Here is a 56,559-nt window from a genome sequence, read left to right as displayed (position 1 = left end):
CGCGGCGCCCTGGGCGTGACGGACGCGGAATCGGTGCTCGACCTGCGCGGCGCCAACCGGGCGACCGCGGAAGCGTCGCTGAAGGACATGCTGGAGCGCAGCCGCTTCGCCAAGGGCAAGACCGTGGCGATCCGCCTGGACCCGCCCCCGGAGGGCGGCGGCGAGACCCTGTTCCAGCCGGCGGGCCGCCTGCTCCTGGACGCCAAGCGCCGCGGGCTGATCGAGCGCCTGCACACCCTGCCGGCCCAGGACGGCCTCGGCTTCTACGTCGCCTTGGCCGGTCGGGCGGACCGGGTCCCGATGTGATCCGGCGGCCGGTGTAGAGCTGGCAACGGATCGGGTCCGGGCCTCCGGACGTTGATCGGGCCCGCGCCACCGGATCCCGCCCGTGCCGAACCCAAGACCCCGCCTGTGCCGGTGCCGCGCATGACGCCCTTCCCCGGCGGGCGCAACACGATCGAGCGCATCGCCCGCCTCGGCTACGGCGCCCGCGGGATCGTCTATGGCGTGGTCGGCGCCCTGGCGCTGCTCGCCGCCCTCGGCCAGGGCGGCCGGGCCGGCGACAGCAAGGATGCCCTGCGCGCCGTCCTGGGCGGGCCGTTCGGCGCGGTTCTGGTCGGGCTGATCGCCCTGGGGCTGGTCGGCTTCGCGCTCTGGCGCCTGGTCGAGGGCGTGACCGATGCCGACCGCCGGGGTACCTCCGCCAAGGGGCTGGCGGTGCGCGGCGCTCACCTGATCAGCGCCGCGATCTATCTCGGCCTGGCCGTCAGCGCGGCCTCGCTCAGCCTCGGCCTCGGCACGAGCGGCGGCGACGGCATGCATGACGGCACCGCCTGGCTCCTGGCAAAACCCTTCGGCCGCTGGCCCGTGGCGCTCGGCGGGCTCGGGGTGATCGGCGGCGGCTTCGGGTTCCTGGGCAAGGGAGTCCTGGGCAAGGGAGTCCTGGGCAAGGCCTGGCGGGGCGATGTCACCGACCGGCTCGCCCTCGACGCCCAGGCCCGCGACCGCTGGGCCGGCCCGATCGGCCGCTTCGGCTACGCGGCCCGGGGCATCGCCTTCCTGATCATCGGCGGATTCCTGGTGGCGGCGGCCTGGCACCAGCGCTCGTCGGACGCGAAGGGCCTGGCCGAGGCCTTCGCGTTGCTGCGTGCCCAGCCCTACGGCTGGATCCTGCTCGCCCTGGTCGGGGCCGGGCATGCCGCCTTCGGGGCGTTCGGACTGATCCAGGCCCGCTACCGGCACATCGATGCCCCCGATATCGACCGGGTCGACGACGCGGCTGGAGCGGCTGTCCGGGCGCTCACCTGAAAGATAAACCTTTGTATTTTTTGGTTGATGCCCCATGTAGAGTTCACCCTCCGCGCAATACCGTGCCCTGGGCGACGACGCGGAGACGATGATGGCCAGGACGCTGATTACGGGTAAGGCGCAGACCGTAACGACCGAAGACTTCAACGAGCGCGTCAAGACCCTGCTCGTCGACAAGGTCTACCCGCTCAAGGGCCGGACCTACCAGAAGAACTTCAAGACCGGCTTCTCCGGCGCGATCGTCAAGTAGCACGACCGACCGGCCTGGCGCCCTCGCGGCGTCCGGCCCCGCGTTGACAGGGCGGATGCCGCGGCGGATACCGCGCGGCACCCCATCCGGCCCCCGATGCAGCAGCGCTTCTACAAGATCGCGGTGATGGTGGCCCACGACCTCGCGGCGACCGCCGCCGCCGTGGTGCTCACCTTCCTGTTCCGCTTCCAGGGCGGCATACTGGACGAGCGCCTGCACGCCCTGCCGCTGCTGCTGCCGCCGTTCCTGCTCTTTGCCGGCCTCGTCTACGGCCGGTTCCGGCTGTACCGGACCAAGTGGCGCTTCGCCTCGCTGCAGGATCTCGCCGGGATCGTCCGGGCGTCGAGCGTCCTGGCGCTGGCCCTGCTGGTGACCGACTGGGTCCTGGTCTCGTCCGACCTCTACGGCTTCTACTTCTTCGGCAAGATCGCGATCCTTCTGTACTGGGTCCTGCAGATCTTTCTGCTCGGGGGCGCGCGCCTCGCGTTCCGGTACCTGAAGGACACCCGCTCCCGGCAATCCAGCGCCCGGGCCGCCACCGTGCCGACGCTGCTGCTCGGGCGCGGGGCCGATCTCGACGTGCTGATCCGCGCCATCGAGACCGGCTCGGTCCGCAAGCTGGCGCCCCGCGGGATCCTGTCGCCCCGGGCGGACGAGACCGGGCAGTTCATGCGCGGCGTGCCCGTGCTCGGCGGCTTCCGGGATCTCGAACGGGTGGTGGCGGAGCTGACGGCCGGCGGCGAGCCGGTGCGGCGGCTGGTGGCCGCCCCGAGCGCCCTGGTGCCGGAGGCCGCCCCCGACGATCTCATCGCCCGCGCCCGGCGGCTCGGCCTGCCGCTCGCCCGCGTGGTCGGGCTCGGCGAGGGCGCGCAGGGCCCCGAGCTGGCGCCCCTCGAGATCGAGGATCTGCTCCTGCGCCCCACCGTGGCGATCGACCGGCCGCGCCTCGAGGCGTTTTTGGCCGGTCGCCGGGTGGTGGTGACGGGGGGCGGCGGCTCGATCGGCTCGGAAATCTGCCTGCGGGCCGTGGCCTTCGGGGCCGCCGCGGTGCTGGTGCTCGAATCCTCGGAGCCGGCGCTGCACGGCATCCTCAGCCACCCGGCGATCCTGTCCGCCCAGGCCGCGGTGACCGGCGTGCTCGCCGACATCCGCGACCGGGAGCGGGTCCATCAGGTCATCGCGGCGTTCCGGCCCGATTGCGTGGTCCACGCCGCCGCGCTCAAGCAGGTGCCCTACCTGGAGCGCGACTGGCAGGAGGGCATCAAGACCAACGTGTTCGGCTCGATCAACGTCGCCGAGGCCGCGGTGGCCGCGGGCGCCCGGGCGCTGGTGATGGTCTCCACCGACAAGGCGATCGAGCCGGTCTCGCAGCTCGGCGTCACCAAGCGCTTCGCCGAGATGGTCGCCCAGGCGCTGGACGCCGAGCAATCCGCGAAGCCGGACCATCCGACCCGGCTGATCGCGGTGCGCTTCGGCAACGTGCTCGGCTCGGTTGGCTCGGTGGTGCCGGTGTTCAAGGCGCAGATCGCCCGGGGCGGCCCGGTCACGGTCACCGATCCCGACATGGTCCGTTACTTCATGACCGTGCGCGAGGCCTGCGACCTCGTGCTGACCGCGGCCTCCCACGCGGACGGCGAGGGCCGGGCCGCCCCGGAGGCGGAGCGCGCTGCGGTCTACGTGCTCAAGATGGGCCAGCCGGTGCGGATCGCCGAGCTCGCCGAGCGGATGATCCGGCTGGCCGGGTTCGAGCCGGGGGCGGAGATCGAGATCGCGTATACCGGCGCCCGGCCCGGCGAGCGGCTCAACGAGATCCTGTTCGCCCGGGAGGAGCCCCGGGTCACCCTGCCGGGCATCGACGGCGTGATGGCGGCCCGCCCGGTCTTCGCCGACCGCGCCCGGCTCGACGCCTGGGTGGCGCAGCTCCGGGAAGCCGTGGCGGCGGGCGACCGGGCGGCCGCGGAAGCCGTGTTCGAGGCGGCGGTGCCGCATTTCCGTGAGCGCCACGCGCAACGGCCGGCCGGGCGTGGGGCTGCCTCCTCTGCCGCGACCACGGTCGAAGCCGAGCCGCCATCCGGTGCGGCGAGCGCGGCGATCGGTTGATCGAACCGGTGGCTTTGAGACGACGGAAAGTCCCGGCAGGCCGCCGCGCGATCAGCGCCCCACCGCCGTAAGGAGCTGGGGCAGGTCGGCGATCATCGCCGTACGTGCCCGGATCCCGGCCGGCCCGGCCTCGCGTCGATCGTCCTGGATGAGGCGCGCGAAGGCCACGGTCTCGGGACCGCGGCGTGCCCAGCCGACGAACCATCCGTAGCCACGCGCCTCGTCGAGGGAGCCGTCCGGGTTGCGCGGGAAGCCGGTGCCGGTCTTGCCGTGGATCTCCCAGCCATCCGAGGGGGCCTCGATCCGCATGAGGGTTTCGGTCATCGCCAGAGCCGCGTCTGAGACGGGCAGGTCATGCCGGGCGAGCCGGCTCAGAAAGGCTACCTGCTCCAGTGGGCTGATCGCCAGGGATGAACTCAGCCACGCCCGCGTCAGGCCGTCGGCCTGGCCGGCATCTCCGGACACGTCCGCATTGCCGTAGCCGAACCGTGTCACGTAGGCCCGGAACCGGCCCGCGCCGAGGGCGCGCGTGACACGCTGGGAGTACCAGACCACGGAATCGCGGATCCAGCTTTCGGGATCGACGGTCTTCCGCCAGGACGGATTCCATGCCGCGTCGCCGCCGCGGAACGGGAGGGCCGGGCTGTGCACGTCCGTGAGGAATCCAGCATCGAAGCCCATCAAGCTGATGGCGATCTTGAAGGTCGAAGCCGGCGTGACTTGCCGGTCGCAATCGCCGCGCTGGAGCAGGATGCGGCCGTCCGTGGCGTCGGCAATCGCGGTGCACACAACTTCGCTCGCGTGCGCTGGGCCGACGAACGCGATGAAGCCGAGGAAGAGGATTGCCGATATCCGCATGACGATCGCGACCACCATAGGACGTTGGGCGTGGGCTTGAGCAGGCTGCCGCAGTCGCTCAGCCCCCCTCCCGCGCCAATCGCGCCAGCCCGTCCCGGGTCGGCGCGGCCGGGCGCCATCCGAGCGCCGCGAGGCCGTCGGCGCGGGCCTCCAGGCCCTCGGCCACCCGGGCGAACAGCGCCTCCCGGCCGGTCAGCCGGCAGGCGAGCCCGAGGAGGCCGGCCGGAACCGGGACCAGGGCGGGCTTGCGGCCGAGGCCGGCGCGCAGCGCCGTGAGCATCTGGGCCAGGCTGAGCGGGTCCGGATCGGCGGCGATCAGGGCGGATCGGATCGGGGCCGGCGCCCGCAGGACCGCGTCCACGGCGCCCGACAGGCTCTCCAGGGAGATCAACGAGCGCCGCGCCGCCAGCCCGCCCAGCGGCAGGGGATAGGGGCTGCGGGCGAGCCGCAGCAGCGCGGCCATGTTGCCCTTCACGCCCGCGCCGTAGACCAGGACCGGGCGGAGCGCGACCCAGTCGAGACCGGTCTCGGCCAACGCCCGCTCGGCCTCCAGCTTGGAGCGGCCGTAGGCGTCGGTGGGCCGTGGATCATCGCCCTCCCCGACCATACCGGGCGCGCTGGCGCCGACCTGCGCGCGGATCGAGGACAGGAACACGAACCGGCGCACCTTCGCCCGGGAAGCGGCCTCCGCGAGCCGGCGCGTCGCCTCGGTGTTGAGGGTGCGGTAATCATCCTCGGGCGCCCCCGACATGGCGTGGGCCAAGCCCGCCGAGTGCACCACGGCGTCGACGCCGCTGAGCGCCGCCGCCATGTTGATCGGGCGGGTCAGGTCGCCGACCACCGCGCTCGCGGCGCCGTCCGGCAGGGACGCCGGCCGGCGCAGCAGCACCCGGACCCGGTAGCCGCGGGCGGTGAGGTCGGCGAGCAGGTGGCGGCCGATGAACCCGGTCGCCCCGGTGAGCGCGATCAATCCGGTCACGAGTGGGCAACACCTTCGGCGGGGGCGCGGGCGAAGCGGCGGAGCAGGGCGGCGACCAGGGCGAGCCCAGCCGCGAGCGCCCCGAGCGTGACCGGCCAGGACGGCCAAAGCAAGGTCGCGGCGGCGAACCCGGCCAGGACGAGGTTGACCGCGAACACCCGCGCCACGACGCTCAAGACGGTCAGGCCGTTATCGGTGGCGCGCTGGTAGTAATGGCCGCGATGCGCCTCCCAGACCCGCTCGCCCCGGGCGGCCCGGGCGGCGAGCGTCAGGCTGGCATCGGCGAGGTAGACCAGCGGCAGCAGCAGGGCGGCGGCGAGCCCCCCCGCCAGGGCGAGCTGGCAGAGCAGCCACGCGGTGACGAGCCCGACCGGCAGCGCGCCGACATCCCCGAGGAAGAGTTTTGCGACGGGCCGGTTGAACGGCGCGAAGCCGAGCATGGCCCCGAGCAGGCAGGCCGCCACCAGGACCGGCAGCGCCGGCAGGTATCCGGCGAGCCCGAGCCCCAGGAGCGCACCGGAGACCGGGACGATCTCGGCCACCGTCATCCAGTCGAGCCCGTCCATGAAGTTGGTCAGGTTCACGAACCAGAGGCCTGCCAGCAGCGCGAGGCCTCTTTCCAGCCACAGCGGCGCTCCGGACAGCAGCCGCCCGTCGAGCTGCCAGACCAGCACGCCGACGACGCCCGCCTGCACGATGAGCCGCAGGCCGGCCGGCAGCGGCCGCAGGTCGTCCACAGCGCCAAGGATGGCCAGCACCAGGATGCCGCTCGCGAGCCCGATCCAGTCCGGCCGGCCGCCGATCTCGGGCGCCGCGATCAGCAGCCCGGAGATCGTCACCAGCGCCGTCACCACGGCGATCCCGCCGCCCTGTGGCGTCGGCACGGTGTGGCTCGACCGGGCGTTCGGTCGCGCCAGGGCGTAGCGCTGCAGCACCGGCCGCAACCGCAGGATCAGCCCGGCCGACAGGGCGGCGGCGAGCAGGACGGCGAGGAGGAGGATCGGCGTCACGGTGTTCGATGGTCCGCTGCTTGTGCTTGGTCGCGGGAATGGCCGCCGGTTCTATCGCGTCTCGGCTGGCGATGGCCGTCATGCATGTCGCAGCCTGCGATCGGACCCGGTCGCGTCACTGGCCGGCGGCGACCCGGTCGATCTCGTTCGCGAGCGTCGCGTAGGCGAAGTCGATGGTCGGCGGTGCGGCCGGACAGGGCCATCGCGCCCCGTGTGCGAGGAAGTCCCGATACGCGATGACGTCCCACAGATCCTTCCGGGGATCGGCTCGGCTCTGGGCGGTCACGGCCAGCAGGCGCCGGTATCCGCCGAGGTTCGAGAAATCCGCACTCGTGCGGGCGAGGTCCTCACGGCAGGCGGCGAACGGGAAGGCCGCGTCGTAGTGCAGGTCCAAGACATGACGCACCTTGCTCGACGCCACCCCGATCAGACGGAACAGATCCGCCTCGAACGCGGCGACGAGGTCGGTGAAGCCCTGCCGCCGGATCTGCCGCCCGACGCGCTCGAAATGCTCCTGGATCGCCTTCCGGCGGTCCTTCACGACATCGCCCACCGCGACGCCGAGCTGACTCAGAAGATCCGCCGAGGCCGTCCGCCGCAAGGCCGCCTGCCGGGCATAGGCATGCGCTCCGAGCTGGGATTGGAGCGCGCTGTACGAGGCGTCGAACCGGTGCCCGTTCACAGGCGCGGGTCCGTACCCAGGTCGTATGCCGTGAGCAGCGCGTCCAATGCCGTCTCGAAGGACTCTTTCGTGAGCGGGGTCGAACGGCTCCGCGCGGAGGGTTGGACGATGCTCCAGCCCGGCTGCTCGGCGGGTCCCGCAAGCACCTGGAACAGCGGGTCCCCGCTGCCCAGGCGCGACATGTCGATCCGGCCGCGGGCACCGATCACGACGGTGCCCATCGGGTCGAGCCGCACGGTCTCGGTCCCGACCTCGATGTCCAGTCGCTCGATCTCGTAGGCGCCCGTCGCCGCCTCGTGCATCGGCTTGAGCCGGCGCTCCAAGATGATCCCGCCATCGTCGACGAACGGCTTCAGCCACGCGGCGATCGCGTCGTAGAGCCCGGACACCGCGCCCTGCCAGCGTGTCACGAGAGCGGCCGGCTCCTCGCGGTCGCCGCCCGCGTCCCGAAGGCGCTGAATCGTCTCCTTCAGGGCCATGCGGCGTGTCTCCGATCCGGCACCGGGCGAATCCGGCGGGCGGCATGATCCTACAGAACCGCTTCGCGGCCGACGAGGGCGACCGCCCTTCGGAAGGCCGCCCTACGCCGCCCGGACCGTCGCGAGGAAGCGCCCGACCTCGGCGGTCAGGTGCTCGGATTGGCGCGACATCTCGGAGGCGGCCTCGAGCACCTGGGTGGCGGCGGCGCCGGTCTCTCCGGCGGCCTGGGCGAGGCTCGCGATGGTGCCGGTGACCGCGCCGGTGCCGGAAGCCGCCTCGGCGACGTTGCGGACGATCTCCTGGGTGGCCGCGCCCTGCTCCTCCACCGCCGCCGCGATCGAGGTCGCGACCCCGTCGATCTCGCGGATCCGCCGCCCGATCCCGTCGATCGCCGCCACGGCCTGGCCGGTCGAGGCCTGGATCCGGCCGATCTGGCCGGTGATGTCTTCCGTCGCGCGGGCGGTCTGGGCGGCGAGTTCCTTCACCTCGGTCGCCACCACGGCGAAGCCGCGCCCGGCCTCGCCGGCCCGGGCCGCCTCGATCGTGGCGTTGAGCGCCAGCAGGTTGGTCTGGGCCGCGATCCCGGAGATCAGCGCGACGACATCGCCGACCTTCGCGGCGGCGGCGCTGAGGTCCTGCACCAGGGTGACGGTGCCGATGGCCTCGTCCACGGCGATCCGCGCCAGGTCGGCCGAGCCGGTCACCTGCCGTCCGATCTCCTGGACCGCCGCGCCGAGCTGCTCCGCGGCGGCCGCGACGGTGGTGACATTGGCCGCCGCCGCGCGGGCCGCGACCGCGACGGTGCCGGACTGGTCGGTCGAGGCCGCGGCGCTGCCGGTCAGGGCGCGGGCGGTGACCTCCAACTCGGTCGCGGCCGTGGAGACGCCGCCGACGATGCCGCCGACCGCCTGCTCGAACGCGTCGGCCATGGCGTGGGTCGCCGCCCGGCGCTGGGTCTCGGCGTCGGCCCGGGCCTGCGCGGTCTCCGCCTCCAGGGCGCGCGTCCGGATCAGGGTCTCGCGGAACACCACGAGCGCGCCGGCCAGGGTGCCGACCTCGTCCCGGCGGTCCCGCCCCGGGATGGCGACCTCGGCATCGCCCGCGGCGAGGCGCTGCGTCGCCCCGGCGATCACCCGGAGCGGCCTGCTGACGCCGCGCGTGACCAGCACGAAGGCGCCCAGGGCGACCAGGAGGGCGAGGCCGCCGAGCGCCAGCATCTTCCGGTTGGCACCCGCATAGGTCTCCGCGATCAGCGCGCCGCTCGCCTGCGATCCGGCGGCGTTCAGGCCGACGAGCTTTTCCCAATCGGCCATGATCGCGGCGATGCTGTCCGACATCGCCGTGTTGTAGATCAGCTGGCCGCCCGCGATGTCGCCCGCGCCGGCCTTGGCCACGGCCTCCCGCTGCTGGTCGGCGTAGGTCGCCCGGTGCCGCTGGAAGGTGCCGTAGGCCTCGCGCTCGCCTTGGGAGAGCGGCAGGGCCTCGTACCGGGCGATCTGCGTGGCGAGCAGTGCGTCGCGCTTGGCGATCTGTCCCTCGACCAGCGTGCGCTGCTCGGGCGTGTCGGCGGTGATCAGGCGCCCGGCATTGACCCGCTGGCGCATGATGTTGATGCCGATCCAGCCCAGGGCATCGGTGGCGGGCACGCGCACGTCGCGCAGCTGCGCGGCGGTCGCATCGATGCCGCGCAGTTCGGCCAGGGAGAGGCCGCAGGTGGCGACGATCAGCAGGACCAGGCCGGCGAGGCACGCGCCGAGCTTGGCCGCGATGGAGATCCCCGTGCGCATGTCGCTTCGCCCTGGTCCGATACCGGATCAGGGGACATTCCTATCAAAAGACTGTCAAGCTTGCCCCGGCAGACCTGCACGCGGGATTCCGCGCCGCCTCAGTAGACCTGCGCACCCTCCCGCGGCTGCTCCTGCGCGCTGCCCTGCCGGTCCAGGCTCTTCTCCACCACCTTGGCCAGGCCGATCATGATCGCGTCGATGGCGTAGTCCTTGGGCGTATAGACCGCGCGCACGCCCATGTTCTTCAGGACCAGCTCGTCCTCGGGGGAGATGATGCCGCCGACCACCACCGGGATGTGGTCGAGCCCCGCCTCGCGCATCTGGGCGCGGACCTCGCGGACCAGCGGCACGTGGCTGCCCGACAGGATCGACAGCCCGACCACGTGGGCGCCGGTCTCACGCGCCTTGGCGACGATCTCGGCCGGCGTCTGGCGGATGCCGTCGTAGGTGACGTCGAAGCCGACGTCCCGGGCGCGCAAAGCGATCTGCTCGGCGCCGTTCGAGTGGCCGTCGAGGCCGGGCTTGCCGACCACGAGCCGCGGCGTCTCGCCCAGCCGCTCGCCGAGATCGGCGATCAGGAGCTTGGCCTCCTCGGCCGCCCCGGAGGAGACGGTCTCGAGACTCACCCCGGTGGGCGCCCGGTACTCGCCGAACACCTGCCGCAGGCGCTCGCCCCACTCGCCTGTGGTGACGCCGGCCTTGGCGGCCGCGATCGAGACCGGCATGATGTTGGCGCCCGAGCGCGCCGCCTGCTCCAGGGCTTCGAGCGCCTGGCCGACGGCCCGCTCGTCGCGCTTGCTGCGCCAGTCGCGGATGCGCCCCTGCGCCTCCATCTCTACCGTCTCGGACACCGAGAAGATCGCGCCCTCCCCGGCGGTGAGCGGCGAGGGCTCGCCCTGCTGCCACTTGTTGACGCCGACGACGATCTGCTCACCGGCCTCGATCGCCGAGATCCGCTTGGCGTTCGACTCGACCAGGGCGCGCTTGAGGGCGCCGGTCTCCACTGCGGCGACCGCGCCGCCGATGCCGCGGATCCGCTCCAGCTCCGCCCGGGTCTCGGCCTTCAGAGCCTCGACCTTGGCCTCGATGACCTTCGAGCCGTCGAAGATATCGTCATATTCCAGAAGATCGGTCTCGAAGGCCAGGATCTGCTGCATGCGCATGGACCATTGCTGGTCCCAGGGCCGCGGCAGGCCGAGCGCCTCGTTCCAGGCCGGCAGCTGCACCGCCCGGGCGCGGGCCCGCTTGGAGAGCGTCACGGCCAGCATCTCGATCAGGATGCGGTGGACGTTGTTTTCCGGTTGCTGTTCGGTCAGTCCCAGCGAATTGACCTGAACCCCGTAGCGAAAGATCCGCTTCTTCGGGTCGTCGATGCCGTAGCGTTCCTGGGCGATCTCGTCCCAGAGCTCGGCGAACGCCCGCATCTTGCAGATCTCGGTGACGAAGCGCAGCCCGGCATTCACGAAGAACGAGATCCGCCCGAACACGTCGGAGAAGCTTTTTTCGTCGAATTCGGGGTCGTCGCGCACCGTGTCGAGCACCGCGATGGCGATGGCCAGCGCGTAGGACAGCTCCTGGACCGGCGTCGCCCCCGCCTCCTGCAGGTGGTAGGAGCAGACATTCATCGGGTTCCACTTCGGCACGTTCTGGGTCGTGAACAGGATCACGTCCTTGGTGAGCCGGAGCGAGGGCGCGGGCGGGAACACGTAGGTCCCACGCGACAGGTATTCCTTGATGATGTCGTTCTGGGTGGTGCCCTGGAGGGCATCGAAGGGCGCGCCCTGCTCCTCGGCCACCGCCAGGTAGAGCGCCAGCAGCCACGGGGCCGTGGCGTTGATGGTCATCGAGGTGTTCATCTGGGCGAGCGGGATGTCCTGGAACAGGGTCCGCATGTCGCCGAGATGCGCGATCGAGACGCCGACCTTGCCGACCTCGCCGCGCGCCAGCTCGTGATCGGGGTCGTAGCCGGTCTGGGTCGGCAGGTCGAAGGCCACCGACAGGCCGGTCTGGCCCTTGGCGAGGTTGCCCCGGTAGAGCGCGTTGGACTCGGCCGCGTTGGAATGGCCCGCATAGGTGCGGATGATCCAGGGTTTATCGCGGGGCGTCTTGTCGCCCGTGGTTTCCGCGACGCGCACGCCCATCCTGGCCTCCGTGTGGTCTTCTTGAGTGTCCGCGCGCGGGGCGCAGCCTTGGCGGCACCGTAGCGAAGGCGGCCGGGCGCGTCATCCGCGACAGAAGTGCAACGTGCACCAGTAGTGTTTTGGCGGCCTTTAAAAAACTTGTCCGCGCAGACAGCCGGATTTGAAGCGCCGGTTCGGACACCGCCTCACAAGTGCGCGGGTGAGCTAGAATTTAATGGCTCCAAACTGGAACCGGCGCGTTGGACCGCCGGCGCTCGCACCCGGCACCGTTTCGCACGGGTGCGGCCGCCGAATTCGGCGCGACCGCCGTCGCGCTCGGTTCCAGATCCATGACTCACCGCGCGCACCATCGCCGGACCGACCGGCCGGCGGCGAGCGCCCCAAGGAGCGACAGCGATGGCCGATCAGAGCCCGCGCCTGACCACCGCGTTCGGCAACCCCATCTCGGACAACCAGAATTCCATCACCGTGGGCCCGCGCGGGCCCGTGTTGATGCAGGACTACCACCTCATCGAGAAGATGGCCCATTTCAACCGGGAGCGGATCCCGGAGCGGGTGGTGCACGCCAAGGGCTACGGCGCCTACGGCACGTTCCGGCTGACCAAGTCGCTCAGCCCGTACACCCGCGCCAAGGTGCTGACCAAGGTCGGCCAGGAGGTGCCAATGGTCGCCCGGTTCTCGACGGTGGGCGGCGAGTCCGGCTCCGCCGACACCGCCCGCGATCCCCGCGGCTTCGCCCTGAAATTCTACACCGAGGAGGGCAATTGGGACCTCGTCGGCAACAACACGCCGATCTTCTTCGTGCGCGACGCGATCAAGTTCTCGGACTTCATCCGCACGCAGAAGCGCGACCCGCGCACGCACCTGAAGCCGCATTGGCGCCGCTGGGATTTCTGGGGCCTCTCGCCCGAGGCGATCCACCAGGTGATGATCCTGTACAGCGACCGCGGCACGCCGAAATCGGCCCGGTTCATGAACGGCTACGGCTCGCACACCTTCTCGCTGTGGAACGAGCGCGGCGAGCGGCATTGGGTGAAGTTCCACTTCCACACGAAGCAGGGCATCCAGAACTTTTCCGCTGAGGAGGCTGACACAATCGCCGGCACGGATCCGGATTATTCGGCGGCCGACCTGTCCTCGGCGATCGAGCGGGGCGACTTCCCGAAATGGAAGGTCTCCGTCCAGATCATGCCGGAGCTCGACGCCGACACCTACCGGATCAATCCGTTCGACCTGACCAAGGTCTGGCCGCACGGCGACTACCCGCTGATCGAGATCGGCGAGATGGAGCTCACCCGCAACCCGGAGAACTACTTCGCGGAGATCGAGCAATCGGCCTTCGAGCCGTCCAACGTCGTGCCGGGCATCGGCTTCTCGCCGGACAAGATGCTGCAGAACCGCATCCTCTCGTACTCGGACGCGCATCGGTACCGGCTCGGCGTCAACTACCACCAGATCCCGGTGAACCAGGCCAAGCACGCCAAGGTGCAGACCTACCACCGTGACGGGGCGATGCGCACCGACGGCAACCACGGCGCGCAGGTCGATTACCAGCCGAATTCCTTCGGCGGTCCCGTGGAGGATCCGGCCTTCGCCGAGCCGCCCCTGCGGATCCAGGGTGACGCCGCCCGGTACGGCTGGCCGAACGACGACGCGGATCTGTACGGACAGCCGCGCGAGCTCTGGTCGAAGGTGCTCGACGACGGTGAGCGCCAGCGGCTCGTGAAGAACATCGTCACCTCGATGGGCGATTCCCCGCGCCACATCCAGGAGCGGATGATCGCCCACTGGTACAAGGTGCACCCGGATTTCGGCCGGGGCGTCGCGGAAGGTCTCGGGATCGACGCCCGGCAGGCGGCCGCCGAATAATACTTGGTCGGTTCGCAAGCCGAATTTGAATACGCGGGCGCCGGCCTTGTGCCGGCGCCTTTTTCACGCGCGAAACGCTCCGATTTCGACTTTCGGCCCACTTGGACGCCTCCGACATCGCCGCTATAGCGCGAGAGAGAACCGCGGCCGTGAGAACAGCGCGGGATAAGAGGAGAGCGAGATGGCTGCGAGCGGTGCGGTCCGTCCGGCGGACGGCGAGTTCAAAGATCTCTACGAGATGGGCGAGATCCCGCCGCTGGGTCATGTGCCGGCCAAGATGTACGCCTGGGCGATCCGGCGCGAGCGTCACGGGCCGCCGGAGGACTCCCACCAGCTCGAAGTGCTGCCGGTCTGGTCGATCGGTGACGACGAGGTGCTGGTCTACGTCATGGCCGCGGGCGTCAACTACAACGGCGTCTGGGCTGGCCTCGGCGAGCCGATCTCGCCCTTCGACGTGCACAAGGCCGAGTACCACATCGCCGGCTCGGATGCGTCCGGCATCGTCTGGGCGGTCGGCGCCAAGGTGAAGCGCTGGAAGGTCGGCGACGAGGTCATCGTCCACTGCAACCAGGACGACGGCGACGACGAGGAGTGCAACGGCGGCGACCCGATGTTCTCGCCCTCGCAGCGGATCTGGGGCTACGAGACGCCGGACGGCTCCTTCGCGCAGTTCTGCCGGGTGCAGTCGCGCCAGCTCATGGACCGGCCGAAGCACCTCACCTGGGAGGAGGCGGCCTGCTACACGCTGACCCTGGCCACCGCCTACCGCATGCTGTTCGGCCACGCGCCGCACACGGTCCGGCCGGGCCAGAACGTGCTGATCTGGGGCGCGTCGGGCGGCCTCGGCGTGTTCGGCGTCCAGCTCTGCGCGGCCTCGGGCGCCAACGCCATCGCGGTGATCTCGGACGAGTCGAAGCGCGACTACGTCATGAGCCTCGGCGCCAAGGGCGTGATCAACCGCAAAGACTTCAACTGCTGGGGCCAGCTTCCGAAGGTGAACTCGCCTGAGTTCAACGCCTGGACGAAAGAAGCGCGAAAATTCGGCAAGGCGATCTGGGACATCACCGGCAAGAAGGATGTCGACATCGTCTTCGAGCACCCCGGCGAGGCGACCTTCCCGGTCTCGGCGCTGGTGGTTAAGCGCGGCGGCATGGTGGTGTTCTGCGCCGGCACCACCGGCTTCAACATCACCTTCGACGCCCGCTACGTCTGGATGCGCCAGAAGCGGATCCAGGGCTCGCACTTCGCCCATCTCAAGCAGGCCTCGTCGGCCAACCAGTTCGTGATCGACCGCCGGGTCGATCCGTGCATGAGCGAGGTGTTTCCCTGGGACAAGATCCCCCAGGCCCACACCAAGATGTGGAAGAACCAGCACCCGCCGGGCAACATGGCCTGCCTGGTCAACTCCCCGCGCGCGGGCCTGCGCACGGTCGAGGACGTGATCGAGGCCGGCCCGCTCAAGCGCTGACGCAGCCCCCGGCCTCCGCCCCTGCGCGGAGGCCGGATCACGTTCCCTGATCCCTGCGCCCTCTTGCCCCCGGCCCGGCCGGGAGCGAGAACGGCCGCGCTCGTTCCAGCACCCGAGCCGGGTCGATGACCGATTCGGCGTGAGCGGTGCTGAGCGAGCGGGGTGTCGGGCAGAGCCCGGCCCCGGCACTGGGGGTTCTGGACTTGGCCGGCGACGAAGAAGCTTACGTGTACGACGAGGCGACGGGCGAGTGGCTCCCGCCCGGTCAGGCGGCCGCCGCGGCGGCACCCGGGCCGGCGGACGTGCGCGATTCGGCCGGCAACGTGCTGGCCGACGGCGACTCGGTCACCCTGATCAAGGACCTGAAGGTCAAGGGCGCGAACCAGACCCTGAAACAGGGCACGGTCATCCGGTCGATCCGGCTCACGGACGATCCCGAAGAGATCGATTGCCGCCACGACACCATCAAGGGGCTTGTCCTGCGCACCGAGTTCGTGCGCAAGCGCTAGGGCGGCTCGAAATCATCAGGGTTTCAAGAGGTCGGTGACCTTTTGCGGGTCCGGGGCAGAGCCCTGGGTCGCGCGAAGCGCGATGCCATCGGGGCTCCGCCCCGATACCCCGCCAAAGGGCTGAGCCCTTTGGAAACCCGGTCTCTTACCGGCGCTTGGTCTCTTCCTGCGGCAGGTGCCGCCCATAGGTTTCCTGCTTCTCGGCGCGTTCCTGGATCAGGTCGGCATAGGCCTGCCGCATCTCGGGAGAGACGCTGACGCTCTTGCCCTTGGCGGGCTTGCGCTTGGGCGCTTTCTTGAAGGTGTTGTTCGTCTCGCTCATGCCGGGCTCCGCGTCGGACCATGGCGGCGGCGCGCGGCCGGCAGGAAGTCCGAGTCGTGTCCCGATTCGGAATCCGGGCCGGCCCGCGAGGCCGGACCTCCGCCCTCTAGCGCATCGCGGGGCCGCGTGCACCGGACCGCGGCCGCTGTTCCGACAGATTTCCGCACGCGAGACCGGCCGAGAGCCTGCGATCTGGCGCGTGCCCGGGGGCTCTGCCAAGGTCGCCGGGTCGAGCGTCGGGGGCAGCGATGGATTCGCGCGGGGCAGGATACGGATCGGATCCGGAGGCGCTGCCGCGGCGGCGGTTGACGCTGCCTCTCCTGGCGGCCCTCCTGCTTGCGGGCCTGACGGGGCCGGGCTTCGCTCAGGACCGGCCACTGCCGACCCGGCCGGCCCAGCCCGCTCCGAAGGCCGCGCCCCCTGCCCGGCCCGCCACGCCCGATCCCGCCCTTGAGGCGACCAGGGTCGCCTTCGAGGCGCTGCCCGAGGTAGAGCGCAAGGCGGTCCAGGACGCGCTGGTCTGGACCGGCGATTTCAACGCGGTGGTCTCGGGGGCGTTCGGGCGCCGGACCTTCGACGCCCTGACGGCCTATCACGCCCGGGCCGGCGGGGCCGATCCGCTGGAGCTGCGCGGCCGGGCGGCGCTGCTGGCGGCGGGCGAGGCGGCCAAGGCGGCGGCGCGCTTTCGGATCGCCGCCGATCCCGCCAGCGGCGCCGTGATCGGCGTGCCCGAGCGGCTGCTGTCGAAGCGCACGACCCTGCAAGCCGGCACCCGCTGGCAGAGCGCGGACGGGCGCGTGACCCTGGAGTCGCGCGCCATCCCGCCGGGGGGCGAGACCCTGGATGGCCTGTTCGACCAGCTCACCGCGCCGCTGCCCAACCGCAAGGTCACCTACAAGCTGCGAAAGCCGGACTCCCTGGTGGTCACCGCGGAGACCGCGAGCGGCCTGTCCTACGTCCGGTACGATGCCGGGCCGCAGGGCGTGCGCGGCTTCCTGATCGGCTACGACCGGGCCCTGGCGGCGGAGGTCGGCCGCCTGGTGATCGCCGTGGCCAACGCCTTCGAGCCGTTCCCGACAGCCGCCGATGCCGCACCCCCGAAGGTCGCCGCGAGCCCGCCGGCCGGCGCTGCCGCCGTGCCGCCCCCGACGACAACCGCCCCTGCGGGTGCGGGAACCGGTCTGGTGATCGCGCCGGGGCGCGTCCTCACCGCGGCGGCGGTGCTGGAGGGCTGCCCCGCGCCGCGGATCGGCCAGGCCACGGCCCGGGTTCTCGCGACCGATCCGGCCGGGCTCGCGCTGCTCGAGGCGGCCGGCATCCCGGCCCCGGTGCGGGTGGCGGTGCGCGCCGATCCGCCCGCATCCGAAGAAGTCTTGATCGCCCTGGCTCCGGGCTCGGATGGAGTTCTTGCCGCACCGGCCACGGCCGTGACGGGCGGCGTCATCGCGCCGCTTCAGCCGGGCTCCGCCGGGGCGCCGGTGCTCGACCGGTCGGGGCGCCTGATTGGACTCGTGGCGCGCTATCCGGCGGCGGCGCGGCGGGTCGCCGGCATCGTGCCGCCCGCGCGCCTGACTCTGGTGCCGGCGCAGGCGGTCGCGGCCTTCCTGGCCGGCCAGGGCATCGGCGAGGCGAAGCCGCGCCCGGAGGCCGGGCCCGGCACGGCCGCGTCGGCCATCGTCGGAATCGCCTGCCGATAGGGCCGGCGCGTCATCACGGACCGGGGAGCGCGGCCCCGATCCGTGAAGCGGACATGCCGCGTCGGACGATCCCGCCGAACCGCAGGCGGCCCGGCGGGGGACGGCGTCCGGAACGGCCTTACAGGCGGCCGGTGACCAGCAGCACGATCAGCACGATGAGCAGGATGCCGCCGAGGCCGAAGCCGGGGCCGCGATAGGCGCCGCCGCCGAGGAAGCCGCCGCCGCCGAAGGCCAGGATGATCAGGATGATGAGCAGGATGGTGACAAGGGACATGGATCGGACTCTCCGGACAGCCGCGCTGATGCGAGCGTGACCGTTCAAACGCTGCGACAATCCGTTCCGTTCAACGCGATCCCACGCTTTTGTGAGGATAATCGCCGGATGAGGCCGTAGTTCTTACGCGTGCCAATCCGGCAACACATCCTGCGGCGCTTCGAGCCAGCCCGGGACCGGCAGGTTGCGCTCGGTCAGGAAGGCCGGGTTGAACAGTTTCGAGGCGTAGCGCGCCGCCCCGTCGCACAGGATCGTCACCACCGTGTGGCCGGGGCCGAGCTCCCGGGCCAGCCGGATCGCCCCGGCGACGTTGATGCCGGACGAGCCGCCCAGCGACAGGCCCTCCTCCCGCATCAGGCCGAAGACGATGTCCAGGGCCTCGCGGTCGGGGATGCGGAAGGCGTGATCCGGGGTGAAGCCGTCTAGATTCTTGGTGATACGGCCCTGGCCGATCCCCTCGGTGATCGACGAGCCCTCCGCCTTCAGGGTGCCGGTGGTGTAGTGTGCGTACAGGGCCGAGCCCTCCGGGTCCGCCAGCGCGATGCGCACGCCCGGGTTTTTCGCCCGCAACGCCGCCGCGGTGCCGGCCAGCGTGCCGCCGGTTCCGGCCGCGCAGACGAAGCCGTCGACCCGGCCGCCGGTCTGCTCCCAGATCTCCGGCCCGGTCCCGTCCACATGGGCCTGCCGGTTGGCGACGTTGTCGAACTGGTCGGCGAAGAACGCCCCGTCGGCTTCCGTGGCGGCGAGCTTTTCGGCCAGCCGCCGGGCGACGTGGACGTAGTTGTTCGGGTTGGCGAACGGCACCGCCGGAACCTCGACCAAACGCGCGCCGGCGAGCCGCAGGGTCTGCTTCTTCTCCTCGGACTGGGTGACCGGGATGACGATCAGCGTCCGGTAGCCGCGCACGGAGGCCACCAGGGCGAGGCCGATGCCGGTATTGCCGGCCGTGCCCTCCACGATGGTCCCGCCCGGCCGGATCAGGCCCTTCGCCTCGGCATCCTGCACGATGGAGAGCGCTGCCCGGTCCTTCACCGACAGGCCGGGATTGAGGAACTCGGCCTTGCCCAAGATCTCGCAGCCGGTCGCCTCGGAGGCGCGGCGCAGGCGGATCAGCGGCGTGCCGCCGACCGCGGAGAGGACATCGGGATGGGCGGCGCGATTCGGTATCGTCATGAGTGGGAGCCTAGGCGGATGTGCGGCTTCTGACGAGGTTCACCCGAACACATGCCCGCCGTTGATCCGCAGCCCCACCGGGTGGCCGGCCGGGTGACGGATTCCGTCGAAATCCTCCACCGCCAGCACCCGGCCCTCGATATCCACCACCTCGATCCGCTGGCGGCCCTGGGTGCGGTAGGAGCTGCGCACGGTGCCGGAGAGATGCGCCGCCTCGGGCTCGGCGAGCTGCAATTGCCAGGGCCGGACGTAGAGCTTGACCGGGCCGATGGTCCCGGCCGGCGCCGCCACCGGCGTCTCCCGGCCGCGCACCAGCACCCGGCCGCCCTCGGCCAGCGCTTCCACCTCGACGTGATCGCCCAGGAACTTCATCACGGTCGCGGAGGCCGGGTGCTCCTGGACCTCGTCCGGGGTGCCGACCTGCTCCAGGCGGCCGCGATCGAGCACCGCGACGCGGTCCGACAGCTCCAGGGCCTCGTCCTGGTCGTGGGTCACGAAGATCGTGGTCTGGCCGGTGCGGTCGTGGATCTCGCGCAGCCAGCGGCGCAGGTCCTTGCGCACCTGGGCGTCGAGGGCGCCGAAGGGCTCGTCCAGCAGCAGCACCCGCGGCTCGACCGCGAGCGCCCGGGCGAGCGCCACCCGCTGGCGCTGGCCGCCGGAGAGCTGCGACGGGTAGCGGTCGCCGAAGCCCGAGAGCCGGATCAGGTCGAGCAGGTCGCCGACCCGGCGCTTGATCTCAGCCTTGGCCGGGCGGTCGGCCCGGCGCCGGGCGTTCAGGCCGTAGGCGATGTTGTCGGCCACGCTCATGTGCTTGAACAGGGCGTAGTGCTGGAACACGAAGCCCACCGCCCGCTCCTGCACGGCGAGGCCGGTGGCGTCGTCGTCGCCGAACAGGATCCGGCCCCGGTCCGGCGCGTCGAGCCCGGCGATGATCCGCAGCAGCGTCGTCTTGCCCGAGCCCGAGGGACCGAGCAGACCGAGCAGCTCCCCCGCCCGCACGTCGATCGACAGGTCGTGCAGCACCGCGGCCGTGTCGAAGGTCTTGGAGATGCCCTCGACGCGGATCGCCGTGGAGGGGCGGTCCAAGGGGCTGTCAGTGAGATCGGCCGTGCGCGAGCTCGCCCGCGAAGCGCCACTCGAGGAAGGATTTGAGGACGAGGGTGATGAGGGCGAGGACAGCGAGGAGCGTAGCGACGGCGAAGGCGGCGACGAAGTTGTACTCATTGTAGAGGATCTCCACGTGGAGCGGGATGGTGTTGGTCAGGCCGCGGATGTGGCCGGACACCACCGACACCGCCCCGAACTCGCCCATCGCCCGGGCATTGCAGAGGAGCACGCTGTAGAGCAGGCCCCAGCGGATGTTGGGTAGCGTCACCGTGCGGAACGCGTGCAGGCCCGAGGCCCCGAGGGTCAGGGCCGCCTCCTCCTCCGAGGAGCCCTGCTCCTGCATGAGCGGGATCAACTCGCGGGCCACGAACGGGAAGGTCACGAACACGGTCGCCAGCACGATCCCCGGCAGGGCGAACAGAACCTGGATCCCGTGATCCACGAGCCAGGTGCCGAACAGGCCCTGCGAGCCGAACAGCAGCACGTAGATCAGCCCCGAGACCACCGGCGAGACCGAGAACGGCAGGTCGATCAGGGTGATGAGCAGCGACTTGCCGGGGAACTCGAACTTGGCGATCGCCCAGGAGGCCGCCAGGCCGAACACCACGTTGAACGGCACCGCGATCGCCGCCACCGTGAGCGTCAGGCGGATCGCGCTCCAGGCATCCGGCTCCCGGAACGCCGCCAGGAAGGCCTCGACCCCCTTCGAGAAGGCCTGGGTGAACACCGCGATCAGCGGCAGCACCAGGAACAGCGCCAGGAAGGCGATCGCGATCCCGATCAGCACGGTGCGGGTGGCCGCCCCCTCCGAGGCGACCGGCTCCGCCCGCACAGGGGGTGCCACGGTCGGCGAGAAGATCTCAGACATAGCCGAAGCGCCTCCGACTCCAGGTCTGGATCAGGTTGATGGCGAGCAGGGTCAGGAACGAGATGCCCAGCATGATCGTGGCGATCGCCGCCGCCCCGCCGTAGTCGAACTCGGACAGCTTGATCACGATCAAGAGCGGCGCGATCTCCGACACGTAGGGCAGGTTGCCGGCGATGAAGATGATCGAGCCGTACTCGCCGACCCCCCGGGCGAACGCCATGGCGAAGCCGGTCAGCACCGCCGGGATCAGGGGCGGCAGCACCACCTTGGTCAGGGTCGCGAACCGGTTGGCCCCGAGGGTGGCGGACGCCTCCTCGATCTCCTTGTCGATCTCGGCGATCAGCGGCTGCACGGTCCGCACCGCGAAGGGCAGCCCGATGAACACCATGGCGATGAAGATGCCGACCGGCGTGTAGGCCGCCTGGATGCCGAGCCGGGCGAGCGGCGCGCCGAGCAGGCCGTCCGGCGCGTAGAGCGAGGCCAGCGCGATGCCGGCCACCGCGGTCGGCAGCGCGAAGGGCAGGTCGACGGCGGCGTCGACGAGCTTGCGCCCCGGGAAACGGTAGCGGGTCAGCACCCAGGCGACCAGGAAGCCGAAGACCGAGGCCACGAGCGCCGCGACCGCGGAGACGCCGAAGCTCAGCCGCAGGGCGCTGGAGACCCGCGGGTCCGTGGCGACGTCCCAGATCCCCGAGAGGCCGAGGCCGGACGCCTTGGCGACGAGCCCGGCGAGCGGCAGCAGCACGATGAGCCCGAGGCAGGTCAGCGTGTAGCCGAAGCTGAGCCCGAAGCCCGGGATCACGCTCGGGCGGCGGAAGGTGCGTTTGCGGCGCGGCGTCTCGACCATGGTTCCCGCCTCAGCGGCCGGCCCGGCTCAACCGGTCGAACAGGCCGCCGGCGTCGAAGTTCCGCTTCTGGATCTCGTCCCAGGAGCCCTGATAATCCTCGATCTTGAACAGCTTGATCTCGGGGAGCTGGGCGAGGTCGGCCGGGGCCGCCGCCTCGCGGCGGATCGGGCGGTAATGGTGCTTGGCGAAGATCGCCTGCGCGCGGTCGCTGTAGAGGAAGTCGAGATAGGCCTGGGCGGCCTTGGCGGTGCCCTTGCGCTCGGCATTGGCCGCCACGAGGGCCACCGGCGGCTCGGCGTAGATCGAGGTCGGCGGCGACACGATGTCGAATTTTTCCGCGCCGAATTCCTGCAGCACCAGGTAGGCCTCGTTCTCCCAGGTCGGGAGCACGTCGCCGAGCCCGCGCTGCGCGAAGGTCACCGTGGAGCCCCGGGCCCCGGTGTCGAGCACCGGCACGTTCTTGTAGATCTGGCCCACGAAGGCGTCGGCCTTGGCGGCGTCCTTGTCCTGGCCGTAGGCGTAGCCCCAGGCGGCCAGGAAGTTCCAGCGACCGCCGGCCGAGGTCTTGGGATTCGGAGTGATCACCTTCACGTCCGGCTTGGTCAGGTCGGCCCAGTCCTTCACGCCCTTCGGGTTGCCCTTGCGGACCAGGAACACCACCGTCGAGGTGTAGGGCGTGGCCTCGTTGGGGAGCTTGGTCCGCCAGTCGTCGGGGATCTTGTGGGTGAGCTTGGCGATGGCGTCGATGTCCGACGGGATGCCCAGCGTGACCACGTCGGCGTCGACGCCGTCGATCACCGTGCGGGCCTGCGCGCCCGAGCCGCCATGCGAGGCGCGCACCGTGATCGCCTCGCCGGTCTTGGCCTTCCATTCCTCGGCGAACACCGCGTTGATGTCGCGGTAGAGTTCCCGGGTCGGGTCGTAGGAGACGTTCAGCAGCGCGGTCTCGGCCTGGGCCGGCAGGAGGCAGGACACCAGGCCGGCACCGACCAGCATCGTCAGCCCGAGAGCCCGGTTCCTGACCGCACCGTTCTTCATCACGCCCGCTCTCCCAGCCGCCGACGGCTGCGCCGCAGAAGAGCGCACCCGGAAGAGCCTGGATCGTTCGTTTTATCGAACGAAGTCAAGTCTTAGGGGCGTGTTCGCGTCGGCCTTCGCCGGGTGCAGGATCGACGGATCCCGCAGGAACACAAGCGCTCTCAGAGGCGTATGCCGGAAGAAGGCATGGATTTTCTCCCGTGCGCATCGCATGGAGAAGAATATCAGCGCGTGGACGGGTTTCGTAGAAAGAACGAACTTGTGTGCGATGGCGCACATGCCGACTCGTGCGATCCGGTCATCGGTCGCGATCCGGAATTCCGATCGCGATCCGCACTTTCTAGGCGTTTGAGATCGGCTCTGTCGTTTCAGTACCGATCTCGTCGTTCCGGGGTGCCGTCTCGCGGCCCTGGAATGACAGGGAGGTTGATCGCGCTGCGGCTGCAAAGACCCGACATATGCGGCAAGCGAGACAGTTCGGGTCAAACGCCTTGAAAGGGCTCCCTGCTCAAGGCTTCGGCTTGGCGAGCTGCTCGACCAGGGCTTCGAGGCGCGGGTTGATCGGGGCGGCGAGCGTGTCGGCGAAGGCCGAGCGCAGGGTCTGGCCGAGATGCCGGCGCACGCTCGGGCTGAGCGAGACCGCGGGCGCGGCGGCTGCCCCTTCGGACGGACGATCCGGATGCGTCTTCGTCATGATCCCGACTCCCTCGCACGTCCCCGCCCTGAGAGTGGCAAGGCTTGGTTAAGAAGCCGTCACGCCGGTCCGCCTCAGGGCCGGAACTGGCCGACCCGGGGGCACGTTGCCGGGCATGACCCCTCACGCAGATCGGATCCGCCCCGTGTCCCGCTCGATGTCCCTGACCCTGATGGCGCTCCTGGCGCTGACGGCGGCAAGTCCCTGCCTGGCGCAGACCAAGCCCGGCGAGATCAAAGGCATGGACGCGATGGGCGACAAGGACCGCAGCGCCCAGGACGGCTGGAGCCAGGCGCCGGTCCCCCGGGAACAGTCGGCGGCCAAGGACGCGCCGGACCCGGGCGGCAAGTCGATCGGCGAGAATGCCAACCGACCCGTTCCCAAGGCGGATCCGGGCGGCTCCTCGGCAACAGAGCCGCAGGCGCCGCTGGACCACCGCACGGGCGGCCCCTCCGGCAGCAATCCGGCCGCACCATCGAAATAAAAAACACTTGCTTTTGCAGGATGATAGCCGGCATTCGAACGTGCGGGCCGTCTCAAGACAGAGCCGGTCGCTGTGTCACGCAACCGCACTTGCCTCGTGCACGCTTTTTTGGGACACCCTGGAATTATACCAGATCGCTTTAAGGAGCGGAGATGACGGTCCAGGTCTCTAGGCGTGGCCTGCTCAAAGGGGCCGGCGCCGGTCTCGCGGGCGGCTCCCTCGGCGCACTCGGCTTCGGCGGCCTCCAGCCGGCCATGGCCGCCGCGGTGCGGCCGTTCAAGCTCGCGCAGATGCGCGAGACCCGCAACACGTGCCCGTATTGCTCGGTGGCGTGCGGCGTCATCCTGTACAGCCTGGGCGACCGCTCGAAGAACGCGCGCTCCTCGGTGATGCATGTCGAGGGTGATCCCGATCACCCGGTCAACCGCGGCACGCTCTGCCCGAAGGGCTCGGCGCTGCTCGACTTCGTGCATGCCGAGACCCGCACCAAGTACCCGCTGTACCGCGCCCCCGGCACCTCCGAGTTCAAGCGCGTCTCCTGGGACTTCGCGCTGGACCGGATCGCGGCCCTCCTCAAGGAGGATCGGGACAAGAACTTCCTGGCCAAGAACGAAGAGCTCACGGTCAACCGCTGGACCACGACGGGCTTCCTCGGCGCCTCCGCAACCACCAACGAGACGGCCTGGCTGACCTACAAGACAGTCCGAAGCATGGGGGCCCTGGTCTTCGATAACCAGGCCAGGGTTTGACACGGTCCGTCGGTCGCCAGTTTGGCGCCCTCCTTCGGACGCGGTGCGATGACCAACCTCTGGATGGACATCAAGCACGCGGACGTGATTACCGTGATGGGCGGCAATGCCGCCGAAGCGCATCCGTGCGGATTCAAGTGGGTCGTCGAGGCGAAGGCCCATAACAACGCCAAGCTCATCGTCGTCGACCCGCGCTTCACCCGCACGGCGTCGGTGGCCGACCTGTACTGCCCGATCCGGCAGGGGTCGGACATCGCGTTCCTGTCGGGCGTCGCGAAGTACCTGATCGACAACGACAAGCTGCAGCACCGCTACGTCGCGGCCTATTCCAACGCGGGCTACGTGGTCCGCGAGGGCTACGATTTCAGCGAGGGCCTGTTCGCCGGCTACGACGCCGAGAAGCGCGACTACGACAAGACCACCTGGGACTACGAGATCGGTCCCGACGGCTACGCCGTCGTCGACGAGACGATGCAGCATCCGCGCTGCGTCATGCAGCTCCTGAAGAAGCACATCGCCATCTACACGCCGGAGATGGTGGAGCGGATCTGCGGCTCGCCCAAGGAGACCTTCCTGAAGGTCTGCGAGATGATCGCGACCACGTCCTCCCCTGAGCGGACGATGGCCTCGCTCTACGCGCTCGGCTGGACGCACCACTCCAAGGGCTCGCAGAACATCCGGGCGATGTGCATCGTCCAGACGCTCTTGGGCAACATCGGCATGCTCGGCGGCGGCATGCAGGCCCTGCGCGGTCACTCCAACATCCAGGGGCTGACCGATCTCGGGCTGATGTCGAACCTGATCCCGGGCTATCTCAACCTGCCCGTGGAGAAGGAGCCGGACTACGCGAGCTACATCGCCAAGCGGCAGTTCAAGCCGCTGCGTCCGGGCCAGACCAGCTACTGGCAGAACTACAACAAGTTCTTCGTCTCGTTCCAGAAGATGATGTGGGGCGACAAAGCGACGAAGGAGAACGACTGGGCCTACGATTACCTGCCCAAGCTCGACGTGCCGACCTACGACGTGATCCGTGGGTTCGAGCTCGCCAAGCAGGGCAAGATGACGGGCTACATCATCCAGGGCTTCAACCCCCTGCTGTCGTTCCCGAACCGCGCCAAGATGACGGACGCCTTCTCCAAGATGAAGTTCATCGTGGTGATGGATCCGCTCAAGACGGAGACCGCCCGGTTCTGGGAGAACCACGGCGAGTACAACGACGTCGATCCGACCAAGATCCAGACCGAGGTGTTCGAGCTGCCGACCACCCTGTTCGTGGAGGAGGAAGGCTCGCTGTCGAACTCCAGCCGCTGGCTGCAGTGGCACTGGCAGGCGCAGGAGGCTCCGGGCGAGTGCCGCTCGGACATCGAGATCATGTCGGAGATCTTCCTCCGCGTGAAGGCGGCCTACAAGAAGGATGGCGGCGCGTTCCCGGACGCGATCCTCAACCTGAAGTGGGACTACGCCATCGCCGAGTCGCCGACGCCCACCGAGCTCGCCCGCGAGCTGAACGGCTACACGGTGGCGCCGACGCCGGACCTCAACGGGACGATCATCCCGGCGGGCAAGCAGCTCGACGGCTTCGCCCAGCTCAAGGACGACGGCACCACCGCCTGCGGGTGCTGGATCTACTCGGGCTGCTACACCGAGAAGGGCAACACTATGGCCCGCCGGGACAACAATGATCCCGGCGACCGCGGCATCGCCCCGAACTGGGCCTTCGCGTGGCCGGCCAACCGGCGCGTGCTCTACAACCGGGCCTCCTGCGACCCGGAGGGCAAGCCCTGGTCGGAGAAGAAGAAGCTCATCGAGTGGAACGGCAAGCAGTGGATCGGCTTCGACGTGCCGGATTACGGCGTCACCGTCGCCCCCGATAAGGGCGTCGGGCCGTTCATCCTGAACCAGGAGGGCGTCGCCCGCCTGTGGACCCGGGGGCTCATGCGCGACGGGCCGTTCCCGACGCATTACGAGCCGTTCGAGTCGCCGATGGCCAACATCCCGTTCCCGAAGATCAAGGGCGCCCCGGCGGCCCGGATCTTCAAGGACGACCTGGCCGATCTCGGCGACGCGACGGAGTTCCCCTACGCGGCCACCAGCTACCGCCTCACCGAGCACTTCCACGGCTGGACCAAGCACGCCCGGATCAACGCGATCCTCCAGCCGGAGGCCTTCGTGGAGATCTCGGAAGAGCTCGCGAAGGAGAAGGGCATCGCCAAGGGCGGCTGGGTCCGCGTCTGGTCGAAGCGCGGCTCGCTGAAGGCCAAGGCGGTGGTGACCAAGCGGATCAAGCCGCTGATCTGCGACGGCAAGCCCGTCCACGTCGTCGGCATCCCGCAGCACTGGGGCTTCATGGGCCTGACGAAGAAAGGATGGCACCCGAACTCGCTGACGCCCGTGGTGGGTGACGCGAACACCGAGACGCCGGAGTTCAAGGCCTGGCTCGTGAATATCGAGCCGACCACGCCGCCGTCCGACGCGGTCGCCTGAGGAGCTCGAGATCATGGCCGATTACAGCTCCCTCGATATCCGCCAGCGCTCCGCCTCCACGGAGACGCCGCCGGAGATCCGCCGCCAGGTGGAGGTCGCCAAGCTCATCGACGTGTCGAAGTGCATCGGCTGCAAGGCCTGCCAGTCGGCCTGCGAAGAGTGGAACGACCTGCGCGACGACATCGGGATCAATCGCGGTGTCTACGACAACCCCCACGACCTCACCCCGAAGTCGTGGACCCTGATGCGGTTCACCGAGTACGAGAACCCGGAGACCCAGAACCTCGAATGGCTGATCCGCAAGGACGGCTGCATGCACTGCACCGAGCCGGGCTGCCTCAAGGCGTGCCCGTCTCCGGGCGCGATCGTGCAGTACTCCAACGGCATCGTCGACTTCATCGAGGAGAACTGCATCGGCTGCGGCTACTGCGTGAAGGGCTGCCCGTTCAACATCCCGCGCATCAGCCAGACCGATCACAAGGCGTACAAGTGCACCCTGTGCTCGGACCGGGTCGCAGTGGGTCAGGCTCCGGCCTGCGCCAAGGCGTGCCCGACCGGCTCGATCATGTTCGGCACCAAGCAGGCGATGATCGAGCAGGCCGAGACCCGCGTCGAGGACCTGAAGTCGCGCGGCTTCCAGCATGCCGGCCTCTACGACCCGGCCGGCGTCGGCGGCACGCACGTCATGTACGTCCTGCACCACGCCGACCAGCCGAGCCTCTATGCCGGCCTGCCGAACGACCCGAAGATCTCGCCGCTGGTGGCCTTCTGGAAGGGCGGCGCCAAGGTGTTCGGGCTCGCCGCGATGGGCTTTGCTGCGGTCGCGGGCTTCTTCCACTACGTGACGGCCGGCCCGAACGAGGTCGTGCCCGAGGAAGAGGAAGAGGCGGTCGAGTACGACCAAGCCAAGCGCCGCGGCGAGACCGGCGGCGGCGAGGCACGGCCGCACTAGACGCGACGGTCACCCTCCCCCCTCTGCGGGCGAGGGTGGCCCGCGGAGCGGGTCGGGAGAGGGGAGCGACGGTGCAGGATGGGGGGGCTCCCCGTCATGCCCATCGCGCCGTGTCCTGAACCCGGGTTCCCCTCTTGCAGGACTTCGTCCCGGCCCGACCTCTGCTGACGCAGAGGCCACCTTCCCCCGCAGAGGGGGAAGGGACGGCGGCGCGGATCCGGAATCGACAGGGTGGCGCCGTCGAGGCCATGCCGCCCTACATCAAGTTTCAGGGTCGATCCGCGCCGCGGAGCCGGCCCCGTCAGGCGCGAGAAGGCCGATGACGAGCCAGAACGATATCCGGGGCGGTGATTCCCGCCCGCTGCACCACGCCAAGGGCGAAACGCCGGAGGTGATGTACGTCCCGCGCTACACCGGGGTGCAGCGCGTGAACCACTGGATCACCGCGATCCTGTTCACCCTGCTGACCCTCTCGGGGCTGGCGATGTTCACGCCCTACCTGTTCTCGCTGACCGGCCTGTTCGGCGGCGGGCAGGCGACGCGCGCGATCCATCCGTGGTTCGGCGTCGCCCTGGCGGTGAGCTTCTTCTTCCTGTTCGTGCGCTTCTGGAAGCTCAACATCCCCAACAAGGACGATGTCGCGTGGTCCATGAAGATCGGTGACGTGGTCACCAACCGGGAGGACCGCCTGCCCGAGCTCGGCAAGTACAACGCCGGCCAGAAGGGCGTGTTCTGGGGCCAGACCGCGCTGATCGGGGTGATGTTCGTCACCGGCCTGGTGATCTGGAACACCTATTTCGGCGGCCTGACCACGATCGAGACCCAGCGCTGGGCGCTGCTCGCCCACTCGCTCGCCGCCGTCATCGCCATCGCGATCATCGTGGTCCACATCTACGCCGGCATCTGGGTGCGCGGCACCGGCCGGGCGATGGTGCGGGGCACGGTGACGGGCGGTTGGGCCTACCGGCATCACCGCAAGTGGTTCCGGCAGATCGCCGGGGCCAAGGCGCGCCGGGGCTCGGTCGACAAGCGCGGATCCTGAGGCGTGGCCAATTTCTTCAGGCGGAAGCCCGCGGCACCGGCCGAGACGCCGCCCGCCGCAGCAGAGCCAAAACCCCGGCGGCGGGATTTCAGCGAGCTGAAGCCCGATCCCGACAAGATCGGGATCTCGGGCTCGGTCCCGTTCGTGCGGCTGCCGAACCCTGAGACGCTGTTTGCCGACCGGGCCGCGCGCCTGGCGGCGGCCGCCCCCGGGCATCCGCTGGAAGCCTATCTCCGGTTCGTGGCCGAGGTTGCCCGGGCGCAGGCCGCGATCCAGGTGGAATGCCCGCCCGCCGAAGCGCCGGCCGCGTCCGACATGACCCTGCGCGCCGAGCACGGTATGCCGCCCCTGTCGCGGCACAGGCTCGAGGCCGATGCCGGCTTCGACGGCTGCCTCACCACGCTGTTGAGCAAGCTCGACCTGTCGGTGTCCCCGGAAGCGTCCCAGGCGGCGCGGGCAAGCCTGCTGGCGGCCTCGACGGCCGACCGGCTCGATCTGGCCGTGCAAGTCGTCGAGGGTGCGCTGCCGGTGGAGCGGATCGCCGAATGCGTGTTCGTGGCGGCGGCCCTGCAGGTCCGGTTCGCCCAGGATGCCGCGCGCCTCGATGCGTCGGTCCTGAAGCCCGTGGCCGACGGCGTCTGCCCGTGCTGCGGCGGCGCGCCGGTGGCGAGCGTGGTGGTGAGCTGGACCCCGGCCGACAAGGCCCGGTACCTCAGCTGCTCGGTCTGCGGCACCCTGTGGAACCACGTCCGGATCCGCTGCACCGCCTGCGGCTCCGGCGAGGGCATCAGCTATTACGGGCTCGACGAGGTCTCCAAGGACGTCCAGGTCGAGACCTGCACGACCTGCCACAGCTACATCAAGCACCTGCACCAGCACCGGGCGCCGGCGCTCGACCCGGTGGCGGACGACATCGCGTCCTACGGCCTCGACCTGAAGATCGCCGAGGACGGATTTCGGCGCGCGGGCCTGAACCTGCTGTTCATCGTTTAAGTCCCGGATCCACAAGGTCCGGGACCTTGTGCGGGCGCAGGGCGGAGCCCTGCTAGCTCTCAACGATACCCGTAGCGGCCCTTGGCGGAGGTCAGGAGGTGGAGCGCCTCGCCGGACTTGCCGGCGGCGCAGGCCGCGGCCGCCTGGCTGAGATCGGCGTTGAACTGGTCACCCACCGGCTTGTTGAGGTTGCCGGTCGCCACGTCGCTGTCGACGATGGCCTTGGTGCGCGCGATCTCCGGACCGCAGCCGCTGCCCGTGGGCAGGGCCAGGGGCGCCGGAACGATGGGCGAGGGCTCGGAGACCTTGGGCGCGGAGCGCTGCTGGCAGGCGCCCAGCGTCGCGGCGGCGAGAACGACGAGACTGAGGCGCATCGGGAGACGGGACGCGGGCACGGCGATCATCCTGTTGGGGCGCACGGGCTGCGCCGCCGGGGTTTTGAGCCGAGCTTGGCAGTGGGTCAATCGCCCCGGCGGCCCGCCTGCGCGCTGCGATGATCACACATTGCTTTCTCTTAGGAGCAGCGCGCTCTCCTCCCCCTTGCGGGGAGGAGTTGGAGGTGGGGGTGGTGCAGAAGGCACCGTTACGCCTCATCCGGCGCCACCCCCACCCCTAACCCCTCCCCGCAAGGGGGAGGGGAAACCCGCAGTGCTTCGAACGCTTGCCGCCAAGCCCGATCCGTGGATCCGTCGGCCAGGACGCGTGAGCGGTCCTTACTTGGCCTTGTCCGCCAGCGCCTTCAGGCCGGATTCGTAGATGCCCTGGATGGCGTCGACCGCCACGGTGTCGGGGGCGCCCTTGGCGTTGAAGGTGCCGCTCCAGGTCACCTTGGAGCCCGTGCCCTCGGGGGCGACTGCCAGCGTCGACTTGTAATCGGCGACCGGCAGCGGGCCTTCCAGGATCGTGTAGGTGTAGCTCATCACCTTGTCGTCGCGGGAGACCTGCTCCTCCTTGAGGGTGCCGCCGCCCTTCAGGCTGAGCGTGCGGACCTTCAGGCCGTCCTTGTCGGACAGGACGCATTTCTCGATGGCCGGGTGCCAGTCGCCGATGCCGCAGAACTCGCCGATCGTCTGCCAGACCTTGGCGGGCGGCGCAGCGACGTCGGCCGAGCGCGTCACCTCCAGGGCATGGCCCGCCACGGTGGAGGCGGCCAGGGCCAGGGCGGCGAGCGGCAGGGGCCGGCTGAAAGCGAAGGGCATCAAGGGGTCTCCATCCATATCGATCGCGGCGGACGCCGCGCAGGCTCTGGGGCCGCGCAGGAGCTAGGCCGGGATACCCGCCGGGGCAATGGTCTGGACGTGACGGAGCCGGGTCCCCGCGCCCAGACGACGCGGCGGGTGGGAAGTGTGCGTAATTCTCTTGCGTTCGGAGTTCCATGCTCGAAGGGTAACGACAAAATTCACCTCTGCCTGCGACATCTCACCCATTTTGCAGCGGTGCGGGCTTTAATTTGTGCTATTTAGCAGTTCGGCACCCGGAGGGCGGCGGATCGATGGCGAGCCTTTTTGATTCCCTGAGGTCAGCGCGCGCGACAGGGAGCCTCACCGAAGAGGACTGGCTCGCGCTTCGGGCTGACGCGGAACAGCTTTTCACGCCGGGAACAGCAATTAAGGAGCAAGATCTTTTCGATGGTCGGAAGGAGCAAATTGCTAGGCTTTCCCAGCGTATTCGTCTCGCTGGAAGCCATGCTGTTATTTACGGCGAGCGCGGCGTCGGTAAGTCATCGCTGGTAAATGTTTTTAGGTACGTTGCTGATAGATCACCAAACAACGTCAATTATATCAGGGTTGCAGTTACTGATGGAGATAATTTTCGAGAAATAATGTTTAAAATATTCAAACGACTGGTGTACTTGGAAGGAGATAAGAGAATTCGTCTTGCTGATGCATATGAAGGGAAAGATATTAGTCCGGATGACGTGCTTTTAGAGATTGGAAATCTAGTTTCTTCGGCTACTCCAATCATTGTGATTGACGAATTTGATGTACTAAAGGATGAAAAATCAAAGCGCTTGATCTCAAACATGATTAAACTTCTATCAGATGAAGGGGCGAACGCAACTTTCTTCATAGTGGGGGTCTCTGAAACGGTCAGCGACCTTTTGAAGGGGCACGAATCTATCGGCCGGGCTATGGCTGAAGTAGAGATGCCTCGGATGTCAGATCAAGAAATCATCGATATAATATGGAATCGGCTCGTTAGAGCAGGTATGCAAGTCAATACCGATGCCCTTTGGGATTGTGTTTTTATTTCGAAAGGTCTTCCGCACTACGCGCACTTGCTTGGGCTTCATGCGATGCAGGCCGCTTGTGATAGGCAAAGTTTGCGTGTTGAAATGAAAGATATCCAAGTTGCCACTGTTCGCGCTCTAGCAGAAGCAAATCAAACAATCAAAGAAGGCTTTCAAAATGCTACATTTTCAGAGCGTGAAGATAATATATTTAAGCATGTTTTGGCGGCTTGTGCTCTTGCTCAGAAAGACAATCTTGGAAAATTTAATGCTAAGTCAGTTGCGGCTCGGCTAAGTGAAATAATGGGGGAAAAATATGATGTTCCGGCCTTCTCATATCATTTAAATGAATTTTGCGACCCAAGCAGGGGCAGTATCTTGGAGAAATCAGGTGATCGGCGTAAGTTTAGCTTCCGATTCAAAAAAGCTCTGATGGAGCCCTACGTTATTCTGGAATGCATGAACCGCGGAATTATTACTAAAAAGCACGTTTTGGCTTTCAGTCCTAAACGACAGTCGGATCTTTTTTCCAACTAATTTGAGCAGATTCGCTTACCACTTGTATATTTCTTTGTCGCAAGGGCCCGCTGATCATTTGCAGCACCGAACTAGGTGCCCCTACCACCCCTCCCCCACCTCCACCTCGACCGGATACCCATAGCCCGGCACCGGCGCGTAGGCCGGACGCAGGGTGGTGCGGGCGTAAGAGGCCGGGCGCAGGCGCCGGCCCATCTGGTCGAGATCGGCGAGGCTGTCGTCCGGCGCGTCGAGATCGCGGCTCCGGGCGACCCGGCGGGTGCGGGTGCCGCGCTCGGCCACCAGGGCATCCGCGCCCTCGATCTGGACGCGGGTCCGGTTCATCCCCTGGGCCTTCACGAGGTTGAACAGGGTCGCGGCGTTGCGCACCGACAGGCGCACGCAGCCATGGGAGGCCGCGCGCCCGAGGTTGCGGACGTGGTTGGTGCCGTGGATCGCGTGGCCCTGGGTGGTGAAGAACAGCGCGAACGGCATGGGGGCGTCGTCCCACTCCTTCGAGAAGTGCGTGCGCTCCATCCGGAACGGCCGATAGGAGCCCGATGGGGTGTCGTAGGCCTCGACCCCGGTGGAGACCGGCCAGGCATAGCGGGGCTGCCCGTCGACCGAGACTTCCATCCGCTGGGCGGACTTGTCGACGCTGATGAGCACGTCCGCCCGCGCCGCCGGCGACGCGGCGCCCCACAGGAGCAATCCGGACAGAACCGAGACCAGACCGATACGCATGCACGACCTCGATGGATGGGCGAAGACGGATTTCAGATAGGCTAAGCTATTGGCAACGCCAAGGTTCCTGGGCGGAAACCTGCGAACGCGGGGTTCGACTGCGCAGGCGGATCGGCGCGCGCAAGGGTGGCGCGGGCCGGTTTCGGCACGGAAGATGCGCCCCGTTGACAGGCGCCCCAGGCCGGGCGCCTCGTGCCCCATCCCTCACCCGGAGATTCCATGGCTCTCGACCCCGCCCTCGCCGCCGAGATCGAAGCCTCCGTGGCGGAAGGCTTTGCCGACCAGGTCGCGCACACCCAGGCGCTGGTCCGGTTCGCCTCGCTGCGGGGGGCCGAGCATGCCTGCCAGGATTACGTGTTCGGGGCGTTCCGGTCCCGGGGCTACGCCACCGAGCGCTTCGCCATGGACCGCGCCGCCATCGCGGCCCATCCGGGCGGCTCGAAGATCGACGCGCGCCACTCGGACGCCCCGATCGTCGTCTGCCACCACCGCCCGCAGACCGAGACCGGGCGCTCGCTGATCCTGCAGGCCCATGTCGACGTGGTGCCGGTGGGCCCCCTCGACCTGTGGACGCACGCGCCCTTCGACCCGGTGATCGAGGGCGACTGGCTCTACGGGCGCGGCGGCGGCGACATGAAGGCCGGGCACGCGGCCAACCTGTTCGCCCTCGACGCGCTCGCCCGCCTCGGCCTCCAGCCCGCCGCCGCGGTGACGATCCAGTCGGTGGTCGAGGAGGAATCCACCGGCAACGGCGCGCTCGCGGCCCATCTGCGCGGCTACCGGGCCGACGCCGTGCTGATCCCGGAGCCCGAGGACGAGAAGCTCGTGCGCGCCAATACCGGCGTGCTGTGGTTCACCGTCGAGGTGCGGGGCGTGCCGGTGCATGTCCGCGAGATGGGGGCCGGCGCCAACGCCATCGACGCCACCTACCGGGTGATCGGCGCCCTGCGCGAACTCGAGGCGCGCTGGAACGCCGAGAAGGACGCGCACCGCCATTTCGAGGCGGAGGACCACCCGATCAACCTCAATATCGGCCGGATCGAGGGCGGCGACTGGGCCTCCTCGGTCCCGGCCTGGTGCCGGATCGACTGCCGGGTCGCGCTCTATCCGGGCGTCCCGGCGGCCCGCGCCGCCGCCGAGATCGAGGCCGCGGTCTCGGACTTCGCCCGCACCGATTCTTTCCTGGCCAACAACCCGCCGCGGGTCGCCTTCAATGGGTTCTTCGCTGAGGGCTACGTGCTGGAAGAGGGCTCCGAGGCGGAAGCCGTGCTCGGCCGGGCCCACGCGCGGGCGACGGGCGCGACGCTGCAGAGCTTCATGTCGCCGTGCTACCTCGATACCCGGGTCCACGCCCTCTACGACCGGGTGCCGGCCCTGTGCTACGGGCCGAGCGCCCAGAACATTCACGGCTTCGACGAGCGCGTCAGCCTCGCCTCGGTGCAGCGCTGCACCACCGCGATGGCGTTGTTCGTGGCCGAATGGTGCGGGACGGAGCGGCGGGCGGGCTGAGGGTTCCGGCGTCCGTATGAGACGCGCGCTCCCTCTCCCGTGCGGATTTGCGGATTCACAGGACGCGGTCCGGCTCGTTCCCGGTGCAACCGAAGGCGCATCGCGTCAGACACGCACTCTCCCTCCCCCGCAGAGGGGGGAGGGAGACGCGCCTGGTCCGGTCTTTGCTCCCATCCGGCAACGATGTGAGGACATCGTAGCTCGTGCGGGAGAGAGACCCGCGCTTCATCCGGCGATGAGTGCCCCCCTCAAGGGATCAGCCGGTCCGCCCGGAGCCGGGTGAACAGGTCGTAGAACGCGTCGTCGGTGGGCTGATAGGCCGTAAAACCCAGCCGTCGGCTCTTGCTCATGTCGGTGACGACCTCGATCGGCCGGCCGAGATCGGCATCGGTGTGCCAGGGCGAGGCCAGCTTCGCGAGGTCCGGCTCGGCCAGGTTATGGCGCTGGGCGATCTCGGCCCAGGCTTGGCCGTCCTGCGCCATCCTGTCCTCCAGCGGCCGGACCGTGCCGTCGAACGGTACCGCCTCAATCCCGAACCAGTCGGCGATCCGGCCCCACATCCAGCTCCAGCGGAAGACGTCGCCGTCGACCACGTTGAACGCTTGGTTGGCGGCCTTGGGCTCGGTCGAGGCCCAGAGCAACTGGCGCGCGAGCAGCCTTGCGTCGGTCATGTCGGTGAGCCCGTTCCACTGGGCGGCCGAGCCCGGGAAGGTGAAGGGGCGCCCCAGCTCGCGGCACAGGGTGGCGTAGCAGGCCAGCGTCGTGCCCATGTTCATGGCGTTGCCCACCGCCTTGCCGATGATCGTGTGCGGGCGATGCACGCTCCAGGTGAAGCCGTCGCGGGCGCTGGCCGCGAACACCGCGTCCTCCTGGGCATAGTAAAAATTCTCGATGTCGAGCCGGCCCTGGTCTTCGCGGAACGGCGTCTGCGGCAGGGTGCCCTTCCCGTAGGCCTCGAACGGGCCGAGATAGTGCTTCAGCCCGGTCACCAGGGCGACGTGGCGGACGCTCTTCTGCGGCCGCAGGGCGTCGAGCAGGTTCTCGATCATCGCCCGGTTGACCCGGATCATCTCGGCCTCGGTCGGGCGCCGCTGCCAGGTCGCCAAGAAGACGTGGCTCGGGGCGAGGCCGGAGAGCCCCGTCTCCAGGGAGGCCGGGTCCTGCAGGTCGGCCACCACGGGCTCGACCCCCGCCAGATCCACCGGCTTGCGGGCGAGCCCCGCAACCCGCCAGCCCTCCCCGGTGAGCAGCGCCGCAGTTGCGCTCCCGACGATCCCGCTGGCGCCGACGATCAGGGCGGTGTTCGACATGCAAAGCCTTTCAACCTGGCTCAAGCCCAGGTTGAGCGGCAGATGCGGCCGTCACCGACAGGCTTCAAGGCCAACCGGCGCCGCCCTCCCCCGCGCCGAGGTATTGGCGGGGACCGATCGCGTGCGTGAGCGACCCCGGGCGCAGGGCCTTATTCAGTCCTCGAAGGACGCGGGTAGGGCACCACCGGCCGAACATCCGCTTTGTCATTCCGGGGCGCCGAAGGCGAGCCCGGAACCCAGAGCCGCCGACGGTGCAAGGGCTTGATCTGCCGGCGGTTATGGATCCCGGGTTCCGCTTCGCGGCCCCGGGATGACAAAGGGATTGATCTTGCCGCCAGAGCCTCGTCGATCGGTGTCGTGATGCGCGCCGGCGCCCCCGACCCTCACGCCACCCGGTCGATCGCCGCCCCCAGCACCTCGACGATCTCGCCGATCTGGCCGCGCTCCAAGATCAGCGGCGGCGACAGGGCGATGATGTCGCCGGTGACCCGGGTGAGCAGCCCGCGCGCAAAACAATCCACGAACAGGTCGTAGGCGCGCTTGCCGGGGGCGTCGGGCCGGGGCGCCAGCTCGATGCCGGCGATCAGCCCGATGGTGCGGATGTCGATGACGTTCCTGCGCCCGCGCAGGTCGTGCATCGCCGTGGCCCAGTCGTCGGCGAGATCGGCGGCGCGGGTGAGCAGCCCCTCCTCCCGGTAGATGTCCAGCGTGGCGAGGCCCGCCGCGCAGGCGACCGGGTGGCCGGAATAGGTGTAGCCGTGGAACAGCTCGATCCCGTCCGGGCCGTTCATCAGCGCGTCGTGCACGGCGCGGCTCGCGAACACCGCGCCCATCGGCACCGTGCCGTTGGTCAGGCCCTTGGCGCTGGTGACGAGGTCCGGCACCACGCCGAAATAATCGGTGGCGAAGGGCGCGCCGAGGCGGCCGAAGCCGGAAATGACCTCGTCGAAGATCAGCAGGATGCCGTGCTTCGTGCAGATTTCGCGCAGCCGCTCGAGATAGCCCTTCGGCGGGATCAGCACGCCGGTGGAGCCCGCCACCGGCTCGACGATGCAGGCCGCGATGGTCTCGGCTCCATGGAGCGCCACCAGCCGCTCCAGGTCGTCGGCGAGCTCCGCCCCGTGTTCCGGCTGGCCCTTCACGAAGGCGTTGCGGGCCGGGTCGTGGGTGTGGCGCAGGTGATCGGTGCCGTTGAGCTGCGGGAAGACCCGGCGGTTCGAGACGATGCCGCCCACCGACAGGCCGCCGAAGCCGACGCCGTGATAGCCGCGCTCCCGGCCGATCAGCCGGGTCCGGGTCCCCTGCCCGATCGCCCGCTGGTAGGCGAGCGCGATCTTGAGGGCGGTGTCGACCGATTCGGAGCCCGAATTGGTGAAGAACACCCGGTCGAGGCGCTGGTCCGGGCCGCCCGGGGCGATCTCGGCCAAACGCTCGGCGAATTCGAAGGCGATCGGGTGGCCCATCTGGAAGGTCGGGGCGAAATCGAGCGTCGCGAGCTGGCGTTCCACCGCGGCGCTGATCCCCCGGCGCCCGTGGCCGGCATTGACGCACCAGAGCCCGGCGGTGCCGTCCAGCACCGTGCGGCCGTCATCGGCCGTGTAGTGCATGCCCTGCGCGGCCACGAGCATCCGCGGCGCCGCCTTGAACTGGCGGTTGGCGGTAAACGGCATCCAGAAGGCGTCGAGGGACGGCGTGTTGCGTAAGGGATGATCGGTCATGGAGGGCGCTCCGGGGCGGCGATCGGTCCAGGGGACACCCTGGCGGATCGGGCAACAAGTCCTTTTCTGATCGCCGCCAAGCCCTTGCAGAATCGGGGCCGCGGGCGCCACCGTTGCGGGATCCTCAACACCTGAAACGGGGTTCTTGGCGGATGAGCATCGATGTCGGCGAGCGCCTGCGCTTCGTGCGCGCCCGCCACGGCCTGTCGCAGCGAGCGCTGGCCAAGCGCGCCGGGGTGACGAACTCGGCGATCTCGCTGATCGAGGCGAACCGGGTGAACCCCTCGGTGGGCGCCCTGAAGCGCATCCTCGACGGGGTGCCGATCGGCATGGCCGAATTCTTCGCCCTCGAACCGGAGCCCGAGCGCAAGGCGTTCTTCGCCGCCCACGAACTCACCGAGATCGGCCGCAGGGCGACCAAGGGGTCGATCTCCTACGCCCAGGTCGGCGACAGCCTGTTCGGACGCACGCTTCAGCTCCTGAAGGAACGCTACGAGCCCGGCGCCGATACCGGCCGGGTGCCGCTCTCCCACGAGGGCGAGGAGGGCGGCATCGTGCTGTCCGGGCGCCTGGAGGTCACGGTCGGCGAGGAGCGGCGCATCCTCGGCCCCGGCGACGCCTACAGCTTCGACAGCCGCCGCCCGCACCGGTTCCGCTGCGTCGGCCCCAACCCGTGCGAGGTGGTGAGCGCCTGCACGCCGCCGAGTTTTTAGAGCCCCGATGCCGGGCGACAGCGTCATCCTCCTGCACGGCCTCGGCCGGACGGCCGCCTCGCTCGCGCGCATGCGGGCGGCGCTGACGGCGTCGGGCTACCGGGCGGTGGCGCTCGACTATCCCTCGACCCGCCACACCCTGCCGGATCTCGCGGCGGCGCTCGGTCCCCGCATCGCCGCGATCGCGGGCGAGACCCCGGGACAGCTGCACTTCGTCGGGCACTCGATGGGCGGCCTCCTCGCCCGGGCCCTGATCGCACAGGCGCGGCCCGAACGGCTCGGCCGGCTGGTCATGCTCGGGCCGCCCAATCGCGGCAGCGAGATCGCGGACCGGCTGAGCCATTTTCGTCTCTACCGCCATGTCTTCGGGCCGGCGGCCCTCACGCTCGGAACCGGCAGCGTCCCGGTCTGGCCCAAGCCGGATTACGCGATCGGCGTCATCGCCGGCACCCGCACGATCGACCCGGTCGGCTGGCTGATGCTGCCGCGGCCCAATGACGGGCGGGTCAGCGTGGCGGCGACCCGGCTTGCGGGGCTGCGGGGCCATCTGGTCCTGCCGGTGAGCCACGCGCTGATGATGAATCATCCCACCGTCATCGCGCAGACCTTGCAGTTCCTGGCGACCGGCGCCTTTGCGAGCGGCGAGTGACTTCGGCGTATCCCGGCGCCCGCATGGGTTGAGGATCGTCACGAGCGGTCCGGTCGATTTCCGTTCAAAGGCCGCGGATCCGGCTAATGCCGGCTTCAGAGGAGGCCGGCTAGGATTGGCGCATGACCACCCTTGCCGCCACCGCAACCCATATGCAGGCTGCGTCCCAGCATCAGACGATCGGCACCGCGGTCGCGCGCCAGCAGATCGCCTCCGAGAAGGCCGTCGCCGGGCTGGTGGGGGAAGGCGCTCGGAACGGCGCCTCCGCCAGTCCTCCGGCCCCTCCCGGCCAGGGCCAGCGCATCGACCTCAAAGTCTAGAAAACCTGTTCGAAGCCGTAGAGCCGGCGCGGGTTGTCGACGAAGAGCCGGCGGCGCCGCTCCTCGTCCGGCACCCAGTCCGCCATCAGGTCCAAAAGGTCGGCGAGGCCCGGCGGCCCGTCCCAGGCGGCCACGTGCGGCCAGTCCGAGCCCCAGAGGCAGCGCTCGGGGGCGGCGTCGTTGAGGGCGCGGGCGAAGGGAACCGTATCGGCGTAGGGCGGCCCGGCGACCGAATCCCGGAAGGCGCCCGACAGCTTGACCCAATGGCCGTCGCGCATGAGGCCGAGCAGCGCCTGGAAGCCGGGATGGTCCACCCCGGCCGAGGCCGGCATGTGACCCATATGGTCGAACACCAGCGGCACCGGCAGCCGCGACAGGCGCCCGGTAATGGGCGGCAGGTCGCGGGCGTCGAGCAGGAACTGCAGGTGCCAGCCCATCTCGCGGGCCAGCGCCCCGTAGGCCTCGACCGCATCGAGCCCGATCCCGCCGCCGAACAGCACGTTGAGGCGCAGCCCCACCACCCCGGCCTCCTTGAGGGCCTCGAGGTCCGCGTCGGGCAGGCCGAGGGGGATCACCGCGATGCCGCGCAGGCGCTGCCGGTTGGCCCGGAGCGTTTCCACCATCAGGCGGTTGTCGGTGCCGTGGACGCTGACCTGGACCAGCACGCCGTGGGCCATGCCGGTGGCGTCGAGCATCGCGAGATACCGGTCCGCCGGGGCGGCCGGCGGCGTGTAGCTGCGGTCGGCGACCAACGGATAGGCCGGCGGCAGGCCGATGACGTGGGCGTGGGTGTCGACCGCGCCGGCGGGCACCCGGTAGCGGGTCGGCCCGCCCGGATGCGGATCCGGGGCGGGGCAGTCTCGGATCTCCGCCATGGTCAGGTATCCGCGTGCAGCACCCGGCCGCGGGTCTCGGGCAACGCGAAGGCCGCCAGGAAGAAGATCCCGTAGGCGAGCGCCGCGAAGATCGCGATGGCGGAGGCCAGGCCCGCGCGCTCGGCGAGGTAGCCGACCAGCGCCGGGAACAGGGCGCCGACGCCCCGGCCGAAATTGTAGCAGAACCCCTGCCCCGAGCCGCGCAGGCGGGTCGGGTAGAGCTCGGTCAGGAACGCGCCCATCCCGGAGAAGTAGCCCGAGGCGAAGAAGCCCAGCGGGAAGCCCAGCACCCAGAGCACGCCGTTCGAGAGCGGGATCTGCGTGTAGGCGACGATCACGGCGATCGCGCCCAGGGAAAAGATCAGGAACAGCGGCCGCCGGCCGAGCCGGTCCGCCACCCAGGCGCCGACCAGGTAGCCGGTGAACGAGCCGATGATCAGAGCCGCGAGGTAGCCCGTGGAGGACACCACCGACAGGCCGCGCTCGGTGGTGAGGAAGCGCGGCACCCAGGTGGTGATCGCGTAATAGCCGCCCTGGCAGCCTGCCGCCGCCAGCGAGGCGAGCAGGGTGGTCTTGAGGATCGGCCCGGAAAAGATCTCCCAGATCTTCGGCCGGTCGCCGGTGGCGATGGCGCGCGCCCGGGTCTCGGCGGCAACCTGCGGCTCCTGGACGTAGCGGCGCAGGTAGAACACCAGCAGAGCCGGCAGGGCGCCGATCGCGAACATCCAGCGCCAGGCGATCTCGGGGGGCAGCAGCGAGAAGGTCACCGCCTGGGCGAGCACCGCCATGCCCCAGCCGATCGCCCAGCCGGACTGGACCGAGCCGACGGCGCGGCCGCGATACTCGGCCCGGATGGTCTCGCCGATCAGCACGGCGCCGGCCGCCCATTCGCCGCCGAAGCCGAGCCCCAGGATCGCCCGGGCGATGAGCAGCTGCTCGAAGTTCTGCACGAAGGCGCAGAGCAGCGAGAACACCGAGAACCACAGGATGGTGATCTGGAGGGTGAGCACCCGGCCGATCCGGTCGGCGACGAAGCCGGCGAGCCAGCCGCCGAGCGCCGAGGCCAGCAGCGTCACCGTGGCGGCGAGGCCGGCCGTGCCGGCATCGACGTGCCACAGGGCCATGATCGTCCCGATCACCAGCGGGTAGATCATGAAGTCCATGCCGTCGAGGCACCACCCGGAAGCGCACGCCCAGAACGTGTGCCGCTCCGTCGCGGTCATGGATCGGTAGAAGGCCGTGAGGCTGGCGTCGCGGATTTCCACCGCCTCCACGCCCGTCTTCCCCGGCCCGGCTTCCGTACGCATGACACTCTCCCATAACGGGATAGCAGTATCGGCGCCCATGGCCGAGCTTTGCAACCGTCGGGAGGCGCCACGCAAGGAAAAGGCCGCCCGGAGGCGGCCTTTCCCGATCGGCGCGGTTCGGTCGATGCCGCTCAGTAGCAGCGCTCGACCAGGACCCGGCGGTAGCCGTAGGGGGTCCAGCGGGTCCGCGGGACCGTGTAGCAGCCGCCGCCGTAGCCGTAATCGCCGCCATAGCCGTAGCCGACCGGGGCGTAGCCGCCGCCATAGCCGCCGTAGCCGTAGCCCGGATAGCCGTAGCCACCGTAGCCGCCATAGAGGCCGCCGGCCGCCAAGCCGAGCCCGACGCCGAGACCCAGGCCGCCGAGGCCGTAGCCGTAACCGCCGCGATAGCCGTAGCCGCGGCCGTAGCCGCCGCGGAAGCCGGCCCCGCGGAACCCGCCGCCGAATCCGCCACCGCGGAAGCCGCCGAACCCGCCGCCCCGGAATCCGCCGCCGCCGAAGCCGCCGCCGTGGAATCCACCACCGCCGAAGCCGCGCGCATCCGCGCTGGCCGGCATCAGCACCAGGGCACCCGCCGCCAGCAGGGCCGAGCCGAGCACTGCACCCTTCATCGTATCTCTCCGTCGAAAATACCGCCCTCGTGGTCCAGAAACGCCCGAATATGGAAAACAGTTCAGCTGCCGCCCGCGGCGCGCCGCCGCTGCCTCGGCACGCAAGCCCGGCACCATCCTGGGCGCCGATGGTGCGGTTCCGGACACCAAAATCGCCGTTTTCCCAGGCGAGAGGCGCTGCGTCCGCCCGCGTCTCCGCCCGTGGGCCTCACGGAACCCTCGATGACGACGCGCCCGGTTCACGCCCTGTTGATCGCCCTCCTGGCGCTTATCGTCCTCGCCCGCGGGGCCGGGGCGGCGCCGGCCGCGCCCGATCTCTGCCGTGCCGTCCAGGCGCAGGGCGAGAGCTTCACGGTCTGCACCATCGACCTGCGGCGGCAGCGGCTGCGGCTGTTCTGGCTGCAGGAGGACGGCCGGCCCTACGGCGCGTTGGGAACGCTTGCCGAGAAACAGGGGGGCCGGCTCGGCTTCGCGATGAATGCCGGCATGTACGACAAGGACCAGGCGCCGGTGGGCCTCTACGTCGAGGACGGGCGCGAGATGAAGCACGTCTCGACCGCGGACGGCCCGGGCAACTTCCACCTCAAACCCAACGGGATCTTATGGGTGAAGGGCGACCGGGCCGGGGTGCTCGACACCGGCCACTATCTCCGGGCGAAGATCCGGCCGGACTTCGCCACGCAATCCGGCCCGATGCTGGTGATCGACGGGCAGATCCACCCGAAAATCTCGGCGGACGGGCCGAGCCAGAAGATCCGCAACGGCGTCGGGGTGCAGGAGGACGGCCGCGTGGCGGTGTTCGCCATCTCCGAGCGGCCGGTGACCTTCGGGGCCTTCGCCCGCCTGTTCCGGGACGACCTCGGCTGCCGCGACGCCCTGTTCCTCGACGGCACGGTGTCGAGCCTCTACGCGCCGAATCTCGGCCGCTCGGACATCAGCCGCCCGCTGGGGCCGCTGGTCGGGGCGATGGCGCGGTAGGGGGACCGGCCTCAGGGAAGTGACGGCAGGAATAAATCACCCTGTCATTCCGGGGCCGCGAAGCGGAACCCGGAATCCAGAGCCGCCATGCCTTCCGCATTATCAGCGGCGGCGTTTCAACCCGTTCGTAAGGCGCGGCGGTTCTGGATTCCGGGCTCGCCTGCGGCGCCCCGGAATGACACGGTGGATTGTGAGAGGTTGCAGAATTCGCAAATCTCAACGCTGCCCGAACGCCGTGTCCTTGAACAGGTCCTTGTACTCCCGCGGCTGCGAGCGCCAGTACTGCTTGGGCGCCCGCACCCGGGCGCCGAGTTCGGCCGCCGCGTGCCAGGGCCAGCGGGGATCGTACAGCACGGCCCGGGCCAGCGAGATCGCATCGGCCTTGCCCTCGGCCAGGATGGTTTCGGCCTGCTGCGCCTCGGTGATCAGGCCGACCGCGATGGTGGCCAGCCCGGTCTCGGCCTTGATCCGCTCGGCATAGGGCACCTGATAGCCCGGCCCGAGCTTGATCGCCTGCTTGGGCGAGACGCCGCCCGTGGAGACGTGGAGCGCGGGCGAGCCGGCCCGCTTGAGCGCCTGGGCGAGCGCCACGGTCTCGTCGAGGTCCCAGCCGTCCTCGACCCAGTCGGTGGCCGAGACCCGCAGCCAGACTGGCCTGCCCGCCGGCACGACGTCGCGCACGGCGTCGTAGACTTCGAGGGGGAAGCGCATCCGGTTCTCGAGGCTGCCGCCATAGGCGTCGGTGCGCTTGTTGGCGATCGGCGACAGGAACTGGTGCAGCAGGTAGCCGTGGGCGCCGTGCAGCTCGACGGCCTCGATCCCGAGGCGTACGGCCCGCTTGGCGGTCGCGACGAACTGGTCGCGCACGCGCTTCAGGTCGGCCGCGTCGAGGGCGTGGGGCGGCACCTCGGCCTCGCCGTGCGGGACCGCGGAGGGCGCCTCCGTGCGCCAGCCATAGGGATGCTCGGGCGGGATCTGCTGGCCGCCGTCCCAGGGCGCCTGGCTCGACGCCTTGCGGCCGGCATGGGCGATCTGGATGCAGATCGGGATCGGGGCGTATTCGCGCACCGCCTCGAGCACCCGGCCGAGCGCCCGCTCGCACCCGTCCGAGTACAGGCCGAGGTCCCAGGCGGTGATCCGCGCCTCGGGCGAGACCGCGGTGGCTTCCAGGGTCAGCAGGCCGGCCCCCGACATCGCCATCTGGCCGAGATGCATCATGTGCCAGTCGGTGGCCTCGCCGTCCCGGGCCGAATACTGGCACATCGGCGCGATCAGGATGCGGTTCTCGAGGGTGAGGGCATCCAGGGTGAGCGGTTCGAACAGGCGGGCGGTCATGGGCGGCTCCGGTGCGGGCTGGGCCTATGTGATGCAAAGCCGCAACCGCGGCCAGCGCCACCGGGTGCGGAAGCTCACCCCTCATGCAGGTGGCGCGGGATCCGTGGGGAACCGACCGCCCGTTCGGTAACTTTTGGCAGGACGACGGCCTGAAGCCGGCGATGCGAACCGCCTGAGGGGGCGAGATCGCGCGAGGTCCTCCCCATGTCGCTCCCGAACCGTTCCACCTGTCTCGCCGCCCTGGCCGCGGCCCCGCTCGCCCTGGCGGCGTTCCTGGCCGTCCCGGCCGAGGCCCAGCCGGCCGCGTTCGGCGGCCAGAAAATCCTGATCCACGGTAATTACTGCGGCCCGGGCAACAACGCCCCGCTGCCGCCGATCGACGCCCTCGACGCGGCCTGCGCCCGTCACGATGCCTGTACCCCGGCGGGCGGCCTGCCGTCCCAGGCCTGCAACCTGCGCCTCCAGCGCGACGCGGCGCTCGTCGCGCGCGACCCGCGCCAGCCCCAGGACCTGCGGGCCCTGGCCGGCCTGGTCGCGGCGAGCGCGACGCTGATCCCCACCGAGCCCGGCCCGCAGCGCCTGCCCGCCTCGGTTTCCACAGAGACGATGCCGGGCGCCTACGCGCCGAACCTGTCCCGATCGGCCCCCTCGGCCCCCTCGGCCGATGTCCCGGACGAGGAGCCGGGCGACGCGGAATGAAGCTGAGCCGGAGTGCTTCGCCCCGGCCCCGTTCGAACGGATCAGGCCTGGGCCCCCGCCGTCCGTGCATGGCCTGAGAAGAACCGGACCATCTCGCGGCTCGCATCCGGGCCGCTCGGCTCCGTGAACGACCCGTCCGGGCTGCCGCCCGACCAGGCATGCCCGGCGCCGTGCAGGACCCAGTATTCCAGCTGGGTCCGGCCGGCCGCGTCGGTGCGGACGGTCTTGGTATAGGCGACGCCCCCCGGGCTCGTGCCGCGGTCGACCGTCTCGGCGAGGCCCGTGGCCGCCATGGCCTGGGCGACCACCTGGTCGCCGTTGGCCGGGTGGACGGTGCGGTCGACGTCGCCGTGGAACACGATGGTCGGGACCGCCTGCCGGTTGCGTCCCGGAGCGCTCCCCTGCCCCTTCATGGCGGCGAAGGCCGAGGGCACGTCCCGGGCGGAGCCGCAGGCAAGGCCCGAATGGACGCCGACCGCCGCGAACAGGTCCGGATAGGTCGCCGCCAGGATCGCCGCCGCGGCGCCCCCGGCCGAGAGACCGGCGGCGTAGACCCGGTCCGGATCGGCGGAGAACTCTTCGATCACCGCCCGGGCGATGCCGGCGAGCAGGGCCGGCTCGCCGCCGTCGCGGGCCTGGTCGCCGGCGGCGTACCAGTTCCAGCAGCGCTGCATGTTCGCCGATTGCGGCTGCTCCGGGTAGGCGACCAGGAAGGTCTGTTCCTCGGCGAGGCGGTTCATCCGCGTGCCGGCGGCAAAATCGTCCGGGTTCTGGGTGCAGCCGTGCAGCATCAAAAGGACCGGCAGGGCCTGGCCCGTGTAGCCGCTCGGCACGAACACCTTGTAGCGGCGGCTGCCCGCGGCGGCCGTGAAGACCCGGTCCTCGAACCGGGCGCCCTCCGGCACGGTCGCGGCAGCGGCCCGGCCGGGCTGGCCGGGGGCTCCGGCGAAACCCTCCGCGAAGCCGTCGATGGAAATGCCGCCTTTGGCGAGGCCGTCGCGCACGGTGCGCATCACCGCTGAAGCGATGTCGGCACCTCCGGGGGCGGCGTGCTCCGGAGCTGCGGCCGGGTCCGGCGCGGTCCAGGCGCCGTCAGGGCCCTGCGGCGCCTCCATGTCGATGATGCTGCTGCCCCCGTCCGGCGCGGCCGCCCGGTCCCGCGCTTCCGCCCAGCGGGCGAAGGCGTCGGCCTGCCGTCGCTGGAACCGGCCCATGGCGGCTGTCATCCGGGCGGCCCGGGCGGCGCGCTTGCCCTCCGTCTCGGCCGAGCCGGAGGCGCCGAAGCCGCCGAGCTTCATCTTCGAAAGATCGAAATTCAAAAAGTCCATCTTGGGGACGTATTTCATCGGGCCGTTCCTTGCGGGTGGGGTTCGGACACGGCCGGCTGCTGCGCCTGACTGTGCGGTCGGGGTGTTCGGATAGGCTGCTCAGGCGATCCGGTCGGCCAGGGCGGCCTTGACCGCGGGGCTCGCCTGGAACGCGCCCAGAACCTCCACGGAGGCGATCGCGGCGCGCGCCAGTTCGGGGGTGACATCCAGCGCCACGGTGGCGAGGCCGAGGACCTGGATGTGCAGGGGCACGCCGGCATCCCGGGCGGCCTCCAGGGCGGCGCGGGAATAGTGCGACACGCCCAGGCGCAGCTGGCGCCGGGCCACGGATTGGCGCACCGCCTCCTCCTGCCGGTCGAGCTGGTTGCGCACCGCGGTGCGGATGAAGTCGGCCCGGTTGGCGTAGAACCCGTCACGGACCATCAGGTCGACCCGGCCGAGATCGACGAAGCCGAGGTTGATCGTGATCTTCTCGCTGTCCGGCACCTTGGGCCGGAGCTCCTGCACGCTGTCGGTCATCGCCTCGCCCTCCCCAGACCATCCGGTTGGATGGTCTAGAGATGGTTGGCGGATGCTGCAGCGCAAGAGGCGATGGCGGCGTGTCTTGAAATCATCGTGGTTTCAAAAGGTCCGGGCCCCCCTTTCAAGGTGTTTGGATTGGGGCGTGTTCGGGACGTTTCGCCAACGGGTTCACACGTCTCCACTTGACGGCAACGCTTTGAAAGATTGGCGCTTTCCCCGGCCCCTTGCGGGGAAGGGAAAGCGCCTTTCTTTCAGAACCTTGGTGTTCGGAAGAGAAGTGTGAACCCGGTAGGTATGCGGGGAGAGAACGAGCCCACGTCCTTCCATGGAGAACGTGCCACCCGCTGCCCTCACGGCCGGGTGCAGAACCCGACGATCCCCGAGGCTTCCGACGGGCAGGTGACGCCCTCCCCATCATAGACCGGGGTGCCGGCCTTGAGGCAGTGGGCGGTGACCAGGATCTCCTCGGCCGGACAGGTGATCGTGCAGCCGCCCGCGCAGTCGGACTTGCGCACGGCCCGGAGGGCGGACGCGCCCGCCTCGCCCTTGGGGCCCGCTCCGCCGACCGGGCCGGGCTCGCCCTTGGTCCCCGGCTCGCCCTTGATCCCGGCTTCGCCCTTGGGGCCTTGATCCCCCTTGGCACCCGGGAGTCCCGGAACGCCCGGCTCACCCTTCTCCCCCTTCGGACCCGCCTCGCCCTTCGGCCCCGCCTCCCCGGGCGGCCCCGCGGCACCCTGCGGGCCGGGAGGGCCCGGAGGCCCCTCGGCGGCGCAGTTCGCGATCACGGCCTCGCGCTCGTCCGGCTCGGCCTTGAGGGTCGCCACGCAGGTCGGCGGCCGGTAGGGGACCCGGAAGGTGAAGCGCCCGCGCCGGTCGGCCTGGATCGAGATGTCGTCGTCCAGGACCACGATCGCCCCGGGCTTGCGCACCGAGCCCGAGATCCGCAGGTCGCCGGCCTCGATCCGGGCGTCGTAGACCATGATCGGCTGGCTCGGGACCGGGGCCTGCCGGGGCCGCGGCTTGGCCGGGCGCGGGCGCGCCTCGGAGGATGGGGCGGGGCCGGGGTCGGGCGGCTGCTGGGCTGAGGCCGCTCCGGAGAGGGCGAGCAGGATCGTCAAGGCGAGGGCTGGGCGCATGCTCGGACCATGTCCACCGCGTCTGACGCGCGGTCACCGACTTGTGGTCCCGGGCCGCGGAGCCGGTCAACCGCGGCTTTGGTCGCGGGCGGCCCGGCCGATTCCACAGGCGTCCACATCCATCCACAGGCCAAGCCGCTGGCCCGGCTTCCGATTCCGCTGCCATGCGGAAACGGTTTGAACATGTTCCTGTTATGTTCCTATCGTCCGGCATGATCGGAGCACGCGGAGATGGGGCTGGACCCTTTAAACCAGACCGGGCGGGATCCCGCTATGGGAAGCCCCCGGGAGCGGCTGGCGGCCCTGCGGGCGCAGCTCGCGGCTCCGGGCGCCCCGGCGGCGCCGCGCCCGGTCCTGCCGCTCGGCCTGACGGCGATCGACGCGCATCTGCCCGGCGGCGGCCTGGCCCTCGGGCCGCCGCACGAGATCGCCCCGATGGAGCCCGCGGACGCGGTCGCGGCCCTGGGCTTCGCCCTGGCCCTCTGTGCCGGCCGGCTCGCCCGCACGCAAGGCGCGGCGCTGATCGCCGCCGCGCCGAGCCAGCCCCTGCCCCACGGCCACGGCCTGGCCGGACTCGGCCTCGATCCGGCCCGGCTGCTGCTGCTGGAGGCCGGGGGCGACGCGGACGTGTTTCGCGCCCTCGAGGCGGCGCTTCACGCCCGCGCCCTGCCGGTCCTCATCGGCCTCCTGGCGGACGGCTTGCCGCTGAAGCCGGGCCGGCGCCTGCAGCTCGCCGCCGAAGGGGGGGCGGACGGCGACACGCCGCCGCTCCTGCTGATCCTGCGCCCCGCCGAGACCGGCCTGCCCAACGGCGCCGCCACCCGCTGGCGGATCGCCTCGGCCCCGGCCGCCCGGGACCGGTTCGGGACCCTGGACAGCCCGCGCTGGCGGGCGCGGCTCGAGCGCTGCCGCAACGGCCGGGGCGGCGATTGGCTTGTGGAGTGGGACCATGCCGCGCATCGTCTGCGTCTGCCTGAGCCATTGGCCCGTGACGCGGCTGCGGCGGGCCGGTCTCGCGCCTGACCGGGGCCCGCTCGCGGTGGCGGCCGAGGGCCCCGGCGGCCTGCGGCTCCTCGCCCTCGACCCGGAGGCCCGCGCCCTGGGCCTGCGGCCGGGCGAGCCCCTGGGCCGGGTCCGGGCGCGGATCGGCGTGCCGCTCCAGGTCCATCCCGCCGACCCAGAATCCGACCGGGCGGCGCTGCTGCGCCTCTGCCGCTGGGCGGAGGGCTACGCCCCCGGGGTGGCGCTGTTCGGGGCCGCCGAGGCGGCGGACGGGTTATACATCGACGTCGCCGGGGCGAGCCATCTGCGCAGCGGCGAGGGGCCCCTCGTGGACGATCTGGCCGGACGCCTCGCCCGGTCGAAGATCGCCGCCCGGATCGCGCTGGCCGACACCCCCGGCGGCGCCTTCGCGCTGGCCCGCTACGGCGCCTCCGACCGGGTGATCGTGTCGCCCGGCGGGGCCGCGCAGGCCCTGGAGGCGCTGCCCGTGGAGGCCCTGCGCCTCGATCCCGGCACGGCCTCGGGCCTGCGGCGGCTCGGCCTGCGCCGGGTCGGCGAGGTCGACGCCCTCGCCCGGGGGCCGCTCGCCCGCCGCTTCGGCGAGGCCCTGCTGCTGCGCCTCGACCAGGCGATGGGCCGCCGGCCGGAGCCCCTGGCGCCGCTCACCGAGGCGGCCGCGTACCGGGCGGCCCGCGGCTTCCTCGACCCGATCGGCCGGCAATCGGACATCGTCGTCACCGCCCGGCTGCTGATGGCCGAGATCGCCCCCCGGCTGGAGCGGGACGGGCTCGGCGCCTGCGCCCTGCGCCTCGTGCTGCACCGGGTCGACGGGGTGATGCGCGTGCTCGATCTCGGCCTGTCCCGGCCCGAGCGCTGCCCCGAGCGCGTCGCCGCCCTGGTCTCCCTGCGCCTCGACCGCCTCGGCGCCGGTCTCGACGCCGGCTTCGGCTTCGAGACCGTGGCGCTCACCGTGACGGTGACCGGCGCCCTGTCGGCCCGCCAGACCGAGCTCGGGGCGGCGCCCCAGGGCGACGGGATCGACGCCCTCGCGGACGCCCTGGCGCAGCGCCTCGGCCGGCCGCTCCTGCGCCTCGGGGCGCGGGCGAGCCACATCCCCGAGCGGGCCGCCCGGCCCCTCCCCTGGACTGCGGATCCGGCATCCTGGCCGGACCACCTGCCGCCCCGGCCCCTGGTGCTGTTCCCCCGGGGCGAGGCCGCCCTCGACGTGCTGTCCACCGTGCCCGAGGGGCCGCCCCGGCGGTTCCGCTGGCGCGCCCGGATCCACGCGATCGTCCATGCCGAGGGGCCGGAGCGGATCGCATCCGAGTGGTGGCATGCGCCGGGCGCGGCCCGGGACTATTACCGGGTCGAGTGCGAGGCCGGCCGAAGGCTCTGGCTCTACCGCGACGGGCCGCACGCCCCCGGCCGTCCGGCCGCGTGGTTCGTCCACGGGGTGTTCGCGTGAGCTATCCCGTCGCGCCGAAGATTCCGTACGCCGAGCTCGCCCTCACCACGAACTTTTCGTTTTTACGCGGCGCCTCGCATCCGCAGGAATACGTCGTGCAAGGCGCAGCCTACGGGCTCGAGGCCCTCGGGATCGCCGACCGCAACACCGTGGCCGGGGTGGTGCGGGCGCATGCGGCGGCGCAGGCGCTGGAGGCGGAGAGTTCGACGATCCGCGTCCTGCCCGGCGTGCGCCTCGTCACCGAGGACGGGTTCGAGGCCGTGACCTATCCCGCGGACCGGCCGGCCTGGGGCCGCCTGTGCCGGCTGCTCACCCGGGGCAACCGGCGCAGCCGCAAGGGCGAGTGCCGCTTCACCTTCGCCGAGCTGCTGGAGGCCGCCGAGGGGCAGATGTTCATTGCGATGCCGCCTAGCCGGCGCCTGCGCCCCCCGGACGGTTTTCTGGGCCGGCTCGAAGCCCTGGCCGCGGCCGCCCCGGGCCGGACCTGGCTCGGGGCGAGCCACGCTAGGCGCGGCGACGAGCGCCGCCGCCTCGGTCTGCTGGCCGAGCTGGGCGAACGCCACGGAGCGCCCATGGTCGCGGTCTCGGACGCGCTCTACCACCATCCCGACAGGCGCCCGCTCCAGGATGTGGTGACCTGCATCCGCGAGCGCTGCCGGATCGGGGAGGCCGGCTATCGCCTGGAGGCCAATGCCGAGCGCCACCTGAAGCCCCCCGCCGAGATGGCCCGGCTGTTCGCCGACCATCCAGAGGCGCTGGCCCGCACCGTCGAGATCGCGCAGAGCTGCAGCTTCTCCCTCGGGCAGCTGCACTACGAATATCCCGACGAGCCGGTGCCCCCCGGGCGCACGCCGCAGGCATACCTGGAGGAGAAGACCTGGGAGCGGGCGCTCTGGCGCTATGCCGGCGCCATCCCAGCCGCGGTCGAGGCGACGCTCCGGGAGGAGCTGCGGCTCATCGCGCAGATGGAATACGCCCGCTACTTCCTGACCCTGTTCGACGTGGTCGAGTTTGCCCAGAGCAAGGGGATCCTGTGCCAGGGCCGCGGCTCGGCGGCCAATTCGGCTGTGTGCTTCTGCCTGGGCATCACCGCCGTGGACCCGTCCAAGCACCGGCTGCTGTTCGCCCGGTTCATCTCCGAGAACCGGGGCGAGCCCCCGGACATCGACGTGGATTTCGAGCACGCGCGCCGCGAGGAGGTGATCCAGCACCTCTACGACCGCTACGGCCGGGCGCGCGCCGCCCTCTGCGCCACGGTGATCCATTACCGCCCGCGCATGGCGATCCGCGAGGTCGGCAAGGTGCTGGGGCTCACCGAGGACGTGACCGCGGCGCTCGCCGACACGGTCTGGGGCTCCTGGGGCAAGGACCTGCCGGACAAGCACGTGCGCGAGGCCGGCCTCGACCCCGACAACCCGGTGCTCCGGCAGGCCCTCGATCTCGCGCACCAGCTGATCGGCTTCCCCCGCCACCTGTCGCAGCATGTCGGCGGATTCATCCTGACCCGCGGGCGCCTCGACGAGACCGTGCCGGTGGGCAACGGCGCCATGGCGGACCGCACCTTCATCGAGTGGGACAAGGATGACATCGACGCGATCGGCCTGATGAAGGTCGACGTGCTGGCGCTCGGCATGCTGACCTGCCTGAAGCGCGGCCTCGAGTTTTTGGAACGGGACCACGGCGAGACCTACGAGACGCTCGCCGACCTGCCCCGGGAGGATCCCGACACCTACGCGATGCTGGCGAAGGCCGATTCCGTCGGCGTGTTCCAGGTCGAGAGCCGGGCGCAGATGTCGATGCTGCCCCGCCTCAAGCCGAAGGAATTCTACGACCTCGTGGTCCAGGTGGCGATCGTGCGCCCGGGCCCGATCCAGGGCGACATGGTCCATCCCTACCTGCGGCGGCGGTCGGGGGTCGACCCGGTGGAGTACCCGGCCCCGCATCCGGACCACGGGCCGGCGGACGAGCTGCACGCGGTGCTGCACAAGACCTACGGCGTGCCGCTCTTTCAGGAGCACGCGATGCAGATCGCCATCACGGCGGCGGGTTTTACCCCGGCCGAGGCCGACGGGTTGCGCCGGGCGATGGCGACCTTCCGGCATGTCGGCTCGATCGGCGGCTTCGAGGAGAAGTTCGTGGGCGGCATGACCCGCCGCGGCTATCCGGCGGATTTCGCCCAGCGCTGCTTCGCGCAGATCAAGGGCTTCTCCACCTACGGCTTCCCGGAGAGCCACGCGGCGAGCTTCGCGCTCCTGGTCTACGCCTCGGCCTGGATGAAGTGCCGGCACCCGGACGTGTTCCTGGCCGCGATCCTCAACGCCCAGCCGATGGGCTTCTACCAGCCGGCCCAGCTGGTGCGCGACGCCCGCGCCCACGGGGTCGAGGTGCGGGGCGTCTGCGTCAACGCCAGCGCCTGGGACTGCACCCTGGAGCCGGCCGGGGATCCGAAGCGGCACGCGGTGCGCCTCGGCCTGCGGCAGGTGAGCGGCCTGCCCGAGGCCGCGATGCACCGGCTCGTGCGGCTGCGCGCCAACGGCTATGCCAGCATCGAGGGCCTGCAGGCGGCCCTGGCCCTGCCCCGCAACGCCCTGGAGCGCCTGGCCGAGGCCGACGCGTTCCGGTCGCTCGGCCTCGACCGGCGCGCCGCCCTGTGGATGGTGCGCACGCTCGAGGGCACCTCCTCCCGCAAGGCCGCCAAGGCGGACGGGACCGAGCGCCGCGGCCATCTGCTCGACGCGCCGCTGCCGCTGTTCGCCTGGCACGCCGATGACGGCCTGTTCCGGCACGAGCCGCAGGTGGATCTGCCGTCCCTGCCCCTGTCCGAGGCGGTGGCCGAGGATTACGCTGCCACCGGCCTGTCGCTCCAGGGGCACCCGGTCGCGTTCTTCCGGAGGCGGCTCGCCCGGATCGGCGCGATCCCCGCCCGGGCCCATTGCGATCCGGCCCTGCCCCAGGGCGCCCGGGTCACGGTGGCGGGCCTGGTGCTGATCCGCCAGCGGCCGGGCACCGCCAAGGGCGTGGTGTTCCTGACCCTGGAGGACGAGACCGGTATCGCCAACGTGATCATCTGGAAGGCCGTGTTCGAGGCCAACCGCCGGGCCGCCATGCAGGCCCGGTTCCTCGCCGTACGCGGCCGGGTGCAGCGGGCCGAGGGCGTGGTCCATCTGGTCGCCGAGGGGTTTCGCGACCTCACGGAGTCGTTGCGCGCCCTGCGCGCCGCCGGGATGCGGCTGCCGCCCGAGACCACGGATTTCGGCGCGCCTCAGGACCGGCGCGTGTATCCGAGCCGGGATTTTCACTGAGTGCCTGTGTGAGGAGCCCCACTACCCGCTGCCGAACCCGAGCGGTCGCTCGGGTGGACATGTCCGAAGAACGACAGCTTTCCCGACAATCCGGGCCGGCACCTGCCGACGGCAACAGATTGATGTCGACGATCCGGTCGAGCGGCCCCGTGCGCGGGAAATTGATCGTCCTCCAATCCATCCAGGCCATCTCAGAGGTGGCAACAGCCAAATTTAAAATTAAATTCTGGATCCTTGATTCGAGCTTGACATGCGGCATAAAAAATAAAAAACCTTGCTCTTTACAGCCAGCTTATTAAAAATAAAAATTTACAAAACGACATGCTATATAATCGATAATGGCAGGAAATTTGCAACGGGGACTAATCGAGAGCGCTTTGATTTCACTGAAGATCGGATGTCCCATGAAAGCACTGCGGAAGAGCATAATTACGATACAAAAAATAGTTCACCGAATTGCACAATGGCCGTCTAAAACAATACATTTGATCTATTCAATCGGCATGATTAAACGCAAGGTGATTAATGATCGCATATCTTCTATCAAATCTCACAATAAAAATCTACCAGTTCTGACGAATGAAGAAGAATTACTTGCTCATGGTTTGAAAGGGCAGGGATTTTGCACAACCAATTCTGGCGTATTCGAATTCTTTGGGTCGGAAGAATTTCAGGCAGCGAGCCGCGACATATATGAATTGATGGAGCGGAATTATCGTGAGACGGGAAGAAATATCGACATCATAAAACTACTCGGCGCCAAGCCTTCCTTGATAGATCAATTTGAAACGATCTTCCGTGCCGGGCTGGATATTAAGTTGTTGAGGGTCGTCGAACATTACCTGCAGCTTCCCGTCGCCTATGGAGGAGTGGATATATTTTTCACTGTTGCTGATGGGATAGAGAGAGGCGCGAGGACCTGGCATAAGGATAGCGAAGATAATCCGATGATAAAGGTCGCCGTCTATCTTAATGATGTTGGCAACGATGACGGTCCTCTCGAAATTCTTCATTTGCATCAGGCGCCCCCGGATTTTGAAAAATTACGCGGCTTCAGGCAACAAAAATTGGTGAGCTTGCAAAATGAAGGCACGATTAAATTTGAAATCACATCTTTCACGGGCCCGGCAGGATCTGTGATACTTTGCGACACATTCAAGTATTATCACAGGGGCAAGCCTGCGACGGGGAGAAACCGCAGGGCGTTGTTTTTTAATTATTACGCAAACAGACCCTTGACGCCGTATTTTTGCCCGAACCCGCCTTTTGCGTTGGATAAAATGAAAGACTTGGTTTCAGACTTGTCGACGATACAAAAAGATGCGGCTTTGTGGCGTGAGAATTTGACGCGAATTGATAAAATAGTCACAAAGCGAAAGCCGTATCTGAATTTATAGTTTGGCGCATAATAAATCTCAGTGCGAGTGGGAGGCGTTCGCGGGGTGGTGGAAACGATCGTCCTCTGTGGCGGTTGAGTCCAGTTGCCGACGATCTCGAGATGTGGCCGGTTGTTGTCCAAAAACCAGGATTATATTGAGGTTTGTCTGATCCAGAGTGCGATATGAAGTCGAAAGAGCCGAGCAGAACGACGCTCCCGTGAGCCCGGCGCGTGCTGGTGTACGGAGAGCCAATTTGAGCATGCTGGAACGCCAGCACGGGGTTTCCGCTTTCCCCCATTGCGGACGGCATCCCGCCTCGGACCTCCCCCACTCAGTCGCTGCGCTCGCGATGACGGAGCACGCAAAACACGCGACCCCGTCCTTGACAATGTTCCTATTTTGTGCTCATTAGCCGTCACCTGTCCTCCGGTGCCGCGGGGGTGACTTCGCGGCGCTCCTCGGGGGTCCGTCCGGTGGCTGACCGGCGGGCTCGGAGGATGGGGCGGTGCCTGCGTCGGTGGCTCTCAGCCGCCATCGCCCCGGGCGGCGTGCCGATGCGGGGCGGGTCTCGGTGACGGGCGGGAGATCGGGCGGCAGTGTGCCCGGCGGGGTGCGGAAATGCCCCCGCGGCGACCCGTCTCTGGGCGTGACCCCGAGCAACCTGCGGATCCGCCCACTACGAGGCCGCGGTCGGGTGGACGGCCACGGCGGCGATGCGGGTTCCGGGGGCGTGCGTGTGCTGCCC

The 56,559-nt window shown here is 69.6% G+C and carries 51 protein-coding genes (1 of these 51 only partly in view); 24 read left to right on the top strand and 27 right to left on the bottom strand.

Translation table 11 applies throughout. The features are described 5' to 3' along the window. The 4 genes from MKL09_RS01520 to MKL09_RS01505 form a co-directional block, all read left to right on the top strand. A protein-coding gene (locus MKL09_RS01520) for a hypothetical protein (RefSeq protein WP_244017292.1) crosses the window boundary here: on the top strand, positions 1-306 show its 3' portion. Its footprint begins 36 nt before the window's first position; only the last 306 of its 342 coding nucleotides appear in the window; its start codon lies beyond the left edge, outside the window; the stop codon is at positions 304-306. Positions 307-426: 120 nt separating this feature from the next. Further along, positions 427-1,308 carry a DUF1206 domain-containing protein gene (locus MKL09_RS01515; RefSeq protein ID WP_244017290.1) on the top strand — a complete coding sequence of 294 codons (882 nt, stop codon included), beginning with the start codon at positions 427-429 and terminating at the stop codon, positions 1,306-1,308. 91 nt (positions 1,309-1,399) lie between these two features. Then, complete coding sequence (locus tag MKL09_RS01510) at positions 1,400-1,558, top strand: hypothetical protein (RefSeq protein WP_167367636.1); 159 nt, start codon at positions 1,400-1,402, stop codon at positions 1,556-1,558. Between the two features lie 96 nt (positions 1,559-1,654). Beyond that, positions 1,655-3,658, top strand: coding sequence for an SDR family NAD(P)-dependent oxidoreductase (locus MKL09_RS01505; protein ID WP_244017288.1), 2,004 nt, complete (start codon positions 1,655-1,657; stop codon positions 3,656-3,658). Between the two features lie 51 nt (positions 3,659-3,709). Here MKL09_RS01505 and blaOXA read toward each other — a convergent pair whose 3' ends face one another. The 7 genes from blaOXA to MKL09_RS01470 all read right to left on the bottom strand — a co-directional run bounded on the left by blaOXA (position 3,710) and on the right by MKL09_RS01470 (position 11,595). Further along, a complete protein-coding gene (gene blaOXA, locus MKL09_RS01500; RefSeq protein WP_279605625.1) occupies positions 3,710-4,516 on the bottom strand; it encodes a class D beta-lactamase in 807 nt (268 codons plus the stop codon). A gap of 58 nt (positions 4,517-4,574) precedes the next feature. Next, complete coding sequence (locus tag MKL09_RS01495) at positions 4,575-5,495, bottom strand: NAD-dependent epimerase/dehydratase family protein (RefSeq protein ID WP_244017284.1); 921 nt, start codon at positions 5,493-5,495, stop codon at positions 4,575-4,577. Continuing rightward, positions 5,492-6,505 carry an MraY family glycosyltransferase gene (locus tag MKL09_RS01490; protein ID WP_244017282.1) on the bottom strand — a complete coding sequence of 338 codons (1,014 nt, stop codon included), beginning with the start codon at positions 6,503-6,505 and terminating at the stop codon, positions 5,492-5,494. The genes MKL09_RS01495 and MKL09_RS01490 overlap by 4 nt, the downstream gene beginning before the upstream one ends. Positions 6,506-6,620: 115 nt before the next feature. Beyond that, on the bottom strand, positions 6,621-7,187 hold the full coding sequence (locus tag MKL09_RS01485) for a hypothetical protein (protein WP_244017280.1): 567 nt from the start codon (positions 7,185-7,187) through the stop codon (positions 6,621-6,623). Then, positions 7,184-7,666, bottom strand: coding sequence for a hypothetical protein (locus MKL09_RS01480; RefSeq protein WP_244017278.1), 483 nt, complete (start codon positions 7,664-7,666; stop codon positions 7,184-7,186). Before MKL09_RS01480 ends, MKL09_RS01485 begins: the two co-directional genes overlap by 4 nt. Before the next feature lie 102 nt (positions 7,667-7,768). After that, complete coding sequence (locus tag MKL09_RS01475; protein WP_244017276.1) at positions 7,769-9,454, bottom strand: methyl-accepting chemotaxis protein; 1,686 nt, start codon at positions 9,452-9,454, stop codon at positions 7,769-7,771. A gap of 98 nt (positions 9,455-9,552) precedes the next feature. Beyond that, a complete protein-coding gene (locus tag MKL09_RS01470) occupies positions 9,553-11,595 on the bottom strand; it encodes a protein meaA (protein ID WP_244017275.1) in 2,043 nt (680 codons plus the stop codon). A gap of 396 nt (positions 11,596-11,991) precedes the next feature. Between MKL09_RS01470 and MKL09_RS01465 the strand changes: the two genes are divergently transcribed. The 3 genes from MKL09_RS01465 to MKL09_RS01455 all read left to right on the top strand — a co-directional run bounded on the left by MKL09_RS01465 (position 11,992) and on the right by MKL09_RS01455 (position 15,441). Then, a complete protein-coding gene (locus tag MKL09_RS01465) occupies positions 11,992-13,464 on the top strand; it encodes a catalase (RefSeq protein ID WP_244017273.1) in 1,473 nt (490 codons plus the stop codon). A gap of 181 nt (positions 13,465-13,645) precedes the next feature. Then, the gene (gene ccrA, locus MKL09_RS01460) at positions 13,646-14,932 is read left to right on the top strand and encodes a crotonyl-CoA carboxylase/reductase (RefSeq protein WP_244017271.1); all 1,287 of its coding nucleotides are present in this window, start codon (positions 13,646-13,648) and stop codon (positions 14,930-14,932) included. Between the two features lie 203 nt (positions 14,933-15,135). After that, positions 15,136-15,441, top strand: a complete 306-nt coding sequence (locus MKL09_RS01455) for an alkylphosphonate utilization protein (protein WP_244017308.1) — start codon at positions 15,136-15,138, stop codon at positions 15,439-15,441. Positions 15,442-15,586: 145 nt separating this feature from the next. Here MKL09_RS01455 and MKL09_RS01450 read toward each other — a convergent pair whose 3' ends face one another. Then, a complete protein-coding gene (locus tag MKL09_RS01450; protein ID WP_244017270.1) occupies positions 15,587-15,763 on the bottom strand; it encodes a hypothetical protein in 177 nt (58 codons plus the stop codon). 248 nt (positions 15,764-16,011) lie between these two features. Here MKL09_RS01450 and MKL09_RS01445 point away from each other — a divergent pair, with 248 nt between their 5' ends. After that, entirely contained in the window at positions 16,012-17,460 is a 1,449-nt protein-coding gene (locus tag MKL09_RS01445; protein WP_409566889.1) for a serine protease, read from the top strand. Positions 17,461-17,578: 118 nt separating this feature from the next. On the opposite strand, the gene MKL09_RS01440 is transcribed toward MKL09_RS01445, so the two are convergent. The 7 genes from MKL09_RS01440 to MKL09_RS01410 form a co-directional block, all read right to left on the bottom strand. Then, positions 17,579-17,734 carry a hypothetical protein gene (locus tag MKL09_RS01440; protein WP_007563230.1) on the bottom strand — a complete coding sequence of 52 codons (156 nt, stop codon included), beginning with the start codon at positions 17,732-17,734 and terminating at the stop codon, positions 17,579-17,581. Between the two features lie 123 nt (positions 17,735-17,857). Continuing rightward, positions 17,858-18,907 (bottom strand): cysteine synthase A, encoded by a 1,050-nt coding sequence (locus MKL09_RS01435; protein WP_244017265.1) that lies wholly within the window; start codon positions 18,905-18,907, stop codon positions 17,858-17,860. A gap of 39 nt (positions 18,908-18,946) precedes the next feature. Continuing rightward, positions 18,947-19,993 carry a sulfate ABC transporter ATP-binding protein gene (locus MKL09_RS01430; RefSeq protein WP_244017263.1) on the bottom strand — a complete coding sequence of 349 codons (1,047 nt, stop codon included), beginning with the start codon at positions 19,991-19,993 and terminating at the stop codon, positions 18,947-18,949. A 7-nt stretch (positions 19,994-20,000) separates the two neighbouring features. Then, entirely contained in the window at positions 20,001-20,882 is an 882-nt protein-coding gene (gene cysW, locus MKL09_RS01425) for a sulfate ABC transporter permease subunit CysW (RefSeq protein ID WP_244017261.1), read from the bottom strand. Then, positions 20,875-21,729 carry a sulfate ABC transporter permease subunit CysT gene (cysT, locus tag MKL09_RS01420; protein WP_244017259.1) on the bottom strand — a complete coding sequence of 285 codons (855 nt, stop codon included), beginning with the start codon at positions 21,727-21,729 and terminating at the stop codon, positions 20,875-20,877. The genes cysW and cysT overlap by 8 nt, the downstream gene beginning before the upstream one ends. A 10-nt stretch (positions 21,730-21,739) precedes the next feature. After that, a complete protein-coding gene (locus tag MKL09_RS01415) occupies positions 21,740-22,768 on the bottom strand; it encodes a sulfate ABC transporter substrate-binding protein (protein ID WP_409566888.1) in 1,029 nt (342 codons plus the stop codon). Positions 22,769-23,276: 508 nt separating this feature from the next. Then, positions 23,277-23,462 (bottom strand): hypothetical protein, encoded by a 186-nt coding sequence (locus tag MKL09_RS01410; protein WP_244017257.1) that lies wholly within the window; start codon positions 23,460-23,462, stop codon positions 23,277-23,279. Between the two features lie 145 nt (positions 23,463-23,607). Between MKL09_RS01410 and MKL09_RS01405 the strand changes: the two genes are divergently transcribed. The 5 genes from MKL09_RS01405 (at position 23,608) to fdhE (ending at position 30,166) form a co-directional block, all read left to right on the top strand. Continuing rightward, positions 23,608-23,946 (top strand): hypothetical protein, encoded by a 339-nt coding sequence (locus tag MKL09_RS01405; RefSeq protein ID WP_244017255.1) that lies wholly within the window; start codon positions 23,608-23,610, stop codon positions 23,944-23,946. A gap of 152 nt (positions 23,947-24,098) precedes the next feature. Continuing rightward, on the top strand, positions 24,099-27,179 hold the full coding sequence (gene fdnG / locus MKL09_RS01400; protein WP_244017254.1) for a formate dehydrogenase-N subunit alpha: 3,081 nt from the start codon (positions 24,099-24,101) through the stop codon (positions 27,177-27,179). Between the two features lie 13 nt (positions 27,180-27,192). Beyond that, entirely contained in the window at positions 27,193-28,131 is a 939-nt protein-coding gene (gene fdxH, locus MKL09_RS01395; protein ID WP_244017252.1) for a formate dehydrogenase subunit beta, read from the top strand. Between the two features lie 319 nt (positions 28,132-28,450). Beyond that, positions 28,451-29,173 (top strand): formate dehydrogenase subunit gamma, encoded by a 723-nt coding sequence (locus MKL09_RS01390; protein WP_244017250.1) that lies wholly within the window; start codon positions 28,451-28,453, stop codon positions 29,171-29,173. Between the two features lie 3 nt (positions 29,174-29,176). Next, positions 29,177-30,166 (top strand): formate dehydrogenase accessory protein FdhE, encoded by a 990-nt coding sequence (gene fdhE, locus MKL09_RS01385; protein ID WP_244017248.1) that lies wholly within the window; start codon positions 29,177-29,179, stop codon positions 30,164-30,166. Between the two features lie 59 nt (positions 30,167-30,225). Here fdhE and MKL09_RS01380 read toward each other — a convergent pair whose 3' ends face one another. Both MKL09_RS01380 and MKL09_RS01375 read right to left on the bottom strand, forming a co-directional pair. Continuing rightward, positions 30,226-30,570, bottom strand: coding sequence for a hypothetical protein (locus tag MKL09_RS01380; RefSeq protein WP_244017304.1), 345 nt, complete (start codon positions 30,568-30,570; stop codon positions 30,226-30,228). Positions 30,571-30,879: 309 nt separating this feature from the next. Continuing rightward, entirely contained in the window at positions 30,880-31,365 is a 486-nt protein-coding gene (locus MKL09_RS01375) for an SRPBCC family protein (RefSeq protein ID WP_244017246.1), read from the bottom strand. Between the two features lie 293 nt (positions 31,366-31,658). Here MKL09_RS01375 and MKL09_RS01370 point away from each other — a divergent pair, with 293 nt between their 5' ends. After that, entirely contained in the window at positions 31,659-32,933 is a 1,275-nt protein-coding gene (locus MKL09_RS01370; RefSeq protein ID WP_244017244.1) for an AAA family ATPase, read from the top strand. Positions 32,934-33,014: 81 nt separating this feature from the next. On the opposite strand, the gene MKL09_RS01365 is transcribed toward MKL09_RS01370, so the two are convergent. Beyond that, positions 33,015-33,656 (bottom strand): L,D-transpeptidase, encoded by a 642-nt coding sequence (locus MKL09_RS01365; protein ID WP_244017242.1) that lies wholly within the window; start codon positions 33,654-33,656, stop codon positions 33,015-33,017. Positions 33,657-33,875: 219 nt separating this feature from the next. Between MKL09_RS01365 and MKL09_RS01360 the strand changes: the two genes are divergently transcribed. Further along, entirely contained in the window at positions 33,876-35,165 is a 1,290-nt protein-coding gene (locus MKL09_RS01360; protein ID WP_244017241.1) for an ArgE/DapE family deacylase, read from the top strand. Between the two features lie 248 nt (positions 35,166-35,413). Here MKL09_RS01360 and MKL09_RS01355 read toward each other — a convergent pair whose 3' ends face one another. Together MKL09_RS01355 and MKL09_RS01350 are read right to left on the bottom strand one after the other, a co-directional pair. Next, complete coding sequence (locus MKL09_RS01355; protein ID WP_244017239.1) at positions 35,414-36,475, bottom strand: SDR family oxidoreductase; 1,062 nt, start codon at positions 36,473-36,475, stop codon at positions 35,414-35,416. Positions 36,476-36,858: 383 nt separating this feature from the next. Further along, positions 36,859-38,193 carry an aspartate aminotransferase family protein gene (locus MKL09_RS01350; RefSeq protein ID WP_244017237.1) on the bottom strand — a complete coding sequence of 445 codons (1,335 nt, stop codon included), beginning with the start codon at positions 38,191-38,193 and terminating at the stop codon, positions 36,859-36,861. 152 nt (positions 38,194-38,345) lie between these two features. On the opposite strand from MKL09_RS01350, the gene MKL09_RS01345 reads away from it, so the two are divergent. The 3 genes from MKL09_RS01345 (at position 38,346) to MKL09_RS01335 (ending at position 39,875) form a co-directional block, all read left to right on the top strand. Then, positions 38,346-38,906, top strand: coding sequence for a cupin domain-containing protein (locus tag MKL09_RS01345; RefSeq protein ID WP_244017235.1), 561 nt, complete (start codon positions 38,346-38,348; stop codon positions 38,904-38,906). Positions 38,907-38,913: 7 nt separating this feature from the next. Beyond that, positions 38,914-39,555 (top strand): alpha/beta fold hydrolase, encoded by a 642-nt coding sequence (locus tag MKL09_RS01340; RefSeq protein WP_244017233.1) that lies wholly within the window; start codon positions 38,914-38,916, stop codon positions 39,553-39,555. A gap of 122 nt (positions 39,556-39,677) precedes the next feature. Beyond that, the gene (locus tag MKL09_RS01335; RefSeq protein ID WP_244017231.1) at positions 39,678-39,875 is read left to right on the top strand and encodes a hypothetical protein; all 198 of its coding nucleotides are present in this window, start codon (positions 39,678-39,680) and stop codon (positions 39,873-39,875) included. Here the strand turns inward: MKL09_RS01335 and MKL09_RS01330 are convergent. The 3 genes from MKL09_RS01330 to MKL09_RS01320 form a co-directional block, all read right to left on the bottom strand. Beyond that, positions 39,872-40,750: an amidohydrolase family protein gene (locus MKL09_RS01330; RefSeq protein ID WP_244017230.1), complete on the bottom strand. Its 879-nt coding sequence runs from the start codon at positions 40,748-40,750 to the stop codon at positions 39,872-39,874. The two genes, MKL09_RS01335 and MKL09_RS01330, sit on opposite strands and share 4 nt — an antisense overlap. A gap of 2 nt (positions 40,751-40,752) precedes the next feature. Further along, a complete protein-coding gene (locus MKL09_RS01325) occupies positions 40,753-42,057 on the bottom strand; it encodes an MFS transporter (RefSeq protein ID WP_244017228.1) in 1,305 nt (434 codons plus the stop codon). Between the two features lie 131 nt (positions 42,058-42,188). Further along, entirely contained in the window at positions 42,189-42,668 is a 480-nt protein-coding gene (locus MKL09_RS01320) for a hypothetical protein (protein ID WP_244017226.1), read from the bottom strand. 222 nt (positions 42,669-42,890) lie between these two features. Between MKL09_RS01320 and MKL09_RS01315 the strand changes: the two genes are divergently transcribed. Beyond that, positions 42,891-43,646, top strand: coding sequence for a phosphodiester glycosidase family protein (locus MKL09_RS01315; protein ID WP_244017224.1), 756 nt, complete (start codon positions 42,891-42,893; stop codon positions 43,644-43,646). A 216-nt stretch (positions 43,647-43,862) separates the two neighbouring features. On the opposite strand, the gene MKL09_RS01310 is transcribed toward MKL09_RS01315, so the two are convergent. Next, a complete protein-coding gene (locus MKL09_RS01310) occupies positions 43,863-44,981 on the bottom strand; it encodes an NADH:flavin oxidoreductase/NADH oxidase (RefSeq protein ID WP_244017222.1) in 1,119 nt (372 codons plus the stop codon). Between the two features lie 204 nt (positions 44,982-45,185). Between MKL09_RS01310 and MKL09_RS01305 the strand changes: the two genes are divergently transcribed. Next, positions 45,186-45,680, top strand: coding sequence for a hypothetical protein (locus MKL09_RS01305; protein ID WP_244017220.1), 495 nt, complete (start codon positions 45,186-45,188; stop codon positions 45,678-45,680). 41 nt (positions 45,681-45,721) lie between these two features. Here MKL09_RS01305 and MKL09_RS01300 read toward each other — a convergent pair whose 3' ends face one another. The 3 genes from MKL09_RS01300 to MKL09_RS01290 form a co-directional block, all read right to left on the bottom strand. Continuing rightward, on the bottom strand, positions 45,722-46,978 hold the full coding sequence (locus tag MKL09_RS01300) for an alpha/beta hydrolase family esterase (protein ID WP_409566890.1): 1,257 nt from the start codon (positions 46,976-46,978) through the stop codon (positions 45,722-45,724). A 129-nt stretch (positions 46,979-47,107) separates the two neighbouring features. After that, positions 47,108-47,527, bottom strand: coding sequence for a CopG family transcriptional regulator (locus tag MKL09_RS01295; RefSeq protein ID WP_244017216.1), 420 nt, complete (start codon positions 47,525-47,527; stop codon positions 47,108-47,110). Between the two features lie 353 nt (positions 47,528-47,880). After that, a complete protein-coding gene (locus MKL09_RS01290; RefSeq protein WP_244017214.1) occupies positions 47,881-48,666 on the bottom strand; it encodes a collagen-like protein in 786 nt (261 codons plus the stop codon). 231 nt (positions 48,667-48,897) lie between these two features. Here MKL09_RS01290 and MKL09_RS01285 point away from each other — a divergent pair, with 231 nt between their 5' ends. The 4 genes from MKL09_RS01285 (at position 48,898) to MKL09_RS01270 (ending at position 55,832) form a co-directional block, all read left to right on the top strand. Continuing rightward, positions 48,898-49,689: an ImuA family protein gene (locus tag MKL09_RS01285; RefSeq protein WP_244017212.1), complete on the top strand. Its 792-nt coding sequence runs from the start codon at positions 48,898-48,900 to the stop codon at positions 49,687-49,689. After that, on the top strand, positions 49,616-51,133 hold the full coding sequence (locus tag MKL09_RS01280) for a DNA polymerase Y family protein (protein ID WP_244017211.1): 1,518 nt from the start codon (positions 49,616-49,618) through the stop codon (positions 51,131-51,133). The genes MKL09_RS01285 and MKL09_RS01280 overlap by 74 nt, the downstream gene beginning before the upstream one ends. Beyond that, positions 51,130-54,435: an error-prone DNA polymerase gene (locus MKL09_RS01275; protein WP_244017209.1), complete on the top strand. Its 3,306-nt coding sequence runs from the start codon at positions 51,130-51,132 to the stop codon at positions 54,433-54,435. The genes MKL09_RS01280 and MKL09_RS01275 overlap by 4 nt, the downstream gene beginning before the upstream one ends. Positions 54,436-54,839: 404 nt before the next feature. After that, positions 54,840-55,832 (top strand): hypothetical protein, encoded by a 993-nt coding sequence (locus MKL09_RS01270; RefSeq protein ID WP_244017207.1) that lies wholly within the window; start codon positions 54,840-54,842, stop codon positions 55,830-55,832. Positions 55,833-56,559 lie beyond the last annotated feature (727 nt).

Source organism: Methylobacterium sp. J-048 (genome assembly GCF_022829515.1).
In the GTDB taxonomy this organism is placed as follows: Bacteria; Pseudomonadota; Alphaproteobacteria; order Rhizobiales; family Beijerinckiaceae; genus Methylobacterium.
The sequence above is the reverse complement of the archived record's forward strand: the minus strand, read 5'-3'. Positions and strand labels throughout refer to the sequence as shown.

Coding starts and splice junctions, on each gene's coding strand:
- MKL09_RS01370 (WP_244017244.1), top strand. CDS start 31,659: ATGGCGAGCCTTTTTGATTCCCTGAGGTCAGCGCGCGCGACAGGGAGC.
- MKL09_RS01450 (WP_244017270.1), bottom strand. CDS start 15,763: ATGAGCGAGACGAACAACACCTTCAAGAAAGCGCCCAAGCGCAAGCCC.
- MKL09_RS01470 (WP_244017275.1), bottom strand. CDS start 11,595: ATGGGCGTGCGCGTCGCGGAAACCACGGGCGACAAGACGCCCCGCGAT.
- MKL09_RS01335 (WP_244017231.1), top strand. CDS start 39,678: ATGACCACCCTTGCCGCCACCGCAACCCATATGCAGGCTGCGTCCCAG.
- MKL09_RS01505 (WP_244017288.1), top strand. CDS start 1,655: ATGCAGCAGCGCTTCTACAAGATCGCGGTGATGGTGGCCCACGACCTC.
- MKL09_RS01480 (WP_244017278.1), bottom strand. CDS start 7,666: ATGGCCCTGAAGGAGACGATTCAGCGCCTTCGGGACGCGGGCGGCGAC.
- MKL09_RS01285 (WP_244017212.1), top strand. CDS start 48,898: ATGGGGCTGGACCCTTTAAACCAGACCGGGCGGGATCCCGCTATGGGA.
- blaOXA (WP_279605625.1), bottom strand. CDS start 4,516: ATGCGGATATCGGCAATCCTCTTCCTCGGCTTCATCGCGTTCGTCGGC.
- MKL09_RS01315 (WP_244017224.1), top strand. CDS start 42,891: ATGACGACGCGCCCGGTTCACGCCCTGTTGATCGCCCTCCTGGCGCTT.
- MKL09_RS01290 (WP_244017214.1), bottom strand. CDS start 48,666: ATGCGCCCAGCCCTCGCCTTGACGATCCTGCTCGCCCTCTCCGGAGCG.
- cysT (WP_244017259.1), bottom strand. CDS start 21,729: ATGGTCGAGACGCCGCGCCGCAAACGCACCTTCCGCCGCCCGAGCGTG.
- ccrA (WP_244017271.1), top strand. CDS start 13,646: ATGGCTGCGAGCGGTGCGGTCCGTCCGGCGGACGGCGAGTTCAAAGAT.
- cysW (WP_244017261.1), bottom strand. CDS start 20,882: ATGTCTGAGATCTTCTCGCCGACCGTGGCACCCCCTGTGCGGGCGGAG.
- MKL09_RS01355 (WP_244017239.1), bottom strand. CDS start 36,475: ATGTCGAACACCGCCCTGATCGTCGGCGCCAGCGGGATCGTCGGGAGC.
- MKL09_RS01340 (WP_244017233.1), top strand. CDS start 38,914: ATGCCGGGCGACAGCGTCATCCTCCTGCACGGCCTCGGCCGGACGGCC.
- MKL09_RS01310 (WP_244017222.1), bottom strand. CDS start 44,981: ATGACCGCCCGCCTGTTCGAACCGCTCACCCTGGATGCCCTCACCCTC.
- MKL09_RS01375 (WP_244017246.1), bottom strand. CDS start 31,365: ATGCCCTTCGCTTTCAGCCGGCCCCTGCCGCTCGCCGCCCTGGCCCTG.
- MKL09_RS01360 (WP_244017241.1), top strand. CDS start 33,876: ATGGCTCTCGACCCCGCCCTCGCCGCCGAGATCGAAGCCTCCGTGGCG.
- MKL09_RS01330 (WP_244017230.1), bottom strand. CDS start 40,750: ATGGCGGAGATCCGAGACTGCCCCGCCCCGGATCCGCATCCGGGCGGG.
- MKL09_RS01415 (WP_409566888.1), bottom strand. CDS start 22,768: ATGAAGAACGGTGCGGTCAGGAACCGGGCTCTCGGGCTGACGATGCTG.
- MKL09_RS01320 (WP_244017226.1), bottom strand. CDS start 42,668: ATGAAGGGTGCAGTGCTCGGCTCGGCCCTGCTGGCGGCGGGTGCCCTG.
- MKL09_RS01410 (WP_244017257.1), bottom strand. CDS start 23,462: ATGACGAAGACGCATCCGGATCGTCCGTCCGAAGGGGCAGCCGCCGCG.
- MKL09_RS01475 (WP_244017276.1), bottom strand. CDS start 9,454: ATGCGCACGGGGATCTCCATCGCGGCCAAGCTCGGCGCGTGCCTCGCC.
- MKL09_RS01345 (WP_244017235.1), top strand. CDS start 38,346: ATGAGCATCGATGTCGGCGAGCGCCTGCGCTTCGTGCGCGCCCGCCAC.
- MKL09_RS01465 (WP_244017273.1), top strand. CDS start 11,992: ATGGCCGATCAGAGCCCGCGCCTGACCACCGCGTTCGGCAACCCCATC.
- MKL09_RS01365 (WP_244017242.1), bottom strand. CDS start 33,656: ATGCGTATCGGTCTGGTCTCGGTTCTGTCCGGATTGCTCCTGTGGGGC.
- MKL09_RS01350 (WP_244017237.1), bottom strand. CDS start 38,193: ATGACCGATCATCCCTTACGCAACACGCCGTCCCTCGACGCCTTCTGG.
- MKL09_RS01295 (WP_244017216.1), bottom strand. CDS start 47,527: ATGACCGACAGCGTGCAGGAGCTCCGGCCCAAGGTGCCGGACAGCGAG.
- MKL09_RS01270 (WP_244017207.1), top strand. CDS start 54,840: ATGAAAGCACTGCGGAAGAGCATAATTACGATACAAAAAATAGTTCAC.
- MKL09_RS01515 (WP_244017290.1), top strand. CDS start 427: ATGACGCCCTTCCCCGGCGGGCGCAACACGATCGAGCGCATCGCCCGC.
- MKL09_RS01300 (WP_409566890.1), bottom strand. CDS start 46,978: ATGAAGCTCGGCGGCTTCGGCGCCTCCGGCTCGGCCGAGACGGAGGGC.
- MKL09_RS01305 (WP_244017220.1), top strand. CDS start 45,186: ATGTCGCTCCCGAACCGTTCCACCTGTCTCGCCGCCCTGGCCGCGGCC.
- MKL09_RS01280 (WP_244017211.1), top strand. CDS start 49,616: ATGCCGCGCATCGTCTGCGTCTGCCTGAGCCATTGGCCCGTGACGCGG.
- MKL09_RS01435 (WP_244017265.1), bottom strand. CDS start 18,907: ATGACGATACCGAATCGCGCCGCCCATCCCGATGTCCTCTCCGCGGTC.
- MKL09_RS01325 (WP_244017228.1), bottom strand. CDS start 42,057: ATGCGTACGGAAGCCGGGCCGGGGAAGACGGGCGTGGAGGCGGTGGAA.
- MKL09_RS01390 (WP_244017250.1), top strand. CDS start 28,451: ATGACGAGCCAGAACGATATCCGGGGCGGTGATTCCCGCCCGCTGCAC.
- MKL09_RS01510 (WP_167367636.1), top strand. CDS start 1,400: ATGGCCAGGACGCTGATTACGGGTAAGGCGCAGACCGTAACGACCGAA.
- MKL09_RS01440 (WP_007563230.1), bottom strand. CDS start 17,734: ATGTCCCTTGTCACCATCCTGCTCATCATCCTGATCATCCTGGCCTTC.
- MKL09_RS01380 (WP_244017304.1), bottom strand. CDS start 30,570: ATGATCGCCGTGCCCGCGTCCCGTCTCCCGATGCGCCTCAGTCTCGTC.
- fdxH (WP_244017252.1), top strand. CDS start 27,193: ATGGCCGATTACAGCTCCCTCGATATCCGCCAGCGCTCCGCCTCCACG.
- MKL09_RS01445 (WP_409566889.1), top strand. CDS start 16,012: ATGGATTCGCGCGGGGCAGGATACGGATCGGATCCGGAGGCGCTGCCG.